Raw genomic sequence first — 56,172 nt, 5'->3', positions numbered from 1 at the left:
GGGCCCTGATGGGCAGGCGCTGGGCGTGGGCCGGCTACACCCCAGCGCCGACCAGCAAGGGCAAGTGCGTTTTATGGCCGTACACCCGCAGGCCCAGGGCCAAGGGGTGGGCCGGCAAGTGCTGGAATACTTAGAAGCTGCCGCCCGACAGCAGGGCCTCACGGAAATAGTGCTACACGCCCGCCAGCTGGCCGTACCCTTTTATGAGCGCCTGGGCTACGCGGTAGTGGCGCCCTCGCACACGCTGTTTGGCACAGTGCCGCACTTTTTGATGCGCAAAGACCTCTAAAAGACAAACCGCAAGTGGCCTAGAACTTCTCCCGGCCGCGGAGCAAGTCGAAGTACAGGCGGAAGTCGCCCATCAGGGAGAGCCAAGGGTGCTGGAAAGTAGCGGGGCGGTTATGCTCCACGAAGAAGTGGCCAACCCAAGCAAACCCATACGCCGCCACTATTCCAGCTAGCACCAACCAAGGCTGCTGGCGGAACATGGCCAGCCCTACAAACACGAGAAACAGCGTGGTGCCGATGAAATGCAGCACGCGGGTGCCGCGCTGCTGATGGTCGCGCAGGTAGCGCGGGTAGAACTCGGCGAAGGTGGGAGAAGTAGGTGAAGAGGCCATACGGAGGTGGGGTAGGTTTCTTGAAAGTACGCTAACTTTTCCACCTTATCAGCCCGCCTCTTCCCTTTCTCATGGAACAACTTCCCGATGTGGCTACCCTCATAGCCATATACAACCGCATTAACATCTACGGCCGCACAAATGGCATGGAGCTGCTGCTGAAAGCGCCCGGCGAGGTGCAATATACCATGACGGTGCGCCCGGAGCACCTCTCCTCCCCCGGCACCTGCCACGGCGGGGTGCTGGCCGGGCTCATGGACTCGGCGCTGGGGGCGGCGGCCTTGTCCTTGGCTTTCACGGCCGGGGAGCTGGTTTCCACGGTAGAGTTTAAAATCAACTACCTCTATCCCGTGCACCTGCACGACCACCTAGTGGCCTACGGGCAAGTGGAGCACAGCGGCAAGACCCTCGTGGTTAGCAGCGCCACCATCACCTGCCCCGCCCGTGACAACTTGGTAGTAGCCCGCGGCTTGGGCACCTTCAACCGTTATCCCGCCTCCAAGCGCGAGTTCCACGACCTGCTTTTCCCACGTGAAGTGGTGTAATTAAGTGATGAGGTAAGAAGTAAAGAAGTAATTGGGTGATGACGTGCCTTTTTACTCAACTCTTTTCCTTTTGACGGTTCGATTCTTCACTCTTTACTTCATCACCTCATCTCTTCATCACCCACCATACAACACAAAAACGCCGGGCGGCCCGTGTTGCAAGCGGGTGCCCGGCGTTTATGCAGGATGCCGAACCTGAGGTATTAGAGCGAATTATAAACGGTCGGGAGAGTCAATCGACTCGTGTTCGGCTTCGTCGCCGTACTCGTCGCCTTCTTCCATTTCCGGAGCGGGAACTTTGCGCACCTGGCGGGCACAATCTTCATCGCGGTGGTTGCGGCCTACGGTGAATTCCACCCAGTCGCCCTCACGCAGATCGTTGAAGTCGCCTTCGGCCATATCAGCATAGCTGAAGAACAGGTTGTTTGGGGGCATTACCACAAAGCCGAACCCGTTTTTCAGGTTCTTGATGGTGCTGATGCCAACCGTACCCACAGGACCAGCGGCCGTAGGGCCAGTGGGGCGCACGGGCTTTACGGCCGGGAAAGCTACAGGCTCGGGCGTATTCACAAACAGCGTCTCGATCAGCTCGTCGCCGGAGCTCAGGCCCTGGTCGATGATGTCGTGCATCTGGGTGGGGTAAGTTACGTGCTCCAGCAGCTGCTGCGAAGCGCGGGTTACGCGGTTCTCGCCTTTAAAGTCAACGTACTTGAAGTCCCAGTTCAGTAGCATCACGCGGGTACCCACGGTGTTGAGCTTCTTGATCAAGGGCACATAGTCAGAGTCGCCGGCGATGAGCACAATCACGTCGAAGCTCTTGTGCATGGCCAGTTCTAGGGCTTCCAAAGCCAGCCACACATCAATGCCTTTTTCCTGCAAACGACCGTCGCGCGTTTTCAGGGGCATGTAGTGGGTGGTGATGCCCAGGTTCATCAGGATATCGTCGAGCAGCCGGTCGTGGAACAGGCGGTCTTTGTCGCGGGCTTCGGTAGCAGATAGGCGGCCGCGGAAGAAGTGAGAATCGGTGATTTGCGCCAAGCGCACATCTACATCTTCTTCTTCAGCTACTTGATGCCGGATAAATTCGTGGAGGCCTTCCAGGCTAATACGGGCCTTACGCTCATGCTGGAAGTAGTAGTAATCACTGATCTTAAGGAAATAATTGCCGTCATAGAAGACGCCTATCCTAATCAGAGGGCTATTCATCTGGTTCATACAAGAAACGGTTTGTGCGCAAAAAGGTGTGGGGTAAATAAGAGCAGGGGAGCGGTTCGGCGGGTCCTGCACCGGGCAGCGACCCGGTCAAAGATACATCTAGAGGTTTTCACAATTGACCACTTACTCACGTTATTCGTGTATATACTTCTATGCATGACTATGATACACGGAGGCAGCAGCGCTACGCCTTCGAAAGGTAGAGCGCCCAACGATGAGAAAACTATGAAGACAGTGGAGTGGCGTGTGAGGCATAAGGTATAACGCTATAGCTATCTATATAAGAACCAGATCCTGCTAAGTCGAGCAAGATACAATATTAAACAACATATATTTTCCAACCTATAAACGAAGTACAATCACACTATGTTTTGTCCAGTAGGAATAAACAAGTGCCGTAATTCGTAGGCCAGTCGGTGGCTAAAAGTAGAGGGGTTCCTGAACTGTAACTCTGAACTGGCCCTATATAGCGGGCATTACACTATGATCTTGCAAAGATACCAAGAACTATCAGTTCATGAGGTCATTACCTTTCAAGATGACATATTCCTATACAAAACCTCCTTATTCCTAGACCAACCCTACTCTTCCTCATTCTTTCTTGGAGAAGGGGTCTACTCAAGCAGATAGTTCCCGCTAGGGGCCTAATTTAGATGGAGAGCGTGCTACATATTAACGCCAGCACTACCCCAGCGTACCCCAGGCAAATAGCAACTTCCAGCATATTGCCGCTTTTAGAGCCCGTCCGGATCAACGGAATCTTTAGGGTAAAATCGGTGAGAGGCATGAGCCATTTCACGCCGGCCTTGGTGAGCGTATCGGCCAGCAAGTGCGACACGTAGCCTCCGCCCGCAAACAAGGCCACCCCATGCCAGCCTAGGCTACGGTCGGCGAGGTGACCGATGTAGGTCCAGAGGGCGGTGGCCCAGAGGGTATGCGTCCAGGAGCGGTGGGAGGTGAAAGGAGCCACTGACACGAATAGGCCGAGCATGCTCAGCCACACAAACTCGGTATAGAGGCCGGCTACTACGGTACTGAGGCCCGTAAAAAGCAGGGCCAGCTTACGAGTGGAATCGCCCTGCATGGCCGCCCCGATGAGGCCAAACGCCAGCGCCGCCGTGAAGCCCATGCGCCGGTCGGGGCCGGGGGGCAGCTGGAAATGAGTGTAGAGGGCCAGGCCAGCGGCCACGGCCACAAAGGCCCAGCGCACATACTGCTGGGTGAAGCCCAGGCGCTTGCTCAGGCGGGAGCCGGGGTGGTCGAGGTCGGGGGCCAGGGAGGAAAAGCCGGCCAGGGCAATGCCAGCCGGCGAAACCGGAATGCCGGGTACTAAGTACGCCACGGCTACGCCGGTAATCAGGCCAATGGCCAGGTGAGAAGAACCGCGCACGAAGTAGAAGCTGCTGTGAAGAGGAAGCAGCGAAGATAGAGCGCAGACCGTTTTGCCTGCCTACCTAATTTCACTATTTATTTTTCAGTAGTGCTTAAAACGGCATTTACCTGGCTTCCTAGGCCACTACCCATAGCCACATATATAATTTGTCTAATAAACACACTACTCCGCTACAGTTGCTGTGAGTGGCCTAGTGCCGCTGGTTAAGTGAAGTGGGCATGGCCGTTGCTCGGCAGCGTAGCGGGGCCGAATGCAACCACCACCCAACAGGAGCGTTTTTGCGTTATCAGTGTATTCACTTCTCACTATCAGCTTATTACCATGAGAAAGCAGCTCCTATTTGCCGCCACCACATTATTACTAGGCCTAGCGGCTCACGCTCAAACTACGCCCGCCCCTGCCAAGAAAACGACTCCGGCCGCCCGGTCGAGTAAACCGGCTACGAAGCCGGCGAGGAAAGCTCCTACCTCGGCGGGCACGTCTACCATAAAGGATACGGCCAAGTTCAACCGCAAATTTCAGCGCTCTAGCCAGCCTTCTACTATGCCCATCCGCACGCCTGTGCGGGAGTAGTGCTAAGTAGTAATGATGTTTGAATAGTCTACTACAGCACGTCATCCTGAGTGCAGCGAAGGATCTTCTCACCCGCGGACGACTGGCCTAGGGCCTTGTGCTGCCGTGAGAAGATCCTTCGCTGCACTCAGGATGACGTGCTTTTGTGACGTTCAAGGCTAGTTTGATTACTACTCAACGTCAGCACGCGAGATGTCTCGACAAGCTCGACATGACGGACGGGTGAGAGGAAGGAGTTAGCTCTGCGGAGCTGGCTTAGGCTATGAAGAAGGGCGTCATGCTGAGCTTGCCGAAGCATCTCTACCGCTTCATTGCTGATGTTTTACATCAATTGATCAGTCAGCGGTAGAAATGCTTCGGCAAGCTCAGCATGACGGTTAGGTGGTACCATTATTCCCTATCGTTCTAGGCCAGGTCAACCACCCCTAGCCCCTCCTTGGCTAAGGAGGGGAGTTGTTATTCTATTCCTCTACCAATTATTCCTCTACCAGTTGCCGGAGCTGCCTTTTAGGCCGCCTTGCATGTCGTTCATCTGGCTTTCCAGCATGGCTAGGCCCCGGCGGAAGGCTTCAGCGGCTTCGGCCTTTTCCTCTTCGGGCAGGGGGCCTTGCTCCTGCACCTGCTGGCGCACTTGCCGCAACTGATTCAGGATGGCATCCCACTCTTCCGCCCCTTGCTCGTTCTGCTTGTCACTCATATACTTATGCCCGCTGGGGCGACTTCGCTGCCGTGAAGTGGGAAGATACGAGCCCGCCGCGGAAAAGTGTCGGAAACTTTCAGGGGCTGGCGGCGGTATTGAAGAACGCGTCTTTGCAAGCGCCCATATTACCCTGTGCCCGACCGGATTTCCATCCGGCCGGGCTTCTACCTTTGCTCCTCTCCTAGCCGAACCTCGTTTTGAAAGTCTCCGATTTCCTTCGTCTCTACCGCCTCGATTCTGATGTACAAATCTTGTCGGCCCGCTTGCACGGGGCGGCGAAACCGGCTGCCGACTCCGGTACCGAGCTACGCCTGCGCCTGCGGGGCTTAGTGGGTAGCCAGGATGCCGTAGTGGCCGCGGCGGTAGCGCATGGGGCGTTGTCGCACTTATTTATCTTGCACGACAAGGAGGAGGCCGGCTACTTTATGGCCGACTTGCAGAACCTGCTCCCCGATGGGCCGGAGGTGTTGCTGTTCCCGAGCTCCTACAAGCACCCTTACAAGTTCGATGAGACGGAAAACGCCAACGTGCTGATGCGGGCCGAGGTGCTCAACCGCCTCAACACCGCCCGCCGCGACGCCGCAGCGGCGGCCGAGGCGCCCGCTTCGCCGCTGGCCGTGCTGGGCTCAGGGGAAGTGACGGAGACGCCGGAGGCTACCCCGCGGCAGGTGCCCGGCATTACGGGTGCGCTCATCGTAACCTATCCGGAGGCGCTGTTTGAGAAGGTAATCAACAAGAAAAGCCTGGTGGCCAATACCTTCGTGGTAAAGACCGGCGACAAGCTCGATGTGAACTTCATCAGTGATATGCTGGCGGAGTACGACTTCGAGCGGACGGACTTTGTGTATGAGCCAGGACAGTTTGCGGTGCGCGGCGGCATTGTGGACATCTTCAGCTACGCCAACGAGCTGCCCTACCGCATTGAGCTGTTCGGGGATGAGGTGGAAACCATCCGGACGTTTGACCCCGAGAGCCAGCTCTCGGTGGAGAAGCGCCAGCAGGTGAGCATCATCCCGAACGTGCAGACCAAGCTGCTCCAGGAAACCCGCGAGGCCTTCCTCGACTTCATTCCGAAGAACACCTGCATCTGGGCCAAAGACCTGCGCCAGACCCTGGACGTGGTAGATGAATCCTTCGACCGGGCCGAGGCCAACTTCAAGGAGCTGCTGGAAGTAGCGGGCGGCACGCAGGTGGTGAGCAAGCCCGCCGACTTGTTTGAATCGGGGAAGAGCTTTAAGAAGCTGCTGGAGGGCTTTGCGGTGGTGGAGTTTGGCAAGCGGTTTTACTTCAAGACCGGCGAGGAGTTCCAGTTCAGCAGCAAGCCCCAGCCCAGCTTCAACAAGGACTTCAACCGCATCGTCAAGAACCTGCACGAAAACCAGCAGAAGGGCTACACCAATATTATTGCCGCCGAGCAGGTCCGCCAGGCCGACCGGCTGCGTACCATCTTCGACGAGCTGGACAACAACGTGCAGTTTCAGCACATGCTGCTAGGCCTGCGCGAGGGCTTCATTGACGAAAATCTGAAGCTGGTAGTGTACACCGACCACCAGCTGTTTGAGCGCTTCTATCGGGCCCAGGAAACTCGCAAGTTCTCCAAGAAAAAGGCCCTGACTCTGAAGGAGCTGCGCACCCTGGTACCCGGCGACTACGTGGTGCATCAGGACTACGGCATTGCGCGCTTCGCGGGCCTCACGCAGGTGGAAATCAACGACCGGCTGCAGGAGGCCATCCGGCTGGTGTACCGCGACGACGACGTGCTGACGGTGAGCATCCACGCCCTGCACAAGATTGCCAAGTACTCGGGGGCCGAGGGCACGCCGCCTACCATGAGCAAGCTGGGCTCGCCGGAGTGGGAAAACAAGAAGAAGTCGGTTAAGAAGAAGGTGAAGGACATTGCGGCCGAGCTGATTCGGCTGTACGCCAAGCGCAAAACCGCGCCCGGCCACGCCTTCGCCCACGACTCGTTTATGCAGGCCGAGCTGGAATCCAGCTTCATCTACGAGGACACGCCCGATCAGGCCAAGGCCACCGAGGACGTGAAGCGCGACATGGAGGTGCCCCACCCTATGGACCGCCTGGTGTGCGGCGACGTGGGTTTCGGCAAGACGGAAGTAGCCATTCGGGCGGCGTTTAAGGCCGTGGCCGATGGCAAGCAGGTGGCCGTGCTGGTGCCCACTACCATTCTGGCCATGCAGCACTACAAAACGTTCCGGGAGCGGCTCAGCAACCTGCCCGTGACGGTGGAGTACGTGAACCGCTTTAAGACTACCAAGCAGATCAAGGAAACCCTGGGCCGCGTGGCCGAGGGCAAAACCGACATCCTCATTGGCACACACCGCCTCACCAACAAGGACGTGCAGTTCAAGGACCTAGGCCTGTTGGTGATTGACGAGGAGCAGAAGTTCGGGGTAAAAACCAAGGACAAGCTCAAGGAAATTAAGGTGAACGTGGATACGCTCACTCTCTCGGCCACGCCCATTCCGCGCACCCTGCACTTCTCGCTGATGGGCGCCCGCGACCTGAGCGTAATTGCCACGCCCCCACCCAACCGCCAGCCGGTGCAAACCGAGCTGCACGTGTTTGACGAAACGCTGGTGCGCGACACCGTGGCCCGCGAGCTGAAGCGCGGCGGGCAAGTGTTTTATGTGCACAACCGCGTGAAGGACATTGAGGAGCAGGCCAACATGATTCTGCGCCTGGTGCCCGATGCCCGCGTGACCTACGTGCACGGCCAAATGGACGGCGACCTGCTGGAAAAGCGCATGATGAAGTTTGTGGACGGCGACTACGACGTGCTGGTGGCAACCACCCTCATTGAGAGTGGCCTGGATATTCCAAACGCCAACACCATCATCATCAACCGGGCCCACATGCACGGCCTCAGTGACCTGCACCAGATGCGCGGGCGCGTGGGCCGCTCCAACAAGAAGGCCTACTGCTACCTGCTCACGCCCCCGGTGGCCGGCCTGCCCTCTGATGCCCGCAAGCGCCTGAGCACCCTGGAGGAATTCTCGGACCTGGGTGCGGGCTTCAACGTGGCCATGCGCGACCTCGACATTCGAGGGGCGGGCAACCTGTTGGGCGGCGAGCAGTCGGGCTTTATCAACGACTTAGGCTTTGAGACCTACCACCAGATTCTGGATGAGGCGGTGACGGAGCTGAAGGAAACCGAGTTCCGCGACCTGTTCCTCGGCGACCCTACCCAGCGCCTGCAGGAAGCGGCCGGCACCGGAGCCCCCAAGGAGTGCAACATTGAGACCGACTTGCAGGTGCTGATACCCGACCGCTACGTGGCCAACGTATCGGAGCGGTTGCAGCTGTATAGCAAGCTGGATAGGGCCAAGAACGCCGAGGAGCTGCGCAAGGTGCTCAACGGCATGGTGGACCGCTTCGGACCGCTGCCCGCCGAGGTGGAGCAGCTAGCCGACATTGTGCGCCTCCGCTGGCAGGCCTGCGACGCCGGCTTCGAGAAGCTGACGCTGAAAAAGAACCTGCTGAAGGGCTTCATTCCGGCCACCAACAACGAGCGGTACTTTCAGGGCCCCACCTTCGGCAACATCCTCAGCTACGTGCAAACCCACCCCCGCTCGGCCTCCATGAAGGAGCGCAAGGAGCAGCTCATCATCAGCATCGAGGACGTGAAAAACGTCCAAGCCGCCCAACGAATTCTGAGTGAGTTGGGGAGTGAGGAAAAGGTAGGCGTATAGGAATGTAATGCCAGGCTTGAATAGGCGGTATTTCCTCGGAAATACCGCCTATTTTTTGTCTTGCCTATAGATCTATTCGATTACTAATGTTGCCAAAACAATGGACTCAGTAAACATCATACATACGAAAGGAGAAGTGACTATACATGACCTGGAAGACAACACTATAAGCTTTCTTTAGCCCATCAATCACATAACCCTAGTTTATTAATTATGAACTACGAACTACCTAACGAGCTCATTCCAGTATTCGAAAAGCACTATCAAACTGCTCTTGAATTACTAGATGCCGTGATAATACTTGATGGAAGAAGTTCTTCTAAACCCAATTTTTGGAACCGGTTTAAAGGCCGCAAGTCTATTCGCCACTTTCAAAAATGTCTGACTCTTCTTCCCCACCATTGGCCTGCTCGCTGGGGAATGGGAAAAGCTTACCAAGGCTTGGGAGACCATATTAACGCATTGGCTTGCTTTGCTGAAGCCTACCGTCTATATCCTCACAATGCCGATGTTGTTCGTGAGGCTTCAATTGCGGCTATGGAAGCCGGTAAGCCGGAAGATGCTGTTATGTATTCGGCCGCTGCATTGGCGCTTTCTCCTACCGACGCAGGTCTCTTGTGCAACCATGCAATCAATCTTCTGGTAGCAGGTCGCGACCAAGACGCCGTTAAATTTATCGAGCAAGCAATGACTTTAGCACCCAAGGATGTGATCAACCAGAATGCCCAACGGCTAATTCAAAATGTAGTTAGCGGGAAAGCCAAGCGGCCAACATGTTATGACCTTTCTAACCGCTGAGCAGCGCCTGCAGCGTTAGTGGAAGTGATGTATTGAGCTTGTTAGCTTTCGTATGCCGACATCTTCATAACAGTATATCCGCAGCATACATTGCGCTGCCAAGGTACACTTAGCAACTATCTATTCCTTTCTATCGACACTATACATCTACCAATCACATGGCTTTCCGCCTGAAACGAATTAACTGGCGCTTGTTAGTGCTGCACTTGTTGAGTGTGCCATTATTAGTACTAGGGTCGCGGCCGCTTTTCTTCATACGACATGTAAAGTTTGTTCGCTTACTCCTGCTTTACGGAGACGAATTCTGGCGCCATCTTGACCTGAAGACTACTACTGACAGTGCATTAGGCAGTTTAATATTGGAGCTTCAGCTTTTAGAACCATTTGCTTTCTTTTTTGCCATTCTGATAGCCTGCTTGCTGCTAGGACTAGTGGTATGGCATCGAAAGGAAAGCCTATTACTCCCCATCTTACTTTTCCTCGGTGGCGTACTGCTCAACTGGACTGGGTTCTACAATACGTCTTTCGTCCTTGCCTTCCGTAGATTTCTAACCGGAGATATTATGTCAGCTAATATTCACTACAGACTGGCTATATCGGGCACCTTACTAATCATAGTGGGCATGCTTCCATTGCTATTTACGTGGCGCAAATCTGACGAAAGAGCAGAGTCGGAGCCGCATCTAACCTTTTAGTAAGGCAGCGCCTAATCTGTGCGAAGTTCTATTCACAGCAGCGGGAATTGCCACCTAGCTGGGGCATAGCTTTTAGCCTTCTGGCTACGAAGGTGGCCTAGAGGCTAGTGGCTACCACTCGGCTTTCAGCACCGACATAATGAGTTTATCGTGGAACTGGCCGTTGCGCAGGCACGCTTCGCGCAGGCGGCCTTCCAGCTGGAAGCCGGCCTTCGTGTAGGCGTTTACCCCGCCTACGTTGGGCTCCGAGACGGTGAGCATGATGCGGTTGAGGTGGAGCTCGGTGAAGCCCAGGGCCAGCGCTTGCTTCGTGACTTCGGTGCCCACGCCCCGGCCCCAGTGGGCTTTCTCCCCGATGAAGAGGAAGTACTCGCCCGAGTGGTTGAGCCGGGAAATGCCGGAGATGCCCGCGTAGTCTAGCAACTCCTGGGTATCGGTGGTGAAGATGCCCCGGTTGAGGCTGCTGTCGTCGTGGAGGGTGCGGGCAAACCAGGCGTCTATCTGGGCCGGCGTGGTCATGGTCTGGAACGCCGACAGGGAATACTCAATGACTTCGGGGTCGGCAATCCAGCGGTAGAAGTGCGTTACGTGTTCGGGTTGCAGGTGGCCTAGCGTAATCATGAGGGCAGTTTTGAGCGAAGGTAACGGCACGGCCGGCGCTTCTCGGGGCGAGGGTGGGCAGTGCCGCGGGCGAGGTGGCCTAGTTGGCTGGGCACTACTGCCCTACCCGAAACCAGCCCGAATATTCTGGGTCCGCGGCCGGGGTACTTCCCCCACCGGTGGGCATTCTGGTTTCGATGCTGGACTGGATGCGGGCCGTGGTGTACAGCTCGGGGCAGGGGTGCCTATTGAGGGAAACGCGCAGCAAACAGGGTAGCTGAAGTGGCCTAGCGCTACCGGCGTAGTTATCTTATCGGCCGTATTTCAACTACCATGAACCTGCTGACTGTAAAACTCCTGATTGCCTTTACTGGCGTGGCCCTCACGGTAGGGGGCTGGTTTTTTGATGCTATCAAGAAGCCCTACACCCACCTGTTCAACCCCCACTGGCTACCTCACGCCCGTTACCACAGCGCCCTGTGGCTGTTTGCCATTACGCTGGCCTGCGGGGCGTCGCTAGGCCTGTTATGGGGGCATTACCCCGGCCAAGACACCGGGCTGGCCATTTGGATGGCGGCTTTTCTGCCGGGTTTGTTCTACCTCTCGTTTTTCCCTTCCCTGCTGTTTCGCAACACCTCCTCCTGGGATGATGGCGAAACTCCGTTTATGCCCATTGCCCCGCAGCTGGTAGTTGCCACCGTTATGCTGCTGGTGCTGGGCGGCGCACTCTGGCTGGATATGCACCTGCGCGTGGGCGCCTGAACCTTGCTGAGGCAGGAAACACCCCGCGCCTAGGCACCCCGTACCAGCCTATTTTGTTGGCGCTAGGCCACTCACTCCCGCACATCTTCTACGATAGTGGGTAGTGGGTGGCCTAGCCTTCTTTTACAAACACCGTTAAGGCATTTCACGCTGGTCAACTAACTAAATTTCAGCATTTTCAGCCCCTGGCAATCCGCGCGCGAAGCCAGTTCGTAGCTTTTTTTCATCACGGATTTATCTCACCTAAACTCCTAAAAATGAAAAACAAGTTCTACTTCGGTCAGCTCCTGGCTGCGGCTGGCCTCTTTTGCGCGCTGGTTGGTTGCGAAAAGGCAACAGATGACGCTATAGCCCCGGCAGGCAGCAATATGGGCATTGGTGAGGTAAAGAAGGCGGAGCTGCCGTTTCGCTTTTACGCCCTGGCAGTGGGCAACCAGCTGGATGCGTTTGATGGCGCCAGCCCCGACCGGGTGGTGAATTCCGTGACCATTACGGGCCTGCAGAGCGGCGAAACCATCTTGGCCATCGACTTTCGGCCGGCAACGGGCCAGCTCTACGGGTTGGGCAGCAGCAGCCGGCTCTACGTGATTAACCCGCAAACCGGCGCCGCCCGCGCCATTGGCACCCAAGCCTTCACGCCGGCGCTGACGGGCTCCATAGCGGGCTTCGACTTCAATCCCACCGTCGACCGCATTCGGGTGGTGACGGATGCCGGGCAGAACCTGCGCCTCAACCCCGAAACCGGCACCGTGGCGGCCGTAGATGGTACCATAAACGGGGTAAGCGGGGCCCGCCTCTCGGGGGCGGCGTACACCAATAATGTAGCCGGCGCCACCACCACCACCCTCTATGATATTGACGTAGCCACCCAGAAACTCTACAAGCAGACGCCTCCCAACGATGGCACCCTGGTGGAAGTCGGCGACCTGAAGATTAAGGTAACCGGCAACGGCGGCTTCGACATAGTACCCGGCTCTGACCTAGCCCTAGGCTTGTTTGAAGTCAACAAGAAGCCCACCCTCTTCCAAGTAGACCTGGCCACTGGCTCGGCCCGCACCCTGACCAAGTACGACAAGAACGAGCAATACATTGGCCTGGCCGTGCAGACCCTACCGGTGGCCTACGCCGTGAATGCCGCCAACCAGCTCCTGATCTTCAACCCCACCAGCCCCGGTACTTCCGTTGCCAAACCCATTACTGGCCTAGGCAGCGGCGAAACGATAGTGGGGCTTGACTTCCGGCCCGTGAATGGGCAGCTGTACGCCGTGAGTAGCAACAGCCGCTTGTTTACGCTCAACACTTCTTCGGGCGCGGCCGCGCTGGTAGCTACGCTCAGCATGCCGCTCCAGGGCACATTCTTCGGGGTTGATTTCAACCCGGCCGTAGACCGCATTCGGGTGGTGAGCAACACGGGCCAGAACCTGCGCATCAACCCCCTCGATGGCGTAGCTATCAAGGATGGCAACCTGAACCCCGGCATGCCCGCCGTTACGGGCGCAGCGTACACCAACAATTTTGCGGGTACCACCACTACCACCCTCTTCGATATTGACGTGGCCAGCGACAAGCTGTTCCGGCAGATGCCCCCGAACGATGGTACGCTAGTAGAAGTAGGCCCGCTGGGCGTAAATGCCGAAGCCTCGACGGGCTTTGACATTGGCGGCACCAGCAACGAGGCCTACGCCCTGCTGAACGTGGCAGGCCGCACTGGCCTCTACCGCATCAATACCACCTCAGGTAGCGCCCAGCGCCTCGGCGACTTCACCGGCTCAGCCACCGGGTTTACCATAGGGCTGGGTTTCTGAGACTAGATTTTGGTTATTGCAGCAATCCGCTTCTGGTGCCACAGGGCGCGCCAGGAGCGGATTGTCTTTTTGCTGCTGCTGAGGAAATGCTGTAGCCGAATACCCAGGCGCCGCCAGGCTAGGGAATAGCCCACGAGGCAGCGTATCGGCTGCGCAATGCAGGGCGGGTAGCGGTGGTCAGAAACGTGTGTGAGCTAGAAGGGCCCCGACTTATCGTAGCGTTTGAGGGCGGCGTAAACCAGTGGCCGAAGTAATACGAAGTGGCCTAGCGCCACGTATAAGCTCTGGTCCGGCGAGAAGTTCTTCTGAATAGCCTGGTCAACATAGTGGTTGGTACACGGATAGTGCGTGACGTGAATGCCGTATGATGCGGTTCCAGAACCGTTGGGCCACCCTGTTACGAGTACCTTTTGTGGCGGGCATCCTTCCTGCGGCGGTGCCGAGCGGGTGGCCTAGATGGCTGGGCAGTATGACTTTTCCGTATATCTTGGCTAGCGTTATCTATCCTATTCGTGCATGCCTATTTTACACGCCGAGATTCAAGTAGGAGGCCGACAAGTACCCTTTGTGGCCGGGTCCTTTTCATTCTGGCAACTCACCGACTACGAAGGTCGCCCTAGCACCGACGTGCGCCTGGGCCTGATTGAGCTCACGCTGGTGGGCGAGGCCGCCACCTGGGGCTTCTGGGAAAGCTGGATGCTCGATGCCCACCGCCGCCACAGTGGCCGCCTGATCTTCTACCAGAACGAAGACCAGAAGGCCAAAACCGTCATCTTCTACGATGCCTTCTGCGTGCACTACACCTGCCGCTTTGATGCCCGCGGGCACAACGGGCAGGGCTCCTTCGAGGTAGAGCTCAACCTCTCAGCCGCCGCCAAAGAAGTGCAGGGCCTGTTCTCGGAAGCCCACAGCGTCATCCCCTGGGACGCCGATAAGGACACCCGCTACCGCGCTCTGAGCAAGCCGGCGGAGTATCTACCCTCGGCGGCGTTGGCGGCGAAAGTACTGGGTGGCAGTACTCCCGGCGATGGTTCGGCTGGTGGCGGGGCGGGCAGTAGGCCAGTACCGGTGTTGTTAGCCATTGCCAGGGCAGTAAATCCCCTCAATGGGCTGCAAAACTGCACCCACATTACGGAGGCAGTGGTGGCCCGACTGCGTGGCACCGACCCAGAGGCCGTTGCGCCTGATTTGCCGGCCCGTTCCTTGGCAGAACTAGAAGCCGCCCACAACACTACTATTGAGTTCGGCAAGAACTTCTACGACATCTTTCATCAAATAGGAGAAGCCGATGAAGGTACTGCCGCCGTTGTGGTTACGCTGCCAAAAGAAGGTGGGATGGGCCACGTAGTAACCATCACGAAACACAACGGCACGGCTACCATTATAGAAGGTCAGGACTGGGGCCCAGGGTTGGCACGAGAAGTCATAACCAGTCCTACCCGAGCCATCAGGCGGTACGGCGACGAAGACGCCGTGCATGTGGGGCTAGGCCTCATTCCACCTCCGCCTACCAGCAGCTTATCCTAAATTCATTCTCTCCTACTTTACCCTGTTTCTCTCCCGTCTATGCTTACCCAAGAACAAGCCCAAGTCATTGCTCTCACCTTCATCACCAACCTAGCGCAGCAAGCAAATCGGCAGTATGTCATTCTGGAAGATAAAATCATCGAGAAGCCATACGCTTGGGTATTTCCGTTCAACACCCGCGAATATGCCGAGACGGGCAATATTCGGGCAATGGTCTTGGGTACTGGTCCAATTGTGGTGAACCGGCAAACCGGCGCGGCTCTCATGGCGCCTCCCATGCCCATTCAGCAATACTTGGCACAGTACGAAGCCGCTCTGTCGCCCAATCCTAATTTATCCGAGGAGTAGGCATGGAAAACCTGGGCTCGCTCAACATCTTACGTATTCCCTTAGCCAACCTCTGGGACGTGCCAGCTGTCCGGCAAAAGATGGAGACCGATGCTGCTGAGTTTGCTCAGTGGCACCAGCAATGGTATTGCAGCTACTCCGATAAAGCCCGGGCAGATATGCGCACGCAGCTGGGGTGGGCATTGGAAAACCCCACTTATAACTTTCAGCAGCTGCTACCTAGAGTGACTACCTCCAACGAGGACATTCTCTTCTACTTCACCTACCTGCTACAGCTTATTGAGCAAGGCGAGTGCCCCAATGAAAGCGCGCAGCAGTAGCAGGGGTGTAACGGCTCTCATGCTACGCTAGGCCTCAGCCAGCTTAACGCTACTTCAGCATCTTGGCGTCGTAGGCCACTTGCCCACCGATGATGGTGAGGATACTGGTTGTGGCGGGCAAGGCGGGGGGCGGCACCGAGAAGATATCCTGGGAAAGCACCACCACGTCGGCTAACTGGCCTACGGTGAGGCGGCCCTTGTCGCGCTCGGCAAATTCGGCGAAGGCCGAGCCGTAAGTATAGGCCTGTACTGCCTGCTCGCGGGTGAGGGCCTCGGGCGGGTTGCTGGGGGCTAGGCTGGCGAGCATGATATTCAGGAACGGATTCATGGGCCCGTCGGAGCCAATGGCCAGGGGCACGCCGGCCATGAGCAAGGAACGCATGGGCTGCAGGCCTGTGCCCCAGCGCTGCCGAAACAAGGCCGGCTCGCCGAAATGGGTGGGGTTTTGCACTATCACCACGCCCAGCGCTTTGGCTCGGGGCAGCAGGTCGGCCACTACGCCGTCGCCGTGCTCAATGCGCATGCGCCGGGCGGGCCAGCTAGCGGCGGGGCCATTCCGTTCCAGGGCCTGCAGCACCACTTCAGCGCTCCGGTCGCCGGCGCAATGCACCAGGAGTTGCTGCTTCAGGTCGAGGGACTCCTGCACCATGCGCGCTACCTCGGCCTCAGAGAAGTTGAGCTTACCACGCCAGTCGGGCCGGTCGTGGTAGGGCTGGCGCAGGGCCGCGCCCCGCTCGTAGGGGGTCCCATCGAGCACCCACTTCATGCCGCTGGCGTGCACGCGGGCGTTGGGGGCCGCAGGCGGCGGGAGTTGGCGCACCTCCGACAGGTCGCGTTGCTGGGGTGTGGTGGGCGAAAACGGAATGGCTCGCACCCGGATGGGCAGTTGGGCCTGGCCTAGCAGGCGCACAAACCGTGCAAACGGCATAAAGGAAAACAGCTGCACCGAGGTAATGCCAAACCGCACCGCCTCCGCCGACATCTGCCGCAGCTCCCGGAGCACCGTCGAGTCGGGGGCCTGGGTGGTGAGCAGGCGGCTGGGGGCCCATTGCGCGTACTCCCAAAAGCGGCCGTTGAGCTGCCCGGCACTGGTACGCTCAAAGTAGCCGCCCAGCGGGTCGGGCTGCTGCTCCTGGATACCAAGCTTGGCCAGGCCCAGAGAGTTGGCCACGTAGCCATGCCCGTAGTAAGCGCGCAGCAGCACCGGGTGGCGGGGAGCCAGCGCATCGAGGGCGGCGCGGTTTACCTGCTCATTGCCAATAACGGTGGCCCCTACCGAGCCAAATACCCACCCGCCCGCGGGGGCCTGCTGCACGGCGGCCTGTAGCGCCTGCTGGGTTTCCTCCCAGGTAGGCTCCCGGCTTTTAAACACCAGGTTGACGGCAGCGGGGCCCGGACTGAAATGGTTGTGGGCATCGTTGAAGCCCGGCGTGACGGTGCGCCCCTGCAAGTCGAGGCGGCGCGTGCGTGGCCCCGCCAGCTTGCTGACTTCCTCGGTAGTACCCACGGCCACAATCCGCTCGCCCCGGATGGCGAGGGCCTGGGCTGCGGGGTGGGCAGCATCGGCGGTAAACACCCGGCCATTCAGCAATACCATATCGGCGGGTTGCTGGCCCAGGGCCGCCGGCGTGAACAGTCCCCAACCACAGAGCGCCAACAGAATCTTCTTCATACCTACCCGTGCTAGCTGCCCCACCAAATATGAGGCAGATTGAATATACCTAAAAAGCAGGTAACTCTCTCACAAGCAGCACGAATAGACTTAGCCCAACCCGTAGGCCACCGGCACGCGAAGCTGGAGTTAGGGCGTTGCCCGGATGAGCACGGCCACCGGCGTAGAGCCCGATAGCAGGGTAAGCTGGTTGTCGGCGCTGAGCTGGTAGGTGAGGCCAGGAGTGTTGAGCATGGTCATGACCTGCTGCTCTACGTTGGGGCCTACGCAAGCCATGCGGGTAGAGGCCACCTGGTTAAACGTGAGCGTGTTGCCAGTGGCCGTGTAGCTCCCCATGAGGCGGTTGCAGCTAGTGGAACCCGATAGGCGGCCGGTGGCCGAGTCGAAGATCAGGTGGGCGGCCCGCTCGGGTTCCCCGGCAGGCACAGCGGCCCCGTTGAGGGTGGTTATCTGCCAGCGGCCATTGAGTTGGGTGGGGTCGGCGGCTACGGTGGTCATGGCAACGGCAGGAGGTACGGTACCCGTGGCTTCAGTGGCTTTCTGGCTGCAGCTACCCAGGGTCAACCCCAGGCTCAGCAGCACCGACGGAAATACAAATAAACGATTCATACGCGGAAGGGAATAGAGAGAAGAACAAATACGCCCGGTGCCCTAAGGTGTGGCCTAGCGGCGACAAGGCAAATTGCGGGCCGCTATCTTTAGAAAAGGCGCCACTAGGCCAGTACCTCAGGGCGCTAGCTCAACTATTCTGCTATACTCATTCGCCGCCAGCATGTTCCGCTCTCTCTACTCCGACTCTATCACTCTGCACCTCATCAACGACGATAATCTGGCCGAGGTATACGCCTTGTTTCAGGGCTTTCCCGATTCGCGGGAGATGCTGGAGGAGCTGTTTCGCAACTATTTGCCTCGGTACGAGCAGGGCCGGCGCACCAATTTCGGCTTCTACTCCCTACTCAACGGTGAGCTGGCCGGGATGACCCTCCTGACTGTGGATAGCTGGGAAGAGCGAGCCGGCTCTACCGGCGCCGACGGTTCCGGCACATGCGCGGGCGGGGCGTAACGCCGCGCAGCAAGCCCCACTTATTTTACCTGGCGTTTGAGCTGCTGGGCCTCAACCGGGTAGCCACGGGCTGCAGAGTTTCCGACCTCTCTTCTAAACGCTCCATTGAGAAAACGCGGGGCTTTCAGTTTGAAGGCCTCATGCGGGAATCGGGGCTGAACGACGCGGGGGAGTTTGAGGACGAATTGCTCTACGCCATTCTGCGCCGCGACTGGCTTCAGCTCTATGATAAACAGCACGTGACGGTAGTGGAATAGAGGTATTGGCTAGGCCGCTACCACCGCTACGCTTACTAAACCGCAGCAGCCCACCTACATCGAGGGTATTCGCGGCTACCCCACCCTGGGCTTCTATTTCAACGATAAAACCTTTTCCACGCCCTTACTGGAGCGCCGGGGCAGCATCAACGGCTTCAACTCTGTGCTGCTCACCGACCCAACCTTCGAGAACGTAATCATTCTACTCACGAACACCGATACCGGCGACCTGGAACTCATCGGCGACAAGATTTACCGTGCGCTTCAATAGCATATACCACAGTACGGGAGGAAAGTGTTGCCCACTAAACAAGCAACCCGTTCTATAATGAGGCACTTACCAGAGAGTGTTTCGGCTCGCTGTTACAGCTGTAAATAGGTATAGATTAGATTACTTTATCGTGATGTGCTTGTATTCGTCGGGGGCTATACTTTTCTTCAGGAGGATTTGCACCTATTCCTCTGAGTTTGTCGCCTATGCGTATCCGGTCCGTGTGGGGCTCCTTAGCCCGCGGGTGGTACTACTGCCGTAAGTAGTAGCTGCTTGCCTGCGCCTTACCAAAACGCTCCGCCGGCCGCGGGGGTGGGGCGGCTGTCACTCTCCAGTTTCGAAGGTGCGATGAGTACCAGCCTCGCCCCTGGCCTTGCTGCATGGCTGTTAGCCACGCGATGTGTGAGCTTTTCAACAAAGTTACTTTGAGCTTTTTAACAAAGTAGCCCCCTCATTTCGGCCAGACCTTTGTCAGGAACTTAAAGCTCACTGACATGAACAACGTATGGTTTATTACCGGCAGCTCGCGGGGCCTGGGCCGCAGCTTAACCGAAGCAGTATTAGCTAACGGCGACCAAGTAGCTGCCACCGCCCGCCACCCCGAGCAGCTCGCCGACTTAGTGGCTCAGTACGGCTCTCTGATTTTGCCCCTGGCCCTGGACGTAACCAACTCCGCACAGATTACCGAGGCCGTAGCCGCAGCTGTAGGCCACTTCGGCTGCCTCGATGTGGTAGTAAACAATGCCGGATTCGGGATTACGGGCGCCGCCGAGGCCTACACCGAGGAGCAGGTGCGCAGCCAACTCGAAACCAACCTGTATGCACCCATTGCCATTACGCGGGCCGTGCTGCCTACCCTACGCAAGCAGCGCAACGGCCACATTCTGCAAATCAGCTCCATTGGCGGCCGGATTGGCAACGCGGGCATCTCTATTTACCAAGCGGCCAAGTTTGGTCTGAGCGGCTTTACGGAGGCCCTGGCTAAAGAAGTAGCTCCGCTGGGTATCAAGGTAACCTCAGTAGAGCCCGGCGGCTTCCGGACCGACTGGGCTGGCCCATCCATGACTTTTGCGCCCACTATTGAGGACTACACTGCCGTGAACCAACGGGCCGACTACTTTGCCAGCGGGGCGTTTGAGCCCATGGGCGACCCTGCTAAGGCCGCGCAGGTAATGATTGATCTGATAGGCCACCCCGCGCCACCCGTGCACCTGGTATTGGGCAGCGAGGCCGTAGCCTTCCTGGAAAAAGCCGACGCCGACCGCAAGGCGGAGTTTGAGCAGTGGCGGCCCGTGAGCGTCTCCACTGACCACGACGAAGCCGGCAATTTCCTGGATACGCCCATGGGCAAGCAGTATCTTGCCAATAAGGTTGAGCATAAGGCCTAGGCCAGGTAGACCGCCCCGCAGCAGGTATGCTCCTCCGCTCCGTTGAAGCCTAGCCAAGCGTGCCCCTGACCGACGTTACCTTTCGCCGGCACATGCACTCTACCTTGGGGCTTGGCCCAACGGAGCGGAAGACGGCCCGGGGTCCTGCATCTGGCTCACCCCCTGGCTCGGTTGGCCTGTTACACCCACTCTATACTACCTGGTTATGCTACCTGCTCCTTCCGAAACTTCTGCGCGGCCTGCCATCCTGTATTCCTGCTACTATACCCAGAGCCGGTCAGGGGAGCAGTTTGTGGCCGAGCATGCCCTGAGCTTTCAGTTGGCCGGCACGCTCACCACCTACGATGGTAACACGGAGCACGTATTCCGGCCCGGCGACCTGCGGCTGGTGAAGCGTAACCACCTCGTCAAGTTCACCAAGCAGCCCCCGGAAAACGGGGAGTTCAAGTCGCTCTCGGTTACCCTGGATCAGGAAACCCTGCGCCGATTCAGCCTGGAGCACGGCTACCATACCGAGAAGCCTCATGACAGCGGCCTTGCCGTGCTGGAGCTGCCCATGAACCCCCTCTACCAAAGTTACCTGGCCTCGTTACAGCCCTACGAGCACCTTAGTGAGCCCGGCAACGAGAGCTTGCTGGCCCTCAAGCTGCAGGAAGCTATTTTGCTGCTGCTAAAGAGCAACCCCGAGCTGAAAGAGGTGCTGTTTGATTTCTCAGAACCCGGCAAGCTGGATCTGGAGGCGTTTATGACCCGTAACTTTCATTTTAACGTGCAGCTACGCCGGTTTGCTTACCTCACGGGCCGCAGCCTGGCCACCTTTAAGCGCGATTTCGAGAAGATATTTCATCTCTCCCCTAGCCGCTGGCTGCTGCAGCGCCGGCTGCAAGAGGCCTATTACCTGATCAAGGAGAAGGGCAAAGCGCCCTCCGAAGCCTACTTGGAGGTGGGATTCGAAGACCTTTCCCACTTCTCCTTCGCCTTCAAGAAAATGTACGGCGTGGCGCCCTCCCGAATCTAACGCACAGCGGCCCGGTGTAAAGACTAGCATGCCTTTACACCGGGCCGCTGTTGCTTGTTCTATACTGGCCTAGCGGGCGGCAGCGGCACCGGTGCGTTTCAGTTGCTTGCGTTGCCGCTTTTCTTCCTTCATGCGCTGGCGCACCCCGTCGTCTACGCCGCGGCCCGTGGCCATGGGCTGATGCACAGCGCCCGTAGTAGCCGGGGCCGGCGGGGCAGTTTTAATTTGGTAGCGGTGGGCAATGTTGCCCGAAATGCGCTCCGTAAAGTGGGGCAGCACCCGGTGCGAGGTTACGGCTCCGCGGGCCTTCCAGCCTACGGGCAGCTCCTGCCGCGGCCGCACCGACGAGCGCACCATGGCATTTACCACTTTGGAGGGCGGGTCCATGGCGGCCATGCGTGGCGTGCCTCCGCTGTAGTTGGCGGCGTGGCCCCAGAAGGGCGTATCCACGGCCCAAGGCTCAATAGTTACTACCTCAATGTTCTTGTACCCACTCAGGCGTAGCTCTTGGTTGAGGGCCTGGTCGAGGTTTTTGATGGCGCCTTTGGTGGAGGCGTACACGGCGTGGTAGGCCAGGGGCACATGGCTTTCCACCGAGCCCAGGTTCATGAGCACGCCCCGGCCCTGTTCCCGAAACAGCTTAATGGCCACCTGGCTGCCGTACACAATGCCCTTCAGGTTCACATCAATCATGCGCGAGTAATCAGCCAGCGGCATTTCCCAGAAGCGCCCGATACCGCCCACGCCCACATCGTTCACCCACACATCAACGCGGCCGTACTTCTGCATAGCCGCATCGGCTAGGCGCTGCACCTGCTCGGGCTGACTAATGTCGGTGGGCACTACCAGGGCCGTGCCGCCCGCCGCCCTGATTTTATCAGCCACTTCTTCCAGCACCTCGGCGCGGCGGGCCGCCAATACCACGTTGGCTTTCATAGTGCCGAGTTGCTCGGCCATGCCGCGGCCAAATCCGCTGGAAGCGCCAATGATGACGTACGTTTTGCCCTGCACCTTCTTTTGCCCACTAGCTCCTAGCTTGGCGGTGGCGCAGCTCTGCAGTAAGCCTACCAGCAGCAGTAGCAGCCCTAGTGGCCTAGCCATGCTAGTGCAGCGCCAGCACTGACCCCGCCGAGAAGCCGATGGAGTATTTTCAACCAATTGGTGAAGTAGGATAGGTGCCATACAAATTAAGCTCACGGGTGACTACACTTCTTCCCATACGCGCGCCTTACTGGCCTAGATATTGCTCAGCTTGCTCAAAAAGCCCTTTTCTAAGCAGTATGGTCCTGCTACCGGTTCAGTTGGCAACCCTGCTCGTCTGCTCTTAACCGGGTATTTGTGGCCCCAGTGGTTAATCCACTCGTGCAACCATTTTACCGGACCCTCTCTCTATTTTGTACCTGCGCCATTTGTCCTACCCTCCGTTTATGCGCTTAGCTATCCTTACTCTATTTACCCTTGGTTTGCTCGCTGGTTGCCAGCCCGATAATGATACTCCTCCACCGGCCGCGCAGCTCGAAGACACCCGCTGGCTGCTGGTGCAGGTAGAGGAAACTCCTTTAACTGCTGCCAGTTCTTCCGATGCCAACCGGGCTTACTTGCTGCTGGCCAGCGACACGCGTAAAACCGAAGGCCTGGCTTCCTGCAATTCATTTGGTGGTACTTATGCTCTGGGTAGTGCTTCTGGTACACTTACCTTCAGCGAGCAGGCCTCTACCAAAGCCGCTTGCCCCGCGCAACTCCTTGAAATGCGCTACTTGAGCGCGCTCCCTCGCACCTCGCGCTACGAAATCAAAGGGGAGCAACTTCGCCTCTTCGGGCCCGACAACTCCCTGACCCCTAGGCTCGTTTTTGAGCGGGCCCATTAGCCGGTAGGCCTAGGCCAGTGCCGCTCGCCGAAGAGCCAGCATACGTAGGAAAACTGCCATGCCTTCCCCTCCGCCTGATTCTCCTGCGCTACAGCTTCTTCAGCAACTGGCTGCGCATGGTGAGCTGCTGCCCCAGCCGGGCATACAGCGGCGCACCCTTTCCCTGCACGACCATTGGCTCAGTGAGGAAGAAGCGGAGGAAGCTACCCTGAGCTTTGCCACCCTCAGTTCCTTGCAAGATTACCGCTTCTATCTGCGCGAGGAAGAGCGTTTTGTGCATCTGCTGGCCTCACTGTTTCGTGGCAACGAGATACTTTTTGTGCACCCTGCCGATGGCACAGTGCGGCCGTTGGTGAGCTGGGCGGAGTTTATTGCAGTGAGTACAAGTGGCCTACGCGAGCAAACACCCTTTACGCTGTATATCCCGAGTATGCACATGCTACTATGCAGTGCGTACGATTTGAACGTGAGCGTCTACTTCCTAGATGACCGCTCCCCCATTGTTTTTGCGGAGCTGGCTCTGGCCTACGGGCTACATGTGCTGTAGCCCCGCCTATTTTTGCGATACCGCCTAGGGGCACCTGACCAGGCTCAACTGGCCTACCAAAACTACTGGTGGGGCCCGGGCTGGCAAACTAATTGTTCTGCTTAACTTATGTAGTTTCGCTGTTGTTTCTGAGTGTGTTGCTGGTCCGCTGGGAAAGTCTTCGTACGTACCTTGCGACGGCGTAGCGCTCATAACCTCAACCATAAACAACCACTACCGTTCTACTTTCCGTACTTCCCTCTTCTACCTTGGTGTTTAGAGCGCACACCGTCTGAGCACAGCGGTAACCGTTAGTACACAGCACGCCGCATTACAGTACCGCATGAATCACATTGTATATATGAGCCGGGCGGTCAGACCCCTCTCTGACCAAGATTTACAGGAATTGCTGGACCAGTGTCGCCGCGACAATGCCCGGCACAACGTTACGGGCGTGCTATTCTATAGCCACGGCAACATTGCGCAGCTGATTGAAGGTGACCCAAGCATAATTGAGCCACTTTTCGAGCGGATTGCCCGCGACGGCCGGCACTCGCACGTCACGAAGCTGGTAGACAAGCCCATTCCGGGCCGTAGCTTCTCTAACTGGTCAATGGCTTTCCACCCGTTAGAGTCTGAAGGCTTTACGGCGCTAGAGGGTTTCCTGCTGCCCAATCAAGTGCCGCCCACTCCCGAAACGCTCACCATTGCCGACGCCCTACTGGTAGATCTGGTCCGCCAGGCAGTATTTGGGGCCAACACGCCTACCACTCCTTCGCCTAACCTGGCCTAGGCCTCTCGCTTCTACTCACGCCTCCTGCGGCAGCGCTCCTTCCCTGCTTTCCTTTTCATGCACGATCATCAGCTTCAGAGTATCCTTCGGCACATGCCCGCGGGCATTGCTACCCTTCTGGGGCCGGAGCTACGCTACGGGTTTGTGAATGAAGCTATGCAGGCGCTGCTTGGCGGCCACACCCCCACCGGCGAGCCGCTGGCCGAGCACCGCGGTGGCCTAGCGGCCGATTTACTGGAGGTGATGCAGCAGGTGTACTTGTCGGGCCGGCCTTACGTGGCCAAAGCCTACCCCTTTGCTTCCTCGGACCCCGAGCTACCCAACGCCACGGCTACGAAGCGCTATTTCGACCTGGCGCTGGAGCCCTTGCACGACGAAAACGACCAGCCACAAGGCTTGCTGCTGTTTGCCGTGGATGTTACCGGGCAGGAAGAAGCGCGCCAACGGGCCCACGAGCTTTCGCTGGAAACGCGGCGGCTCGATGCCCGCCTGCGGGTGCTCACGGAAACCGCCCCCCAGATTACGTTCACGGTGGATGCGGAAGGGCAGTATGAGTACGTGAGTCCTCAGTGGTACTACTTTACGGGCCAGCCCCCCACCGCCGACCTTAATGCCATTTGGCCGCTGCTTATTCATCCGGATGACCGCCTGCGGGCGCTCTACCATGCCGATGCGGCCCGGGCCGCCGGCGTGGGCTGGAGTTTTGAGTACCGCTTGCGCCGCCACGATGGGCAATACCGCTGGATGCTTAGCCGCGCTCTGCCCGAGCTGCACGCCCCCGATAAACCCGTATTCTGGCACGGAGCCGTAACGGAAGTACACGACCAGCGGGAGCTATCGGAGGTACTGCGCCGTGGCGAAGCCGAGCTGCGTTTCCTGGCCGACAGTATTCCGCAGCTGATCTGGACGGCAACGGCCGAAGGGTTCATTGATTACTACAATCAGCACACCGGCGACTACACCGGACTATCGGCCCAGGAGCTAGGCCCTACTGGTTGGGTGGCCCTACTCGACTCTTCTGAACAAGCCGCCGCCGCCCGCCGCTGGGTGCATTCGGTAGCTTCCGGCGACGATTATGAGGGCCTTTACCGGATGCGCCGCCACGATGGGCAGTACCGGTGGCACATCATTAGGGCGCGGCAGCTGGCCGATTCTCGGGGCCTGCGGTGGTTTGGGGCCTGCACGGATGTGGATGACCAGCACCGCCTGCGCGAAGTACTGCAGACCCAGTACGATGAGCTGGCCCGCACCAACCGCGACTTGGACACCTTTGTGTACACGGCCTCCCACGACCTGAAGCAGCCCTTGTTTAACCTGCGCGGCTTGTTTGAGGAGTTGCGCCGCACTGCTACCTTCCAGGACCCCGAGCAGGAGCAGCTATTGGCAATGGTAGATGAGGCCTTGAGCCAGCTTGATGGCACCCTGCAGGAGCTAGCTGCCACCGTGCAAGACCAGCGGGAGCTAGCCGCCCCCACCGAGAACCTGGATTTGCGAAGCGTGCTAGAGGAAGTACTACTAGGCCTACGCACTCAAGTACAGGAAGTAAAGGCAACTATTGATTTGGAGCTGAGTGCCGCTCCCACCCTAGTGTACGGCCGTGCCAACCTGCGCAGCGTGCTACACAACCTGCTCAGCAATGCCCTTAAGTTTGCCGACCCCAACCGCCCCGCTCACGTGCAGATTATCAGCTCAATCTCGGAGGCCGGGCAGCCCCAGCTTACCGTGCAGGATAATGGAGTGGGCATGGAGCTCCGCCAAGACCCTGCCACGTTCTTCCAACTATTTGAGCGCCAAAACCCGCAAGTGCCTGGAGCTGGCGTGGGTCTCTACCTAGTGCAGCGCATCCTCGACAGCCGGGGCGGCCACCTGGAAGTTACCAGCACCGTAGGCCAGGGTACCACCTTCACCGTTCACTGGTTTGAGTAGCCACCAGCTTGGCGCACAAGTGAAAGCAGCGTAAAAAGCCTTACCGAGTCGAAGAACGAGCTACGTATTTGCGCTTAGCGCTCTTACTTGGCGGGCTTTTCTGCGCCGGCGTAGGTAGGGCAAATACTACCGGCAACTCGCACACCACCGTCACGGCCCGCCCATCTAGGCGGGCGGGCACCCAGGTGGCGGGTAGCAGCTTCGCTAGGCGCAGGGCCTCAGCATCGCAGCCGCTGCCCAGCTTCTTCACCACGCGGTACTCAGAGGTGTTGCCCTCGGCATCAATCAGGAAGGCTACTTTGGCTGTGCCACTGATGCGGCGTTGCAGCGCTTGCACCGGGTACTTCAGGTTTTCTTGCAAAACGCTCTGCATAGCCTCAAGGCCGCCAATGTACACGGGCTTTCTTTCCAGCTGCAGCGTGTCGCGGCAGTCGTCTTCTGCGCTCCACACCTTAAACACGCACTTGTCGTTGGTTATGGGCTTGCTGAACAGCACCTGCCGGTACGTGTAATCGTAGTTCTGCGCTAGTGTGCCCGTGGGCGTGTAGAACTCCCACATTCCTACTCGCTGATCCTGCTCATATGCGCCCCGCTCTCGCAAGGTTTCCCCATCGGCGTAGAAGGTGGTCCAGGTGCTGTCTTTTTGCCCTTTGCTGTAGAAGCCACGAACCAGCGGCAGGTTGTTTTTGCCGATCGACTTCTGGTACGGCCCCTGCTTCACGGTTTTGTTGTTGGTTAGCACGGAGTACTCCTCCTTGTACCATGGGTTCTGATGCGCAACTACCACTTTCTGTACCTGCTGGCTCAAGCCCAATGTGGGAGCAACTAGTAGTAAAAAAGCCAGGCTGCTCCGAAATAGTGCAAGTAAAAATTCTTTCATACCAACTCGACTTACAAGCTGCAGCTTTCTGAAATAGATGAAATCAACACAACTGGGCCCAATTGCAGCCCAGTACAGCAAATTACAGTAAATATAACAAAACAAAGTCAACCACCCTTCCTCAGCAGGCAGTAAACTGGAGTGTACGGGCATGCTTACCACTAGCCGCACGCACAACTGAGCCGCAAAACCGCAGTGAGGAAATGAGTTGGTTGGGGCGAGTGGCCTAGGCCACGCCGGGCGTTTGCCAAATACTGGCCTAGCCGCTTACCACTGCCGACTAGAAAGAGCGGCACCCACCTCGGGCTGCTGGTTTTGCAGCCACTCCACTGCCTGCGCCACGTCATCGAAAGCCGCCGCCATGGGAAACACCACATCCAGCTGTGACTGATCGAACACCATCCGACTCAGCAGATGGGGCGAGTACACCCACGCCAAGTAGCGCAGGCCGGCTGTGGCCATGGCGGGCAACCACTCCCGGGCGCCCCAGCTAATACCCTCAGCCCAGGGGTGCGTAATGAGAATGTTATCATTGAGCAGCTTGGTGGTTCGTTGGGCCCGCTGGTGTTCGAGCAACAGAGCGCACCCTTCTTTGGCCACGGCCTCGTTCAGCCGCCCGTACCACTGCGCGTACAGCCACTGATGCTGGTCGTCGTAGAGAACACGTAAGCAAGGAGTATGGGCCAATAGCTGCATAGTTCAAGATACACACTGCGCGCCGAAGGTCTTTCTTTTGACGACAATTACTCAATAAGTTAACATAGGTCACTAAAAGTCCTACTCTTCGTAGCAGGCCGCCATTAACGGCAAAAGCCCCATCTGGAGTGCAGATGGGGCTTTTGTAGGGTGGTTGGGGCAGGGTTATTTTTTCTCCTCTACCGGAAACTTGTCCAGAATGTCTTTGGAGGCTTTGGCAAATTCCTCACCTATGCGGGCGGGGTTGCCAACGGGGTCGGCCATGGAGCCGCGCCACACCAAGTTATGGCTGCGGGCATCTACCACGTCCAGAATCATAGTGCCTTCCTGGTAGGTTTCGGTGCGGTAGCCGGTGTTGTAGTAAGGAGTAGTGTACCAATAGCCGTAGTTGATGGGCAGAAACCGCCCCCGGTACGACATGGCATACGGGAAAGCGTAGCCGGGTGCGGGCGGGTTAGCCACCTGCCGCTCGGCCTCCTCAATGTAGAGGTGATAAGTCAGGTAGAAATCGGGTTTGGCATTGCCCTGCACCTGCCGGATGCCTCGTTTGGCCATCTCAGTATTGATGGCATTCTGAATCATCTCGTCGTTGAGGGAGCTTTTGTAAATGGGGTTCTGGGAGTCGGCCGACTTAACGTCGGTCTTAGCCCAATCGTAGGTGCGGTACCGGCTAAAATCGACGCCGGGCTTTTGTTGCACGGCAACCGGCGACGAGCAACTGCTAAGCAGCCCAATGAGTAGCAGCAGGGCCGCATACAAAGTAGTTTTCATAGAAAAGGTGGTGAGGAGAACGGATAAAAACAGAAGAAGGCCCTGCTGCCCCACGCAAGGTGGTAGCTGCCAAGCCTTCTTCTAATACTCGCTTGCCGCGGCTAGGTTACGGTGGCACCTGCTGTAGCGGCCCCAAAGCAGTGCCTTTTAGCTGAGCTACTTAGCCACCTGCGGCCTGCCGGGCGGGTGTGGCCTACACGTGTGGGCGGCGGGCCAGATAGCCTTCGGCTTCCCGCTGCACCAGTTCCCGGAAGGGCTCCATGTCGGCGGGCTTCAGCTTCTCGCCCGACACTTTCTCGTAGGTTTCGCGGATGCTGTCGGCCAGGTGTTTCACCTTTTTCGCCAGGTCTTTTTCTTCAATGTTTTCCTCGTCGAGGAGGCGGTGCAGCTCTTCCTTCGGGATGGGCGAGAGGCCGCCGGGAGAGCTCCAGTCGGAGCTGCCGGTTGAGTTTTGCTGTTGAGCCATGCGTATCGGGGGTGAAGTACAGCTCGTTCCTACGCAGAAAGAAAACAGAGTGTTAACATGAGGATGCAGGGCTAGGCCTGTCTTTCTACCGCGGTTTTGCTTCTTTTGTGGCTAACGTGCCGGCTAGGCCACTTCCCGCACAGTTGGTGCCCATCAGTATTTGTCGTTTTCTGCCTTATGTCTTCCTCTCCCATTACCACCATTGTTTTCGACCTCGGCGGCGTGCTCATCGACTGGAACCCGCGCTACCTCTACAAGCAGCTTTTCACGGATGAACAGGAAATGGAATCCTTCCTGAGCACCGTTACCACCCCCGACTGGAACGAGGAGCAGGACGCCGGCCGCACCATTGCCGAGGGCACGGCCCTGCTGGTAGCCAAGCACCCCGAACACCGCGAGCTGATTGAGCATTTCTACGGCCGCTGGCCCGAGATGCTGGGCGGCGCCATTCAGGGCACCGTGGATATCCTGACGGAGCTGCGCGACAGTGGGCGCTACCGGCTGTATGCCCTCACCAACTGGTCGGAAGAGACGTTCCCGATTGCGCTGGAACAGTTTGAGTTTCTGCACTGGTTTGAGGGCATTGTGGTGTCGGGCACGGAGAAGTCGCGCAAGCCCTTCCCCGATTTCTACCACACCCTGCTCACGCGCTACCAGGTTGACCCCAGCCAGGCCGTGTTCATCGACGACAACGAGCGAAATATTCACGCGGCCGAAGCAGTAGGCCTGCACACCGTGCACTTTCAGTCGCCGGAGCAGCTGCGCACCGAGCTGGTAGCCCTGCAAGTACTGGCCTAGGCCGGTTAGCTGACGCAAGAACATGCAAGAAAGGCCCTCGTGCTTCAACCAGTAAACTTTGGTAGAAGCACGAGGGCCTTTCTTTATTACTGAATTACTGAGCAGTGGCCTAGAGCCGGTCGAGGCGGCCGCCATCGGCCCGTATTTCTGCCCCTTGCACAAAAGCCGCATCATCGGAGGCCAAATAGGCAATGAGGGCGGCAATGTCTTCGGCGCGGCCCACATCGGCGCGGTCAATCTTTTCCACCCCCGACTTCACATTGGGGTTTTCCCAGAGCATGGGAGTATCAATGGCGCCGGGCAGCACGGAGTTTATGCGCAGGCCTTTGGGCTTGCCTTCCAGCGCCGCCGAGCGGGTTAGGGAGTTTACGGCGGCTTTGGCAGCGGCGTAGGGCGCTACGAGCGGGCTGGTTTCAACGGCATGAATGCTCGACACGTTTACGATACTGCCGCCCGGCTTCATGTGCAAAAACGCCTGCTTGATGAAGTAAAATGCACCCAGCAGGTCTACGTTCAGAATGCGCAGCCAGTCCTCGCCCGTGAGTTCTTCCAGTGGCTTAAACTGCATCAGGCCTGCGTTATTCACTATCACATCCAGGCGGCCAAACTTGTCGAAGGCTTCTTTCACGGAGGCTTCTACCTGCGCCTCAACCGACACGTTGCACACGCTGCCCCAGGCCTCGGGGGCGCCGGCGGCCTTCACCAGCGGGAGGGCCTTGTTGAGGTTTTCCTGGCTTAGATCTACTAGCACTATGCGGGCACCTTCGCTGGCTAGGCGCTTGGCAGTGGCTAGGCCTATTCCGCTGGCTCCGCCCGTGATGAGGGCTACTTTATCTTGAAAACGCATGAGGGAGGGGTTGTTGGAAAAACGAATACTTACAGGGAAGCCGGGGAGGGCGTGTTGGCGGCAGTGGTAGAGGCGTCTTGACTGGCTTGCTTGGCCTCCGTTTTCTTGTCTTCGGCCCAGTCGTCCTGGCTATCATTGGGCATCACAATGGGTACCTGCAAGCAAATGCTCTGCGCCGGCAACACCTGCCGCCAGTCCTGAATGAGTTGCTTGTAGGCCTCCCCCACCGGCCGAATGTTGCGGTCGAGGTCGTAGAGGCCTAGGGGGTTCACGATGCCGTTGTTCTCGCGCAGGGCTGTATCCCAGTCTACCTGGTCGGTGAGGGAATACCAGGTGAAACCCACAATGGGCACCCCGTCGTTGCGTACTCGCAGCACGTTGGCCCACTCCTTCCAGAGCCAGTTCACGGCTTCGTCGCCGCAGGGTCCCTGCCACATGTTGGTTTCGGTGTGCATTACGGGCAGACGGTACCGGTCATGGTACTGGCGCGTAATGACATGGTAGCCAAACACCTCCCCCGAGGCACTAGTGCTGCCATCGGCCTTTACGCGGTGCTCGTTGGTCTTGTAGTAGTCGTTGCCCATGATGCACTGGTGCTTGAGGCGGTTGTGCAGGAAGAAGTGGTACTCCTCGCGCGTCATGCCGTTGTCCATCAGGTATTCGTACATCTCGGAGTCCACACGCCGGCCGTAGTTGAGGTCGAGGGACAGAAACCGCTTGGAGTTCATCAGCTCGGCGGGCCGGATGGCAGCGGGGTTCTCGGCGTGGAAGTACTCCGACGACTCGCTCTGGATGAACAGCGCATCGGGGCGCACCTCGGCAATGGATTTCATGGCCAGCACATTGGCTTTCACAATGTGTTTAAGGGCTGTCACGAAGGCTTCGTCTGAGCGCAGCTGCTCGTTCCACCAGCCATACAACGCCGAAAACTCGGCGCAGATGTACATTTCATTGACGGGTGTGTAGAGCTGCACCCACGGGAAGCGAGCGGCAAAGTCGCGGGCGTACTGCGCAAATAGCTCCGGAAAATCGGGGTTCTGAAAATTCCCTACCCAGTCGGGCACCCCAAAGTGGCATAGGTCCACGATGGGGGCAATATTGCGCCGGTACAGGTCGCGGAAGGTTTCGTCGGCAAAACTCCAGTCGTATTTACCAGCGCCCAGCCACGTGGTATGAATAGGCGGCCCGTAGCGCAGAAAGCAAATTCCGAGCTCCTCTACCAGGTCAAAATCCTTCTGCCAGAACTTGTAGTGGCCGCACTTCTCCATTTCATCCATCCGCACCCGCCCGTTCTGAATTGTTGGATAACTGTTTTCAATACCGGTGGCGAAAATGAAGTGGGGTTTCATGCGGAAGAAGTGGGAGGTGAGGAGAAAATCAGGACTATGTACGGTGGGCCAGGCAAAGCTCCACCGTTAGGATGAGCTTACTCTGAAGTTTGACCGGATGTTCTGCGTAGACGCATATAATGCAGTAGAACAGAATTTTACACCATGCTGCTTTCGTACCCGAGCGCAGGTAAGAGCTAACGCCAGCAGAAGCCCGAAAGCAGGCTAAAAAGGCTTATTTCAAGCCGCTTGCGTTACGGGCACCAGCAAGCGACATCTGATATTCAATAGGTTATATATAAACCCATCTTGCAGTTCGGCTATAACACTTCCCTAAGCCGGCCGTATTGACTGGACAAGCCCCTGCGGCTCACATACTCCCTCTCTTACCAACAACATCAAAACTCTTCCTATGAAAACTGCATTTGCTTTCGCCGCTGCTCTCGCTTTAGGTGCTACTTCTGCCTTCGCTCAAACTACTACTTCGGGTACTACTGCCGGCACTACTTCGGGCACCACTTCGGGCTCAACTACCTACAGCACGTCCGGCTCTACTTCCGGCACCATGCGAACAACTTCGGGTACTACAGCGGGCACAACATCAGGCACGATGGGCACCACGTCGGGCACAATGGGTACTACCTCGGGTACGATAAGCACGACTTCAGGCACCACTACGGCCGGCACCATGGGTACTACCGGTACCACGTCGGGTACCATGGGCACTACGTCGGGTTCGACCTCGGGCTCTACTACGTATAGCACCTCGGGTTCTACTTCCGGCACCACTACCTCGGGCAGCACGTCTGGCTCGGGCATGTCTACGTCGGGTAGCACTATGGGCACCACTTCGGGCTCCGGCTCTATGAACCGCAGCAGCCGCTCGACCAAAAAATCGACGGGTAAGAAAACCAAAACCAGCTCGTCTTCGACCACTAGCGGCTCTATGTAAGCCCCTGGCTCTCTAGAATTAGCGTGTAGTAAAACGGCCGCCTCGCTCTGAGGCGGCCGTTTTCTTATGGGTGGCTTGCCTAGGCCAGTGCAACATTGCCCACCTAGGGCGGTTATTTCCCCTCAAACTGGCGGGCACGGCCCGCTTTACGTACCGATTTTACTCATGGAATACATTCAATTAGGAAACTCCGGCCTGCAAGTCTCCCGCATTACGTTTGGCAGCTGGGCAGCCGGCGGCTGGATGTGGGGCGGCACCGAGCAAAATGATGCCGTGGGCGCCATCCACGCTTCGTATGACCTGGGCGTGACCAGCATCGACACGGCCCCCATTTATGGGCAGGGCTTGAGCGAGGAAATTGTGGGCGAAGCCATCAAGAGCCTCCCCCGCGACAAAGTACAGATATTGACCAAGTTTGGCATGCGCTGGGACCTGGCCAAAGGCGACTTCGCCATGAAGACCAAGGATAACAACGGCCACGACCTAGACGTGTACAAGTACGCCGCGCCCGAGAGCATCATGAAGGAAGTAGAGGATAGCCTGCGCCGTCTTGGCACCGACTACATTGACCTCTACCAAATTCACTGGCCCGACAAGACCACGCCCATTGAAGAAACCATGGAGGCCGTAGCCCGCTTGGTGGAGCAAGGCAAGGTGCGCGCCGTAGGCGTGAGTAACTACTCGGTGGAGCAAATGCAGACCGCCGAAAAGGTGGTAAACCTAGCCTCTAACCAAGTGCCCTACAGCATGGTGCGCCGCGACATTGAGAAGGACGTGGTGCCGTATTGCATAGAGAATAACAAGGCCATCCTGGCCTACAGCCCCATGCAGCTGGGCTTGCTTACGGGTAAGATCAAGCCGGGTCAGCACTTTGAGGCCAGCGACCTGCGCGCTACCCACCCGCTGTTCAAGCCCGAGAGTGTAACGCGCGTAAATGCCTTCCTGGATAAGATTCGGCCCATGGCGGAGAGCAAAAACGCCACGCTAGGCCAGTTGGTGCTGCGCTGGACGCTGGCGCAGCCTGGTATTTCGGTGGCTCTGGTGGGAGCCCGCAACGCCGAGCAGGCCGTGCAGAACGCCCACGCCATCGACGTACAGCTTTCTCCTCAGGAAGTTGACTTCATTTCGCAGCAGCTGGCGCAGTTGCAACAGCAAGTGGCCTAGGCCACTACTCCGCGTTTAAAATAAAAGCGCTGCCTATCTGGGCAGCGCTTTTTTTATGCAGCTTGCATGCTCTGAGCAACGCTTTGCGCAGCTAATCCATCTGCCTCCGCAGACCGCTTTATCTACCTATTCACGCCGATGCTATGAAACACTATCTACTTTCCTGTTGCCTGCTGGCCGCCAGCACGGCGGCCTTCGCCCAAACGCCCACCCGCGCCGATTCCCTACTTGCGCGCGCTCAGCAGATCAGCAAACAGAAGAACTATCCGGAGGCTATCAAGGCTTATCAGTTGGTAGCGCAAGAGCCCACGGCCACGCCGCGCTACAAGGCCGTGAGCTACTACAACATAGCCTGCTACTACGGGCTGCAGAACGACGCGCCCCACGCCCTGGCCAACCTGGAGCAAGCCATTAAGGCGGGCTACGTTGATGCCAAGTACATTGCCGAAGACTCTGACCTTAACTTGTTGCACAGCCACAAGCAGTGGCCTAGGCTCTTAGCCAAAGCCCGCAAGCTGGAGGACAAAGAGCTGATCAAGCGCCCCCAGGACGTGAAACTCGTCACGACGGATATTGACCATTTCTGGCAGGCCTACGCCGCTGCACAGCATGATACGGCGCAGGCCCGCGCCATTTTTCGACGCGAGTATTTTGATAAAGGCTCGCAGGGCCTGAAGGACTATTACAACCTGAAAATCAAGAACGACGCTGCGTTTACTAAGCGTATTTTGCAGCGGCCCAAATACTACCAGTCTATTCAGGCCACCACTCTCTCCATTGCCAAGCAAAAGCCTCAGATTGTGGCGGCTTTCAAGCGCTTTCAGTAGTTGTATCCGGCGGTACGCTTTCAGAACGTGTACTTTGTGGTGGGCGGCTGGGTATCGGGTGGCACAGTGTCGGATGCGGGGCTGCTCATTGGGGCCGATCAGGTAGCCAACGGACCAGGCGTGAACACCTCGGAACTGAGCTTGGTGCAGCGCAACCGGTGCTCCCCGGTCTCCGTGATGCCCGAGCTGATGGTGCACGAGCTGGTGCACCGCAACCAGGGCGCGCAGGATGGCACCCTGCTTAGCTATGCCCTTAGTGAAGGAATGGCCGACTTTGTCTCCGAACTAGTGACCGGTGTGCCCGGCGGAGCCAACCGCCGCCTACACACCTATGGCAATGCCCACGAAAAAGAGTTATGGGCCGACTTCAAAAAGGAAATGCTGGGCACCAACTCCGACAACTGGCTTGCTAACGGCAGCCAGGAAACCCCCGAAAAGCCCTGCGACCTGGGCTACTACGTGGGCTATAAAATCTGCCAAGCCTACTACAATCAAGCCACCGACAAGAAGCAGGCCCTCACCGACATTCTCTCCATCCGGGATGCCAAAGCCTTCCTGGCGCAAAGCGGCTACGAGAGCCGCCTAGCCAGCCGCTAGGCCGGGTGTGGGAATACCTGGGCTCAATGCAACCATGTAGGGGTGGGTGGGCTCCGTAGCTATATACCCCACCTTCTTATGCTACCTCCATATGCGCTACCTGTTTACTCTGCTTTGCTGCCTTACGTTCCTGCCCCTTGTTTCCGGCTGCAAAGACAATCGTCCGGAGTCCTCACTATATAACACCCGCTGGATGCTGGTGCAGGTGGAGGATTTTCCGATTTCGCTTTCTAGCTACAGTGACACTTACCGCTCTTACATCGAGTTTACGGGTGGCGTAGACCGCACTACTGGCCTAGGGCCGTGTAATTCCTTCGGAGGCACTTTCTCCCTGGGCAAGGAGCCTGGCCTGCTCACCATTAGCCAGCAGGCGTCTACAAAAACTTCCTGTGGCGCACTGAACATAGAAACCCGGTACCTGGAAGCCTTACCGCGTACCGTGCGCTATGAAATTAAGGGCCGCGAGCTACGACTATACGACGCTACGAACTCCATTAAGCCTCTGCTCGTGTTTGAAGACCGTACGCCCACGGAATAAGCCGGTCAGCCTATAAAACCACACAGGGCCACCTCACGTGAGGTGGCCCTGTGTGGTTTCAGAACGAGTGGTGGCCTAGCAGTTGCCGTCGATGTCGCAGGAGGCGCCGTCGGCACCGGCCAGTTGTACCGGCTGCGGGCGCGACTCTTCCCACACTTTCTCCAGCACTTCCTGGAACAGCTCGCTGGGCTGCGCCCCCGATACGGCGTACTTATCGTCGAAGACGAAGTAGGGCACGCCGCGCACCCCAATCTGACGGGCCTGGTACTCGTCGTGGCGCACGTCCTGCGTAAACTCATCGGAGTGCAGCACCTGCTCTACTTCGGCGGCAGGAAGCCCGATTTCGGTGGCCAGGCGCGTGAGCGTAGCGAAGTCGTTGAGGTCTTCACCTTCTTCCAAATACGCCTTGAAGAAACGCTCTTTAGCGGCATCCTGCTTGCCGTGGCGCTCGGCTAGGTGCACCAAGCGGTGGGCATGCAAGGTGTTGGCATGCACGGCATGGTCAAAGTCGAACGCCAGGCCTAGCTCAGCGGCCGACTGCGTCATGTTGGCGCTCATTTGGCGGGCCCAGGCTTCGGTGTTGCCGTACTTGGCGGCGAGGCGCTTGTAGAGACTTACGCCGGGCTCGGGCTGCGCCTGCGGATCAAGCTCAAAGCTGTGCCACTGAATTTCTACTTTATCGGCGTGCGGGAAATTTGCCAGCGCATTTTCTAGGCGCCGCTTGCCGATATAGCAGAACGGACACACGATATCAGACCAGATTTCTATTTTCATAAGTCAAGGTGTTACGATTTCAGGCGCGTATAAGCCGCGGCGCCCAGTAAATGTTTTAGGCCGATACCCCAGCCAGGACTACAAGCCCTAATTAGAGTAAGGCGCCAGCCACATTCACCATTTCTAGAACAGTATATAGGTCCTTTCAGTGCCCGCTAGCCCCAGGGCGGACTGCGCTAGGCCAGGGTACTTGCGGCGCCACCCAAACCCGAGTATGTTCGGGACTATGTCTGATGTCATTTCCTTTGAGGCGTACCTAGAGCACGGCGGCCCCAGCTTTATGCCCACCCAAATAGTAGTAGTGCCGCCCCTAGTGTTGGTTGCGCTCGGTGGCACCACCAAGCGAGTGGTAGGCACGCTCAATGGCCTCCCCGTTCGGCTAGGCCTATTAGCCCAGCCAGGCGGCGGGCGCTACCTTATGGTAAATAAAGACCTATGCCGGGCAGTGGGCGTGCAGGTAGGCCAGCAGGTGCAGCTACACCTCTCCCCCGACCCGGAGCCCGACCGCGTAGATCTGCCCGCGGAGCTTGCTGAGGCCTTCGAAGCCTGGCCCGAAGCTGGTGAGCAGTTTGAGAAACTCTCGGGCAGTATGCGGCGGGCGGTAGCCCAGCACATAGCCACGGCCCGACAGGCGGAAACCCGCGCCCGCCGGGCCGTGGAAATAACAGAGCGCTTAGCACGCGGCGGACACCCTTTCCGGAAAGAATAGTGGCCTAGCGCACTGGCCTAGGCTATTTAGTCAAGGCAATTGTTACCACCTTACCCGTGCCGCTCACCATAAACTTGCAGTCGTTGAAATCGGGTGGGGCCAGGCGGGGGCGCACGTTGTTAGAGAAGGCAAATGGCTCGGTAGGAATGCCCATGAAGTTCTTATCGAGCTTATCGTTGTTGTTGGTATCCTGGGTAATGGCTACGGCCCACTCTCCGTTGGGCAGCTCTACGGGCAGCGAAATTTGCGTTTGGCCCCCAGGCTTTACAGCCCGCATAAAAGCGTAACCGCCGTGCGTAAGAAACTTCTCGCGCACATTATAGAAGTACAATTTAACCACCGAAGACGTAGACGCTAGGGCCGACACTACTACCGTGACGGACGAAGTGGCCGTGGGGTCGCCGGAGGCCAGGGCGGGCGTCGAAACCAGACCCGCAAAAGCGCAGGTGGCCGTGAGAAGAGTCTGCTTAAGTGCTTGCATGGCAGAAGATAACAATGATCTGTTCGGGGCCAACAGCACCCTCGCAAAAAAGATTGCGCAGGAGTGCATCTTTCCCCCTTTCGTCTACTCCATCTGGCGGGTGCTGGTTCTGTCTGAGCACAAAAAAAGCCCCAGCGCAGGGCTGAGGCATAGCTTGCTTAGCAGGTGTACTACTGGGCGCTAAGGTCGCGGCAGGCCTCTTCCAAGGAGGCATGGTGCCGCACTTCTAAGCGGTAATCGGCTCGTTGCGCGGTGTTATGGGCATATTGCTGAATGGCAATCTGTCCGAACACCGTAGCCGGCGCGAGAAAATTTATCTGCTGAATGCCCGCGGCCCAGGCGCGAGGGTTCCAGTTGGTGTTCACCCATTCCTGATCCGCCGTTAGCAGGGCGCCAAAGTGCCGCGTATCGTTCAGCCAGGCCAAACTGGTATACCGAACTGAGTAAGTACGGTAAAGCTCCAGCGCTTTATTCAACAGAAAACGGAAGTTGCGGCTGTTAGCAAAGCCGTGCCAACGTACAATTAAACACGTCATGCCCGGTGAGAGTGTAATCTCGCCGTATGACTCGGAATGCAGCAGAGTTTCAGACATGAAGGATACGGAAGACAAACTATACATAGCGCTGAAAACCGGTAAAATCCCATCCGGCTTCTGATCGAATATACGTCTCCCTTTCCCCTCAGATGTGGTCAAGCGGCCAACACTGTGCCCCACCCGGCCAAGGCACCCAGGCACTCGGTCAATCAGGCAAAACTGCTCAGCAAAGCCCGCTTTTATAGCTCAACCGTAGGGCAACCGCTATTCTGGCGAGGTTTGTTGTTCTTGTAGCCGGAGGTGGGCTACCAATAGGTCGTGAGTGAGACCAAACTCGCCGGCGGCTTCGGCGGCCGTGCTACCAGGCTGGCGCAGCATCGACAGCAGCAGGTGCACGGCTTCCACCTCAGGCGCTTCCAGTAGCTGAGCCGTTTGCTGGGCGTGCTGAAGCATGGTTTCCATTTCCAGGGTCAGCGGCAGACTAGCGCTTTCGGAGAGGCGCTGGCTCGTTAGACGGAGCCCCATTAACTCGGTAGCCAACCTGTACTCAAACAGCACGGGGCTGACCAACAGTTGATTGAAGGCAGGCATTACGGTAGGGTCCTGCTCCCGCAGCATAGCCAGCAGAAAGTGCGGTACCGCAATAAAGTCGTTATCCAGCTGAAATGCCTCGATGCGGCTGGTTTTGATAACCTGCTTCATAGCGGCAGAGAAGGGCAGCGCCGGGGGCTTTTTTCGGAAGAAGGAAAACATGGCGGGCGTCTGGCTCTGCTGGCGCGTTGGCTTCGTCGCTCAGCACCTGTACAACTTATGCGGAGGTATTTCAGTTGCGAACCTGGCACTTGGGGCTTACCGCCTGCAGCCGTAAACCAACCACGCGGCGGCCAAAACTGTAGCGGCAGCTCTCTAGGCCAGTACCTGCTGTAAAAATGCGCTACTATATTCCAGCACCTGCCCGAGGTTCTGCCGGTGCGGGGTGTGGCCTAGGCCAGGCAATAGCACCGTCTGTGCAGGTCCTGCCACTTGGCTGGCTAAAGCCTCTACCTGGGCTGCGGTACCGTATTCGTCCGCAGCCCCTTGCAGTACCAGTACGGGGCAGTGAATATGGGGCAGATACCGCTCAATATTCCAGTGCCGGAAAGCCGGCTGCAGCCAAGTGTCGGTCCAGGCCCGGAACATGGGCTTGGTGTTTACCCCGTGGTAGCGGGCCAGGCGCTGAGGCAAATCGGTAGAGGCATACTGGGCCTGCGCTGCCCGGATGCCGATCAGCGTTACATCTTCCACAAACACATGGGCACCTATTGTTACAACTGCGCCCACCAATGCAGGCTCTTGTGCCGCAGTAAGCAAGGCCAGCGTGCCGCCATCGGAATGACCCACCAGCACTGCTCGACCGATGCCGGCTGCCCGCAGTACGGCTGGCACCGTGAGGGCCTCTTGCTCTAGGTAGGCCACGGTGCGCGGCACTGGCCCAAACGGCGCTGACTCACCGTAGCCGCGTCGGTCGTACACGAAGGCGTGGCACCCCACGGCCAGCGCCAGAGCTGGATGCTGCCTAGGGAGTCGTGCAGAAAGACCAGCGTAGGCCTCTCATTAGCTTCCGGAGCCGGATGTCGCAGGTGCTGCACTCGCAGGAAGTGGTCTTGAAACGGCAGGGTATCGGTGTGTTCGGTTAGCAAATCAGGAGGATGCATAGGGCAAACAAATCGGTCCCGGCTTGGGAGCCAGGGCCGCAAATGTTGGAAAAGAGCCGGCTTATTTACGGTCTTGTACCTGTAGGCTGGTCTCGGATACCACGGGCTGACCGCCTAATGAGACACCTTCCACAGCCGCCCGGAACGTGCCGCCCTGATCTGAAGCATAGAACGTAACCTGGGCACTGCCAGAAGCCGGCACCCGCAACCGGGGCAGCCAGTAGAGTGTGGTAGTACGCGGGTCAGGCTTGGGGCTAGTGGTGGCGTACTGGGGCGCGTAGAACTGCCGGGCGCGGTAAAAACCCGGGAGCGTCCGCACTACAACACCGGCTGCCGGCCCGCGGACATCATCCGAGCCGCCGCGCTTCGTGAATACGGCAATAGCTCCATTGCTGCCCCGCGAGCCATAAATAGCTGCATCGGCTCCCTTCAGCACCTCAATGCGCTCAACGTCGTTGGGCGGAATGGTGAGCAAACCATCCGCGTCGTTCAGGGGCATTCCATCTAGCAGGAACAACGGGGTGGTAGAGCCCATAATGCTGGATATACCCCGAATGAGAACACTATATGAGAACCCAGTGCGCGTAACTGTCACGCCGGGTATCCGCCCCTGAATTAGATCGAAGATATTAGCGTAGGAGTTGGCATTCGGGATTTTGCTTAGGTCTAGCGTATTGGTAGCCTGGCTGTGCAGGGAGCGAGGGTCGCGGGGTGGGGCTTGGCGCTGCCCCCGAATGGTGACGTTACGCAGCACAATGCCACTGGTGGTATCGGGCCGAAACTGGCGCTCCAGCACCTGTTGTCGGCGGCTGCGCTGCCCGTAGGCCAGTACCTCGGCCTGCGGGTTGGTGGCCGCTGGTAGCAGAGGCACCGGTAGCAGCTTGGTAGGCGTAGGCCACAGCTCGTTCAGCTTAATCAGGACGTTGCTTTTGCCCTTCTCCGTGCGGGCCTGCAGCAGCACGCGGGTAGTATCTTGCCCCGGGAAGCCCAGAAACAGGAAGTACCCCTCAGGATTGGCGTTGCTGACGATTATATTTTTGGCATCCTTCTGCAGCAGCGTCAGGGAGCCATTGGGCACGGGCTTCTGGTTTGGGCGAATTAGCTGACCACCCAGGCTGAGCGCCTGCTCTGCCGGAAACACGTACTCGGCCGTGGTAGGCTTATCGGTCAGCAGCTCCTTCCACACAAACCGGCTCCACCCCTGGGTTAGCAGCAGGTCGTTGAGGGCCCGGCGGGTGGCGGCCGTCTGATTGCGGAAGTAATAGCCCGGGTTTTCCACGTAGCCGCGCAGCTCCGACGACAGCAGCAGGTGCGACGTCATGGTGGCATCGGTGGTACCAACAGCGGGCAGACCAGCCGTATTGGCCACTGCTAATGATAGTTCCGCTGGGGCTGGCTCGCCGGTGGGCGTGCGCACATCCACCTGCATGGTCACGGCCTCCCGCGGCTGGTAGGTGGGCTTGTTGGGCGTGAGCGTCACACGAAGGCCTTGCTCTTCGGGCACAAATACCAGGCGCTCGGCGCGGGCCACCTGCTGCCCATCAAACACGGTTAGGTGCAGCAGCCCCGCCGGCAGCTTGGCCTTCGGGATGGAGGCTTGGTACGTTTCCGAACCCGAAATTTTGCCCTCCCCCACAAATACGGGCAGCCCCCTCACGTGCGCTACCAACCGGAGCGTTTCTGGGGCCGGAGCGGCTCCGGCGGCGCCTTGGTGCCGGATGTATACTTGGTAGTCATTACCTAATTCGCGCACGTTTAATAGCCAGCCGGCCGCTTGCACTACCGGCAGCGGATAGTCGGTGGTGGTGCCATCGGGCAGGGCCACGCGGGCGTGGTAGCGGTGCCCTGCGGTGGGAGTAAACCCAAACGAGCTCATGCCCAGAGCGGGAGTAGTGAAGGACGTCACCTCCTGGTTTTGCTCATCCAGAATCCGACCACTCACAGCTAGGCCCTGGCCGGTAGCATCGGTTGCCTTCACGCCCACTACCGTCTGTAAGTCAGCTACGTATTCGCCTCCTTCGGGAAAGAATTGCACATCGGCCTTGTGGTTAGCTTCGAGCTGGCGGGCGTATTTACGGGCGTTGCCCGCCACCACCGCTGCCCGGGCGTTTACGGAGCCTATCTCGCTAGCCTCAGCCGATGCCTGCCACACCGGCACCCGGCGTGTAAAAAATAGCTCCTCGCCTTGGTTACGCATCCAGCTGGTGTAGGCGCGCAGGGTGTACACGCCTTGGGCCAAGGTATCGGGCAGCACAATGTCGCCCTCGGCTAGCCCACCCCGCAGGGAGAGGGTGCGCCGAAAAACCACTTGCCGGCCGGGTGTCACCATGTCCACGTACAACACTTTGCTCAGGGAGTCGAGCTGGTGCGACTGGCTATTCAGCACGTAGGCCTTGAACCAGAGCGTTTCGCCGGCGGCGTAGGCCACCTGGTTGAGGTGCACATAGCTAATTTCGGGCTGGGCTTCTGCGTAAAATGCTTGTAGGCGCGCCAGCAGTTGGGTGGCCGGAGCGGTGTCGGCCACTTGAAAGGCAAGGCTGCCAACTCCTAACAATACCAGAGATGCCACGGCTTTCCGAGTCCGTTGCGCACGGGATATGCTCATATAGTTTGAAGTAGTATAAAGGAATAGTGCCTAAAGTTGATAATTAATGCGGTACTACCGCGAGTTTCTGACGCGTAGTGTGGTACTTGCATCTAATGCATGCAACCATCTGCTGCTTTAGATGCTCTCTTGCGTACTCCCCTGGCTTAGGCCAGGTCTTACTGCCTTCCCACCGTTCTTTCTTCCGCGCTATGTTTCGTTCAGTACTCTCAGGTCTAGTACTCTCTCTGTCGCTGGTATTTAGCAGCTGCAGCAAGGATGATGAGCCGGTTCCCGCCCCCGTTTACCTGCTTGATCAGCGCTGGATCTTAACCGAAGTGAATGGCCAGGCGACGCCCAAAAACGCTTCCGCCGACCTGATAATGCTGGCAGCCGGCAACACGTATAATGCCCACTCCTACTGCAACCAACTGATGGGCACGTATGAGTTGGCGGCCGGCACTCCTACCCTCCGCTTTCCCACGGGCGGCTCCACTTTCGCGCTTTGCAATGAAATTGAGACGGAACAGGCCTACAATGCCGCCTTGCACAAAACGGTCCGCTACTCCATTAGCAACCGCACCCTACGTCTCTACGGAGCCGAATCAGAGCAACCCATCCTTGTTTTCCGGGCCGAAGATTAATCCTCCTTTTCCCGGATACACAAAGGCCGCCCTCTGGAGAGAAGGGCGGCCTTTTGTATTCATGAAGGGCATAAAACTGCCTTAGAACCCTACGTTCAACACTAGCCCCTGCAGTTCCCAGGCGCGGGTTTGGGAGTTATAGAAGGTGCGTACTCCGGCCTCAAGGGGGGTGCGCAGGCGCAAAGGGTTAAATACAAAGGATAGGTCGAAACCAGTGGAGTAATAGGTGCGGCGCAGCAACGCGGCTTCCCCGGTGGAGAGAGTTACGCGGCTGCTGCCGGCGGCGCGGTCATAAAACGCTACCCCTTTCAGGCGCTGAATGTACAGCCAACGGCCCAGCTCCCAGTGCACATCGGCCAGCGGCAGGCGGTATTCGGCGCTGAGCACGTGTAGGCGGTCGAGACTCACGTAGCGCAGCCCGCGCGGATAGAACACCGTGGCCCCAAACCGGTACTGGTTCTGCTGCTGCCACTGGTAGCCGCCCCGCAGCCGGATGCTGTGGTGCCGCCCCACGCCCGGCAGATACACCCCGGCCTGCGCGCTGCGCTGCTCGGCGTCTAGGCCAGTGCCGAAGGGTGTGCCGCGCCAAGCCACGCTGGCCGTCTGGCCCCAGCGTGGCCCCACGTCGCGCTTGCTTTGTCGCAGAGTGCGGGCATAGGCCACGCTGCCCGTAAGCACGTGCAGACTGCGCCCGAAGCTCAACTCAGAAATAGGTACCGGCAAGTCGTAGCCCCGCACACGCTCCATTTGATAATAACTCGCCACTGTCAGCGACTGCTGCATGCGCGAATGAGTCAGGACGAGGGGAAGCCGTGCCCCTGTTAGGAAGCTAGTGTATTGCCACTGGTCTTCCAGAAGGTCGCCATTACTGGTGAGTACCGCAGTGCGACGCTGCCCAGCCGTCAGGCCCAGGTCTAGCACGGGCCACAACCCTTGATAGCTGACATCTACGGTGGCGCTACCCGTACGCTCTACTCCATCGAAGCTCACGCCCGCCACGGCTTGAGTGGTACTCAGCACATCTTGGGAGCGCACGCCCAGCACCAAATCACTGCCCGAAGCGCTTTGCACCAGCCCCCAACTGTAGGCATTCAAGGCGTGAGGCAGGCGGCGGTAGCGCGAAACGGGCAGGGCCGCAAACGCCGAATCGGGGCCGGGCAGAATGGAGCCAACCTGTGCCTTGCCGGGCTCTTGGCGCGCTAGCTCAGCGGCGTAGCGGTCGGGAGTACCGGCCACGGCCGGCACGGGCCGCCACTGGGCTGGGTTCAGGGGCATTTCTACCACCCGGCTGCCCTGGGCCCGAAACTCATGGAACGCCAGCCGCTGCCCATCCGGCGACACGGCCGCGTGGTATGCTCCAACTGGCCTAGACGTCACCTGGCGCACCTCGCCGGTGCTCGTTTGCACGGCGTACACATTGTCAACGCCCGAGCGGGGGGAGTTGAACAGCACGTAGTTGCCCCAGGGCTGGGGGTGCGAGAGGTTGTCGTTGGCAGCGGGCAGAACGGTACGGGCTAGGCCAGTCTGAGCATCTAGTAGCACCAAGGCTTTTCCGGCGGGCTCGAGACGTACGGCCGCAATGGTACGGCCATCAGCCGACCAACGGGGCTGCAGGTAGTGGTAGTTCTCGGGGTTGGGAAACGTGCGGACAACGGCGCCAGTCTGGGCATCGACTACGTGCACGCGCTGTTGGTAGGCCGAGTCGGTGCTGACGGTAAGCAGTTGCTGCCCATTGGGCGAAAGCACGGCGGCGGCGTAGCGGGTGCGGCGGCCGGGGCGCGTGAGGGTGCCAGTGGCGAGGTCCAGTATGCGCAGCTCTGAGTACACCCGCTGTTGCCAGCGCGGGTCGTACCGAAACTCCACCCAGGCCACTTTCCCACCTCCGGCCGACAGCATCTCGGGGTTGTTCCAGAGGCCTAGTTGGCGCACTCGCTGTTCAGGCCCGCGCCGGCTCAGGCGCACCAACTGCGGGATGTGGCCTAGGCCACTCTTCACGGCCAGCACGCTGCTATCGGAGAGGTACTGAGGGTACTGATACTCAGTGAATACCCGCTGAGAAGCCTGCTGCCGAAAATCGGTGGCGGGGGTAAGTTCCAGCTGAGCCTGCTCCTGCCGCCAGGTACTGTCCAACTCCTGCATGGTGCGGCGGTAGAGGTCGTCTACCCGTAGGCCAGTCTGGCGGCGCGTCTTATCGGAAAAGGAAAACGGGTAGACCGGAAACCGGTAATAGCGGTTGAGCACGTCGCTCCACACGGTGGGGCCGGCGGTGCGCTTCAGGCGCGTCGTCAGAAAATAGCCCAGCACGTAGTGGTCGGGTACGTTGTCGCGGAAGGAGCCGGCCACAGCCTTGCTGTACGAGAACTTACGGCCAGCCAGCAGGTTGGCGCGCAGCCCCATATCAAAGGAAGGAATACGCCCCCGGCCACTCCGGGTGAGGGCAGTTTCGGTACCTACGGCGTCGCCCTCAAAAAACCAGTCGGGCACGCCCAGCGTCAACAGGCCTACTCCCCCGTAGCCCCCCACCGCGTAGGCCAGTCGGCCCAGGTTTTCGCGGGCTTTTTCGTACTGCACCACGTGGCGGTATTCGTGCACGCTCAGCTCATCCAGCCAGTCGAGGGTGCCGGTCAGGAAGGGGTCTTGGGGGAAGCTGCCGTAAAACTCGGAGTGGCGGGGCAACAGGGTCACGAAGCCATTGCCAATGGTATTCTGGCTCTGCAAGACCACCGAGATGGGGCGGGGCGGGCGCTGCAAAGAGGCACTTACGGGCTGGTATACCTGCTCTAGCCGCCGGGCGGTGCGCTGGGCCGTAGCCCCAAACCCCTCGGGGTACAGTACCCGGAAGTGGGGCGTGCGCACCTCATACCACGGCAAGGAAGCGGGTGTTTGCTGTTCAACGGGCAGCAGAGTTTGGGCCAGAACCGGCCAGAAAGGCGCTAGGCCTAGCGCGGCAGTCCAGACGCCACGACGCAGAAGTTGGGACACGTAATGCTAGTTATACCAGTGGATTGGTAAATATAGCGTTCAGCAAGCTGCAGGAGCACAAGCAGCCGCTAGGCCACTGTGCCGGACCGTATTACACCTGTTTCAGCCACGACGTCGCCGTGTCGATGCTGTCGAAGGTCAGGATAACGGGGCGGGTGGTGTGCTGCAAGGTGAGGTCGGTGGAGAGGCGGCTGTACACGTTGGGCGAGTACACCCAGGCAAAGTACTCCAGGCCCCCATCGGCCATAGCCGGAAACCACTCGTAGCCGCCCCACTCGGCGGCATCGGCCCACATGCTGGTTACGCGGCGGTTGTCATTAAGCACTTTGTGGCAGCGCTCTGCTTTCAGAAACTGCAGCATCATGAGGCAACCCGTCTGCACGGAAGTCAGGTCTTGGTCTCCAATCCAGTCTACGTACAGCCATTCATGAACGTAATCGTAGGCAATAGTGATGTAGGACTCTTCGTGCAGAATGCGGTATGACATAAACCAGATGACGGACACACTGCCGCCAAGCCCCCTTACGGACGGGCTTGCCATAAGGTTGTGCTTTGCGTGTCGGAATTATTTTTAGCTGGGCATCATTACAGTCACAACCCGCCGGGCCCACGTCCGATATGGCTCAGCTACCCGTATATGGGCCACACGTCATTCTACGTTATCATGCCACATTTGAAAACCTATTTGCTAGGCCTGCTGCTTACCCTAGTGGCCTGCACCCAAGACCGTCCCGCCGATGCTCAGTCGCTCAGCCGCTCCACGGCGGGCAAGGCTCCTACCAATATGCAGGGTCTGGCAGAGGCCACCTTTGCGGGCGGCTGCTTCTGGTGCACCGAAGAAATTTTTGAGGAGCTGAAGGGAGTGAAAGAAGTTGTATCGGGCTACAGCGGCGGTAAAGAGGCCAACCCCACCTACGAGCAGGTGGGCAGCGGCCGGACCAGCCACGCCGAGTCAATCCAGATTTACTACGACCCCAAGCAGATCAGCTTTGCCACCCTGGTGGATGTGTTTCTGCGCGCCGGCCACGACCCCACAACCCTGAACCGCCAGGGCCCCGACGCCGGCACCCAATACCGCTCCATTGCTTTCTACCGCACGCCCCAGGAAAAGCAAATTATTGACGCCGCCATCAAGCGCGTTAATGCCTCACACCAGTACTCCGACCCTATCGTAACGCAGGTAGTGGCCTACACTAAGTTCTGGCCCGCCGAGGGCTACCACCAGGGCTACTTGCGCCTGCACCCCAATGAGCCCTACGTGCGCAGCGTGTCAACGCCAAAAGTGGAGAAGTTCCGGCACAAGTTTCCGGAGCTGCTCAAGAATCCGCTCTAGGCCACTCACCCCCTGTGTTTACAGCCCCGCTTCCGCCAGAAGCGGGGCTTTCTTCTGTAGGGCACGCCGGCGACTTCCTTAGCGTGGTGGCAGCCCTGGCCTACAGTTGAGCTTCGAAAGAATACCCCTGCGCAACCGGCCGGAAACTCTGCGGGCTGCGTATCTTTGACGATGGCCATTGATGCCACGCGGCCGAAAGTAGGCCGCGCCCTCCCAATTCCCTGTTCTTATGGTTGCCGACCTGGTTGACTTCGAACTACTGTTCGACGTTCTGCCCTCCCCCCACTTGGTATTGCAGCCCGATCTTACTTTGCTGGCGTTGAATGACGCCATGTGCCGCTTGCTAGGCTGCGAGCGGCAAGCAGTAGCTGGTCATCCTATTCACGAGGTCTTTGCCAAAGGGCCCGTGGTGGGCCCCACCGAAAGCCAACCCTGGCAAGAGGCCCTGGACAAGGCCGTGCACCAGAAAATCTCGCAAACGCTAGAGGCACAGCAGTTCATCCACACCGCTCCCAATGGCAAGGCGTTTCCGCGCTACTGGCAGATGACGCTGCAGCCCGTGTTTACTGCTGCCGGTGACTTACGCTACCTGCTTTGCCGCTGCCTCGATGTGACTGACCAAGTACGCCTGCAGCAGCAGGGCAAATTCAACTACGAGAGCTTCACGCTGCTGGCCCGCGCCACCCACGACATAATCTGGGACCATGACCTGCGCACCGGCCACTTGTGGCGGAACGAGCTGTTTAGCACGCAGTTTGGCTACCCCGTAAACTCCGAAACCAACAACTACGCTTTCTGGCAGGCCTGCGTACACCCCGACGACTGGCCTAGCCTGGAGCAATACACAAGCGGGCTGATGGCCGAATCGGCCACATCCGGCAACGCCGAGTATCGCCTGCGCCGCGCCGACGGCTCGTGGGCTGAGGTGGTAGACCGCTTTTACATTGTGCGCGACGACAAAGGCCAGCCCGTGCGCATGCTGGGGGCCATGCAGGACGTCACGCAGGCTCGCAACACGGAGCGGGCCCTGCACCAAAGCCTAGAGCAGTTTCAGCTATTAGCCGATTTCGTTCCGCAACTGGTCTGGACCACCGATGCGCAGGGGCACATCCTATACTCCAACCAACGCTGGCAAGAGTATATGGATGCTGCGGCCACGGAGATGTCAGGCGATGACCTGTGGCACTACCTGCTGCACCCCGATGACCGCGCCCGCACCCTGGCCCGGTGGCAGCAGGCGCTGCAGTCGGGCCACCTCTACGAGTGTGAGTACCGCTTACGGAGCCGCAGTGGGCAGTACAGGTGGTTTTTAGCTCAGGCTCTGCCCGTGCGCAACGCCGCCGGAGCAATTGAGCAGTGGTTTGGCACCTGCACCAACATCGACGAGCAGAAGCGCACCCAATTAGTGCTGGCTGAGAAAGACCAGCAGCTGCAGTACATTGTGGGAGAAGTGCCGGCCTTGCTAGCTACGTTGCTGGGCCCCCACCACGTGGTAGGCTTTATCAACGGTAACTTCAACCGGTTTCTGGGGGGGCATGTGCAACTCGGGCAAACGGCCCACTCGGCAGCTCCATGGCTGCAGGAACAGGGCTTGTTGGCTATTCTGGATGAAGTATACGCCTCCGGGGAGCCAGCCAGCGGCCACGAGCAACTAGTGTTACAGCCCGCTACGCCCGACGCTCCCGCTCAGGAAGTGTACTTCGATTTTGTGTGCCGCCCCCTGCGCAATGAGCACCACACCATGCAGGGCATTCTGGTATTTGCCGTCGACGTAACGGACCGGGTACGGGCGCGCCGCCGTATGGAAGTCCTCGACGCCGAGCTGCACCGCCAAGATGAGTTGCTGCGCCAGATGCTGGAGTCGTTGCCCCAGATGACGAGCATCATCGGGCCCGATGGACACGTGGAGTACGCCAGCCCGCAGTGGTTCGCCTACACTGGCCAGACCATAGATGACCTGCCCCAGGCTTGGCAACGTGCACTGCACCCCACCGACGTGGCTTCCGACGCGGCTCGGTTTGCCCAGGCCCAGCTTACCCGCCAGGGTTATTCTCAGGAAATCAGGTTGCGCAATGAGCAGGGGCAGTACCGGTGGCACCTCAACCGGCTGGTGCCCGCCCTCAACAACGATGGGGAGCCGTACCGGTGGTACAGCTCCAGCACCGACATTCACGAACAGCGCTTGCTGGCAGAAGAGCTCCGGCGCAGCGAAGAGCAGTTCCGGTTCCTGGCCGAAGCCATTCCGGCCATCGTCTGGACGGCTCGCCCCGATGGCAACATCGATTACATCAACTCCCGCTGGCCCGACTGCACTGGCGTGCCCGTAGAGCAAACGCTGCAGGAGGGGTGGGCTACACTCATTCATCAGGATGAGGTTGCTGATTCGTTGGCGCAGTACAAGCACAGCATCCAAACCGGCGAAAACCTGAATATGGAAAGCCGCTTGCTGGATGTGCGCACTGGGCGCTACCGCTGGTACCTGCATCGGGCCTACGCGCTACGCAACGCCGATAACACCATTGTGCGCTGGTTTGGCACCACCACCGATATCGACGACTACAAACGGGTGCAGGAGCGCCTGGAGGAGCGCAATGCTGAGCTCACGCGTACCAACCAAGACTTGGACTACTTCGTGTACACGGCCTCCCACGACCTGAAGCAGCCCATCAACAACATGGCCGGCATCTTTCAGGAGCTGGTCCGGACGGCAACCTTCCACGACCCCGACGCCGCCCAGCTGGTGTCGATGTTCGAGAAAGCCTTACACCAAATTTACGGCACCATCCACGACCTCTCGGAGCTAGTGCAGGTGCAAAAGCTGCGCCACGAGGTAGCGCTGGAACTGGTTGAGCTAGCGCCCCTGGTTCAGGAGGTGCTGCTTAGCATTGCCGAACCCCTGGAGCTAGCTACGGCCCAGGTTACGATGGACTTCTCGGCGGTGCCCGCTCTGCCGTTCGTGCGCCCAAACCTGCAGAGTGTGCTGTACAACCTGCTCAGCAACGCTCTGAAGTACGCTGACCCTGACCGTTCTCCGCGAGTGCACATCAGTACTCTGCTAGACCACGGCCACCCCGTGCTACTGGTGCAAGACAATGGCATGGGCATTGATCTGGCCCGGTATGGCAGCGAAATGTTCCAGATGTTTCGACGCTTTCACGACCACGTGCCGGGCTCGGGCATGGGGCTGTACCTCGTCAACCGCATTGTGCAAAGCCACGGAGGACACATTTCCGTGGAGAGCCGAGTGGGGGAAGGCACCACGTTTCGGTTGTACTTGCCACCTCTGGAAGCAGCCACTCCTGGCACCGCTGTTTCTTAAGTTTTAGCTCGTATCTTCCTGAGCCCTATTGCCCGTACTCCGCTCTCTGCCCTTCATGCTCTGGTCTGATACCATTGAAACCGACGCGGCCCGACTTCTGATGCGGGAGTTGCGCCCCGTGCCCATGCTGGACGCGCTGCCCCATCTGGCTTGGTTATCCACCCCCGATGGCACCGTGATTCACTGCAATGCCCGCTGGTTCAGCTACACGGGCGCCCCGCGGGACGTATTAGCCGATGGCGGTTTTATTGAGTACCTGCACCCTGATGACCGGGCCGACGCCGCCGACGCCCAGCTCCGCCACCTGCCCAATGGCCAGTCGCTGGAGCTGCACCTGCGCTGGCTAGGCCAGGATGGGCGTTACCGCTGGTACCTCGACCGGGTGGTGCCGCTGTATGCCGCCACCGGCGAGCTGCTGGGATGGTTGGGCACCTCCACCGATATTGATGAGCAGAAGCGCACCGAACTGCAGGAGCGCCGCGGCCGGGAGCTTTTCGAGCTCATGGCTCGAGCCACCAACGACCTGATTTGGGACTGGGATATCAACTCGGGCCGTATGTGGTACAGCGAGGAGTTCTGGCAGTTGGTAGGCCACCCACCCCGCCCCAACACCGAAACGGTTTCCTTTTGGCTCAGCCTCATTCACCCCGATGACCTAGACCGCGTGACCAGCGGCGTGCAGGCCGACCTTACCACTACCGCCAAGCTGCTAGAATCAACCTACCGCCTGCGCCGCGCCGATGGCCGGTACCTCACCATGCACGACCGCGCCTGCGTAATTCATGACGCCACTGGCCTACCCGTGCGTATGGTGGGCGCCATGCGCGACATCAGCCACGAGATATAGGCCTAGCTGGCACATTGCTTCCTTAGTTTATTCGGCCCCGAGCCAGCGGCAGTGGCAACCGGCCACTTGCTGGTTGCTTTCCCTGAGATGCGGCTAGGCCACGTGGCGCGGCGTGCGTACTTTGGCGGGTATCTTCTCCTGCTAGTTATATCGCATGGCTTCGCCTTTGCTTCGCTCCAAGCTGCCCGATGTAGGCACCAGTATTTTTTCGGTGATGACCCAGCTGGCCCAGGAACACGGGGCCATTAACCTGGCGCAAGGCTTCCCCGATTACGACCCACCGCAGGTGCTGCTGGCGGCCCTGGCCCACCACGTGGGTACGCCCGGCCATCAGCAGTATGCTCCCATGCCCGGCCTGCCGCGACTGCGCGAAGCCATCAGCCAGAAAACCGCCCACGTGTACGGCGTTCCCGCTCCCGACCCTGCCACGGAAATTACAGTAACCAGTGGGGCCACGGAGGCGCTGTATGCGGTGTTGGCGGCCGTAGTGCACCCCGGCGACGAGGTACTGGTACTAGAACCGGCCTACGACCTCTACGGGCCGGCCATTCGGCTGCAGGGCGGGGTGCCGGTGTACGTACCCCTCACCCTCCCCCACTTTCGGCCCGACTGGGACCGGGTGCGGGAAGCCCTCTCGCCCCGCACGCGCCTGGTTATGCTTAACACACCCAACAACCCCACCGGCGCCACACTAACTCCCTCCGACCTGGCTACGCTGGCCGAGCTACTGCGCGATACCAACACCCTCGTGCTCAGCGACGAGGTGTATGAGCATATGGTGTTTGACGGGCAGCCCCACCACAGTGTATTGCAACATGCAGAGCTGCGCGAACGAGCCTTCGTGCTGTCTTCTTTTGGTAAAACCTACCATGCTACGGGCTGGAAGGTGGGCTACTGCGTGGCCCCGCCCGCTCTTACCACCGAGCTGCGGCGCGTACACCAGTTTGTGACCTTCAGCGTGAGCACGCCCACCCAGCACGCCCTGGCCGACGTGCTACCCGATACGGCACTGTATGAAACGCTACCGGCCTTTTATCAGCAGAAGCGTGACCTGTTCCGGGAATTGCTGGCCCCCACAGGCCTGCAGTTACTACCCGTAGAAGGCGCGTATTTTCAGGTGGCTGACTTCCGGGCGCTGGTCCCAGACACCAACGACGTGACGTTTGCCCGGCGCCTAACCCAGGAGACGGGGGTAGCAGTAGTGCCCATTTCCGCCTTCTACCACAATGGGCAGGACCACGGTTTGGTGCGCTTTTGCTTTGCCAAGCAAGACAGCACCCTGCGGGCGGCCGCCCAGCGGCTCCAACAACACTACCCCGGAAACTAGGGGACACCTAGGCCACCCCTGGTGCTTGAGATGCAGCTGAAACGGCCGTGCTGCTTGGCTTTGGAAGCAAAATTGCTTGAGCCAGGCAGGAAGTAGCCTACGCGGGCGTGGGGTTTGTCGTCTCACGCCCGGTGTTATTTCCCTCATCGGCAAATCGTGCTTTTTTGGCGGTTCTGCTGTACCTTTTGCTTGGCGTTTCGCTAGGCCTCCCTGTTACCTGCAATATTCCCTGCTGTGTCTGACCTTACCGTATCCTTCGTGCAGGCGTCCTTGCAATGGCACGACCCGCACACCAACCGCCAGGACCTGGGGCGGCACATCGATAAAATTTCTATCAGCACCGATCTGATTGTGCTGCCGGAAATGTTCACGACGGGTTTTAGCATGAGTGCTGAAACCCTGGCCGAACCCATGCAGGGCCCCACGCTGCAGTGGATGCAGGAGGTAGCCGCGCAGCGCAATGCCGTACTTACGGGCAGCCTCATTATTTCGGAGGATGGCCGCTACTATAACCGAATGCTGTGGGTACGGCCCGATGGCACGTTCAGCTACTACAACAAGCGCCATCTGTTTACCATGGCCAAGGAGCACGAGGTATTCACGGCCGGTACCGAGCGCCTGATGGAGGAGTGGCGCGGCTGGCGCATCTGCCCGCTAGTGTGCTACGATCTGCGCTTCCCGGTATGGAGCCGCAACCATCCCGAGAACCCCTACGACCTGCTCCTGTACGTAGCCAACTGGCCCGCCACCCGCCGCACTGCCTGGATAACGCTGCTGCGGGCGCGCGCCATCGAGAACCTGGCTTACACCATGGGCGTCAACTGTGTTGGTATTGATGGCAATAGCCTCTCCTACGCCGGCGACTCGGCCCTGCTGGACATGCGCGGCGAATACCTGGTGGAAGTAGGCAATCAGGAAACCAGCATCACCCGCACCCTGCGCCGCGCCGACCTCGAGGATTTCCGGAAACGGTTCCCCGCCCTGGCCGATGGCGACTCTTTTGAATTGCGTGAAGCCTTGGTACGGTAAGCTGCCGTTTGCCTGCTGCATGGCCTTCAATTAGACTAAAGCCCCTGTCGCTCGTGTTGGCGGCAGGGGCTTTGCTTGTTTTACTTGGTCGAGCTTCTGGCTTATTGTACCACGAGCCGCTTGGTTGCCTGGGCACCGTCTGCTGTTTCGCAACGAATAAGATACACGCCGGGCGCTAGGCCAGTGAGGGAGAGCGTGTGGGTACGCAGCACCTGCGTCTGTCGGCGGAGCACGCGGCCAGTTATGTCCAGCAGAGTATACCGCACTGGGCGGGCGGCCTCCATGGTAACCGTGGTGGTGGCCGGGTTAGGATAGAGCTGCAACGGTAGCGCAGCCGCGGCGGCCGGGCTGGTAGCCAACACCCGGCTCCGGACTCCATAGGAGAGAATACCACCAGCTTCCGTGCCTATGTACAGCTCCGGGCGGCCATCCTGATTGGCATCGGCCACGGCGGGTGCATATCGGGCCCGCGACACAGTGCCCAATCGGGAAGCCTGGAACTGGCCTAGCAGCGGGTTGAAGAACAAATCGGTCTGGGGCAGGAAGGCGCCCGTTTGCGCCCGGAAATTGGAGTATAGTCGAACTTCGCCGGAGCCATCCGTCGTGAGCAAATCCGGAAATGTGTCCCCGTCCAGGTCGGCTACTACTGCGTGCAAATTGGCGGGCCGGCTGCCGTTGCTGCTTCTAATTTTCCCGTAGTCGCTGTCGACCAGCGTGAATGCCTGGCCTAGGCTACCCGTGCCGGAGTTGCGGTAGTAGCGCAGGGAAAAGCCCGGAATGTCAGAAGAGTTAAGGTTAGTACCCAGCAGCAAGTCTACATTTCCGTCGCCATCCACATCCGTGAAGCAAGGCGCATCATTTATCACGGAAGACACAGTGCTCAGCAGGGTTGGGGCAGCAAACGTGGCGGCCTGGCCGGCACTGGCCGTGTTGAGCATAACGGCCAGAGGCGCTACGGCATCAGTAATGGTACCCGTGCTGCTGACCGTACGTTCCGTACTGGTGTAGGCCAGGTCCAGCCGCCCATCCCTGTTTAGATCAACCAGCGCGGGCTTGATGGCTACCAGGTGGCGGCTCGAAAGACCTAGGTAGTCGCTAGTGACCAGCTGAAACACGGGTTTGGCCGCCGTGCCCACGTTGCGATAGAAGCTCAGAGTGGCCCGGTAGAACTGCTTGGGCGTGTTGCGGCTAGTGCCCCCAATGAGCATATCCACGAGGCCGTCGCCGGTCAGGTCGCCGAAGGTGGGAGCCGCCGCCTCGCTTACGTCCAGCATGCCTTCCTGCAGGAAATTGTTCTGCTGAAAGGCGTAAACCGGCGCCCCCGCCGCGCTGGTGTTGCGGTACAAGTGCACCGAGGCGCGGGTGTCAACGGTATCAACGTTGTCGTAGAGGTTGGGCGCCACTACTAGGTCAGGGCGGCCATCAAAAGTTACGTCTACCGGGTAGGCCGACGGGAAGTTGGGCACCCGCACCGGCGCCGTGCCCGTCGGGAAGTTGAGGTTAATACCGGCGGCAGTCATGCGGGCCAGCTGCGAGGTACCATCGTTGCGCAGGCTGATAAGCTCGGCACAGTTGTCGCGCGCGGTCAGCACGTCCAGGTCGCCGTCGCCGTCTAGGTCCACCACTTCCAGGTTGTAGCCCCCAGTATGGTTGGGC

Annotated in this window: 56 protein-coding genes (2 of these 56 running past the window's edge); 30 read left to right on the top strand and 26 right to left on the bottom strand. The window is 58.8% G+C overall.

The window, feature by feature from the left end; all coding sequences use genetic code 11:
* Positions 1–289 carry the 3' portion of a GNAT family N-acetyltransferase gene (locus tag EU556_RS03170; RefSeq protein ID WP_135430940.1) on the top strand. It extends 152 nt beyond the left edge of the window, so the window shows 289 of its 441 coding nt (coding positions 153–441); its start codon lies beyond the left edge, outside the window; its stop codon occupies positions 287–289.
* Positions 290–308: 19 nt separating this feature from the next.
* On the opposite strand, the gene EU556_RS03165 is transcribed toward EU556_RS03170, so the two are convergent.
* Positions 309–620 (bottom strand): DUF962 domain-containing protein, encoded by a 312-nt coding sequence (locus EU556_RS03165; RefSeq protein ID WP_135430938.1) that lies wholly within the window; start codon positions 618–620, stop codon positions 309–311.
* Between the two features lie 71 nt (positions 621–691).
* Between EU556_RS03165 and EU556_RS03160 the strand changes: the two genes are divergently transcribed.
* A complete protein-coding gene (locus tag EU556_RS03160) occupies positions 692–1,165 on the top strand; it encodes a PaaI family thioesterase (RefSeq protein WP_135430936.1) in 474 nt (157 codons plus the stop codon).
* 213 nt (positions 1,166–1,378) lie between these two features.
* Here EU556_RS03160 and EU556_RS03155 read toward each other — a convergent pair whose 3' ends face one another.
* Positions 1,379–2,380, bottom strand: coding sequence for an NYN domain-containing protein (locus tag EU556_RS03155; RefSeq protein ID WP_135430934.1), 1,002 nt, complete (start codon positions 2,378–2,380; stop codon positions 1,379–1,381).
* A gap of 649 nt (positions 2,381–3,029) precedes the next feature.
* The gene (locus EU556_RS03150; RefSeq protein WP_167855430.1) at positions 3,030–3,770 is read right to left on the bottom strand and encodes a metal-dependent hydrolase; all 741 of its coding nucleotides are present in this window, start codon (positions 3,768–3,770) and stop codon (positions 3,030–3,032) included.
* Positions 3,771–4,094: 324 nt separating this feature from the next.
* Here EU556_RS03150 and EU556_RS03145 point away from each other — a divergent pair, with 324 nt between their 5' ends.
* Positions 4,095–4,346, top strand: a complete 252-nt coding sequence (locus tag EU556_RS03145) for a hypothetical protein (RefSeq protein ID WP_135430931.1) — start codon at positions 4,095–4,097, stop codon at positions 4,344–4,346.
* 484 nt (positions 4,347–4,830) lie between these two features.
* Here EU556_RS03145 and EU556_RS03140 read toward each other — a convergent pair whose 3' ends face one another.
* On the bottom strand, positions 4,831–5,043 hold the full coding sequence (locus EU556_RS03140) for a hypothetical protein (RefSeq protein ID WP_135430929.1): 213 nt from the start codon (positions 5,041–5,043) through the stop codon (positions 4,831–4,833).
* Between the two features lie 200 nt (positions 5,044–5,243).
* Here EU556_RS03140 and mfd point away from each other — a divergent pair, with 200 nt between their 5' ends.
* Both mfd and EU556_RS03130 read left to right on the top strand, forming a co-directional pair.
* Entirely contained in the window at positions 5,244–8,756 is a 3,513-nt protein-coding gene (gene mfd, locus EU556_RS03135; RefSeq protein ID WP_135430928.1) for a transcription-repair coupling factor, read from the top strand.
* Between the two features lie 213 nt (positions 8,757–8,969).
* Entirely contained in the window at positions 8,970–9,554 is a 585-nt protein-coding gene (locus tag EU556_RS03130; RefSeq protein WP_135430926.1) for a hypothetical protein, read from the top strand.
* A gap of 806 nt (positions 9,555–10,360) precedes the next feature.
* On the opposite strand, the gene EU556_RS03125 is transcribed toward EU556_RS03130, so the two are convergent.
* Together EU556_RS03125 and EU556_RS26275 are read right to left on the bottom strand one after the other, a co-directional pair.
* Positions 10,361–10,900 carry a GNAT family N-acetyltransferase gene (locus EU556_RS03125; RefSeq protein WP_210116215.1) on the bottom strand — a complete coding sequence of 180 codons (540 nt, stop codon included), beginning with the start codon at positions 10,898–10,900 and terminating at the stop codon, positions 10,361–10,363.
* Between the two features lie 64 nt (positions 10,901–10,964).
* The gene (locus EU556_RS26275) at positions 10,965–11,117 is read right to left on the bottom strand and encodes a hypothetical protein (RefSeq protein WP_210116214.1); all 153 of its coding nucleotides are present in this window, start codon (positions 11,115–11,117) and stop codon (positions 10,965–10,967) included.
* Positions 11,118–11,182: 65 nt separating this feature from the next.
* Here EU556_RS26275 and EU556_RS03120 point away from each other — a divergent pair, with 65 nt between their 5' ends.
* From EU556_RS03120 to EU556_RS03100, 5 genes are all read left to right on the top strand, one after another.
* Entirely contained in the window at positions 11,183–11,611 is a 429-nt protein-coding gene (locus EU556_RS03120) for a hypothetical protein (RefSeq protein WP_135430925.1), read from the top strand.
* A 257-nt stretch (positions 11,612–11,868) separates the two neighbouring features.
* Entirely contained in the window at positions 11,869–13,416 is a 1,548-nt protein-coding gene (locus EU556_RS03115; RefSeq protein WP_245327386.1) for a DUF4394 domain-containing protein, read from the top strand.
* A 516-nt stretch (positions 13,417–13,932) separates the two neighbouring features.
* Positions 13,933–14,943, top strand: coding sequence for a type VI secretion system tube protein TssD (gene tssD, locus EU556_RS03110; protein WP_135430923.1), 1,011 nt, complete (start codon positions 13,933–13,935; stop codon positions 14,941–14,943).
* A 39-nt stretch (positions 14,944–14,982) separates the two neighbouring features.
* A complete protein-coding gene (locus tag EU556_RS03105; RefSeq protein ID WP_135430922.1) occupies positions 14,983–15,291 on the top strand; it encodes a YrhB domain-containing protein in 309 nt (102 codons plus the stop codon).
* A 2-nt stretch (positions 15,292–15,293) separates the two neighbouring features.
* The gene (locus EU556_RS03100; protein ID WP_135430920.1) at positions 15,294–15,611 is read left to right on the top strand and encodes a hypothetical protein; all 318 of its coding nucleotides are present in this window, start codon (positions 15,294–15,296) and stop codon (positions 15,609–15,611) included.
* A 49-nt stretch (positions 15,612–15,660) separates the two neighbouring features.
* Here the strand turns inward: EU556_RS03100 and EU556_RS03095 are convergent, their stop codons facing one another.
* Together EU556_RS03095 and EU556_RS03090 are read right to left on the bottom strand one after the other, a co-directional pair.
* Positions 15,661–17,283 (bottom strand): amidohydrolase, encoded by a 1,623-nt coding sequence (locus tag EU556_RS03095; protein WP_135430918.1) that lies wholly within the window; start codon positions 17,281–17,283, stop codon positions 15,661–15,663.
* 129 nt (positions 17,284–17,412) lie between these two features.
* A complete protein-coding gene (locus EU556_RS03090; RefSeq protein ID WP_135430916.1) occupies positions 17,413–17,892 on the bottom strand; it encodes an META domain-containing protein in 480 nt (159 codons plus the stop codon).
* Between the two features lie 163 nt (positions 17,893–18,055).
* On the opposite strand from EU556_RS03090, the gene EU556_RS26415 reads away from it, so the two are divergent.
* The 4 genes from EU556_RS26415 (at position 18,056) to EU556_RS03075 (ending at position 21,280) form a co-directional block, all read left to right on the top strand.
* Positions 18,056–18,346, top strand: a complete 291-nt coding sequence (locus EU556_RS26415) for a hypothetical protein (protein WP_245327384.1) — start codon at positions 18,056–18,058, stop codon at positions 18,344–18,346.
* Positions 18,328–18,603, top strand: a complete 276-nt coding sequence (locus EU556_RS26410) for a GNAT family N-acetyltransferase (RefSeq protein WP_245327382.1) — start codon at positions 18,328–18,330, stop codon at positions 18,601–18,603. Before EU556_RS26415 ends, EU556_RS26410 begins: the two co-directional genes overlap by 19 nt.
* 765 nt (positions 18,604–19,368) lie before the next feature.
* Positions 19,369–20,262: an oxidoreductase gene (locus EU556_RS03080; protein WP_135430914.1), complete on the top strand. Its 894-nt coding sequence runs from the start codon at positions 19,369–19,371 to the stop codon at positions 20,260–20,262.
* A gap of 205 nt (positions 20,263–20,467) precedes the next feature.
* The gene (locus tag EU556_RS03075) at positions 20,468–21,280 is read left to right on the top strand and encodes a helix-turn-helix domain-containing protein (RefSeq protein ID WP_135430912.1); all 813 of its coding nucleotides are present in this window, start codon (positions 20,468–20,470) and stop codon (positions 21,278–21,280) included.
* Between the two features lie 69 nt (positions 21,281–21,349).
* Here EU556_RS03075 and EU556_RS03070 read toward each other — a convergent pair whose 3' ends face one another.
* Positions 21,350–22,462, bottom strand: a complete 1,113-nt coding sequence (locus tag EU556_RS03070) for an SDR family NAD(P)-dependent oxidoreductase (RefSeq protein ID WP_245327381.1) — start codon at positions 22,460–22,462, stop codon at positions 21,350–21,352.
* Positions 22,463–22,707: 245 nt separating this feature from the next.
* Here EU556_RS03070 and EU556_RS03065 point away from each other — a divergent pair, with 245 nt between their 5' ends.
* The 4 genes from EU556_RS03065 (at position 22,708) to EU556_RS03050 (ending at position 26,393) form a co-directional block, all read left to right on the top strand.
* Positions 22,708–23,148 (top strand): META domain-containing protein, encoded by a 441-nt coding sequence (locus tag EU556_RS03065; RefSeq protein ID WP_135430910.1) that lies wholly within the window; start codon positions 22,708–22,710, stop codon positions 23,146–23,148.
* A gap of 58 nt (positions 23,149–23,206) precedes the next feature.
* Entirely contained in the window at positions 23,207–23,695 is a 489-nt protein-coding gene (locus EU556_RS03060) for a hypothetical protein (RefSeq protein ID WP_135430909.1), read from the top strand.
* A gap of 322 nt (positions 23,696–24,017) precedes the next feature.
* The gene (locus EU556_RS03055; RefSeq protein WP_135430907.1) at positions 24,018–24,467 is read left to right on the top strand and encodes a BLUF domain-containing protein; all 450 of its coding nucleotides are present in this window, start codon (positions 24,018–24,020) and stop codon (positions 24,465–24,467) included.
* Between the two features lie 57 nt (positions 24,468–24,524).
* On the top strand, positions 24,525–26,393 hold the full coding sequence (locus EU556_RS03050; protein WP_135430905.1) for a PAS domain-containing sensor histidine kinase: 1,869 nt from the start codon (positions 24,525–24,527) through the stop codon (positions 26,391–26,393).
* Positions 26,394–26,433: 40 nt separating this feature from the next.
* Here the strand turns inward: EU556_RS03050 and EU556_RS03045 are convergent, their stop codons facing one another.
* The 4 genes from EU556_RS03045 to EU556_RS03030 all read right to left on the bottom strand — a co-directional run bounded on the left by EU556_RS03045 (position 26,434) and on the right by EU556_RS03030 (position 29,206).
* The gene (locus EU556_RS03045; RefSeq protein ID WP_210116213.1) at positions 26,434–27,201 is read right to left on the bottom strand and encodes an energy transducer TonB; all 768 of its coding nucleotides are present in this window, start codon (positions 27,199–27,201) and stop codon (positions 26,434–26,436) included.
* 339 nt (positions 27,202–27,540) lie between these two features.
* Positions 27,541–27,960 (bottom strand): hypothetical protein, encoded by a 420-nt coding sequence (locus EU556_RS03040; protein ID WP_210116212.1) that lies wholly within the window; start codon positions 27,958–27,960, stop codon positions 27,541–27,543.
* Between the two features lie 174 nt (positions 27,961–28,134).
* The gene (locus EU556_RS03035) at positions 28,135–28,740 is read right to left on the bottom strand and encodes a DUF4136 domain-containing protein (RefSeq protein ID WP_135430900.1); all 606 of its coding nucleotides are present in this window, start codon (positions 28,738–28,740) and stop codon (positions 28,135–28,137) included.
* Positions 28,741–28,933: 193 nt separating this feature from the next.
* Positions 28,934–29,206, bottom strand: a complete 273-nt coding sequence (locus tag EU556_RS03030; protein WP_135430899.1) for a hypothetical protein — start codon at positions 29,204–29,206, stop codon at positions 28,934–28,936.
* A gap of 177 nt (positions 29,207–29,383) precedes the next feature.
* Between EU556_RS03030 and EU556_RS03025 the strand changes: the two genes are divergently transcribed.
* Positions 29,384–30,004 carry an HAD family hydrolase gene (locus EU556_RS03025; protein ID WP_210116211.1) on the top strand — a complete coding sequence of 207 codons (621 nt, stop codon included), beginning with the start codon at positions 29,384–29,386 and terminating at the stop codon, positions 30,002–30,004.
* Positions 30,005–30,113: 109 nt separating this feature from the next.
* Here EU556_RS03025 and EU556_RS03020 read toward each other — a convergent pair whose 3' ends face one another.
* The 3 genes from EU556_RS03020 to EU556_RS03010 all read right to left on the bottom strand — a co-directional run bounded on the left by EU556_RS03020 (position 30,114) and on the right by EU556_RS03010 (position 33,115).
* Complete coding sequence (locus EU556_RS03020; RefSeq protein WP_135430897.1) at positions 30,114–30,851, bottom strand: SDR family NAD(P)-dependent oxidoreductase; 738 nt, start codon at positions 30,849–30,851, stop codon at positions 30,114–30,116.
* Positions 30,852–30,880: 29 nt separating this feature from the next.
* Positions 30,881–32,200 carry a family 1 glycosylhydrolase gene (locus tag EU556_RS03015; protein ID WP_135430896.1) on the bottom strand — a complete coding sequence of 440 codons (1,320 nt, stop codon included), beginning with the start codon at positions 32,198–32,200 and terminating at the stop codon, positions 30,881–30,883.
* A 513-nt stretch (positions 32,201–32,713) separates the two neighbouring features.
* A complete protein-coding gene (locus EU556_RS03010) occupies positions 32,714–33,115 on the bottom strand; it encodes a hypothetical protein (protein WP_210116210.1) in 402 nt (133 codons plus the stop codon).
* 181 nt (positions 33,116–33,296) lie between these two features.
* On the opposite strand from EU556_RS03010, the gene EU556_RS03005 reads away from it, so the two are divergent.
* From EU556_RS03005 to EU556_RS02990, 4 genes are all read left to right on the top strand, one after another.
* Positions 33,297–34,295, top strand: a complete 999-nt coding sequence (locus EU556_RS03005; RefSeq protein WP_135430894.1) for an aldo/keto reductase — start codon at positions 33,297–33,299, stop codon at positions 34,293–34,295.
* Positions 34,296–34,438: 143 nt separating this feature from the next.
* Positions 34,439–35,122 carry a TPR end-of-group domain-containing protein gene (locus tag EU556_RS03000; RefSeq protein ID WP_135430892.1) on the top strand — a complete coding sequence of 228 codons (684 nt, stop codon included), beginning with the start codon at positions 34,439–34,441 and terminating at the stop codon, positions 35,120–35,122.
* Positions 35,123–35,719: a gliding motility protein GldB-related protein gene (locus tag EU556_RS02995; protein ID WP_135430890.1), complete on the top strand. Its 597-nt coding sequence runs from the start codon at positions 35,123–35,125 to the stop codon at positions 35,717–35,719. It abuts the gene before it with no gap.
* Positions 35,720–35,810: 91 nt separating this feature from the next.
* Positions 35,811–36,257: an META domain-containing protein gene (locus EU556_RS02990; protein WP_135430888.1), complete on the top strand. Its 447-nt coding sequence runs from the start codon at positions 35,811–35,813 to the stop codon at positions 36,255–36,257.
* Between the two features lie 75 nt (positions 36,258–36,332).
* Here EU556_RS02990 and EU556_RS02985 read toward each other — a convergent pair whose 3' ends face one another.
* Positions 36,333–37,031 carry a DsbA family oxidoreductase gene (locus EU556_RS02985; protein ID WP_135430886.1) on the bottom strand — a complete coding sequence of 233 codons (699 nt, stop codon included), beginning with the start codon at positions 37,029–37,031 and terminating at the stop codon, positions 36,333–36,335.
* Positions 37,032–37,257: 226 nt separating this feature from the next.
* Here EU556_RS02985 and EU556_RS02980 point away from each other — a divergent pair, with 226 nt between their 5' ends.
* Positions 37,258–37,740, top strand: a complete 483-nt coding sequence (locus EU556_RS02980) for a YdeI/OmpD-associated family protein (protein WP_167855427.1) — start codon at positions 37,258–37,260, stop codon at positions 37,738–37,740.
* A gap of 22 nt (positions 37,741–37,762) precedes the next feature.
* On the opposite strand, the gene EU556_RS02975 is transcribed toward EU556_RS02980, so the two are convergent.
* The 6 genes from EU556_RS02975 to EU556_RS02950 all read right to left on the bottom strand — a co-directional run bounded on the left by EU556_RS02975 (position 37,763) and on the right by EU556_RS02950 (position 43,056).
* Entirely contained in the window at positions 37,763–38,221 is a 459-nt protein-coding gene (locus tag EU556_RS02975) for a DUF2141 domain-containing protein (protein WP_167855426.1), read from the bottom strand.
* Positions 38,222–38,391: 170 nt separating this feature from the next.
* Positions 38,392–38,814: a hypothetical protein gene (locus tag EU556_RS02970; protein ID WP_135430880.1), complete on the bottom strand. Its 423-nt coding sequence runs from the start codon at positions 38,812–38,814 to the stop codon at positions 38,392–38,394.
* Between the two features lie 207 nt (positions 38,815–39,021).
* Positions 39,022–39,510, bottom strand: coding sequence for a Clp protease N-terminal domain-containing protein (locus EU556_RS02965; protein WP_135430878.1), 489 nt, complete (start codon positions 39,508–39,510; stop codon positions 39,022–39,024).
* A gap of 153 nt (positions 39,511–39,663) precedes the next feature.
* On the bottom strand, positions 39,664–40,269 hold the full coding sequence (locus EU556_RS02960; RefSeq protein WP_167855425.1) for an alpha/beta fold hydrolase: 606 nt from the start codon (positions 40,267–40,269) through the stop codon (positions 39,664–39,666).
* Positions 40,200–40,451 (bottom strand): hypothetical protein, encoded by a 252-nt coding sequence (locus tag EU556_RS02955; protein WP_135430874.1) that lies wholly within the window; start codon positions 40,449–40,451, stop codon positions 40,200–40,202. Before EU556_RS02955 ends, EU556_RS02960 begins: the two co-directional genes overlap by 70 nt.
* 61 nt (positions 40,452–40,512) lie before the next feature.
* A complete protein-coding gene (locus EU556_RS02950; RefSeq protein WP_135430872.1) occupies positions 40,513–43,056 on the bottom strand; it encodes a TonB-dependent receptor plug domain-containing protein in 2,544 nt (847 codons plus the stop codon).
* Between the two features lie 191 nt (positions 43,057–43,247).
* On the opposite strand from EU556_RS02950, the gene EU556_RS02945 reads away from it, so the two are divergent.
* Positions 43,248–43,679 (top strand): META domain-containing protein, encoded by a 432-nt coding sequence (locus EU556_RS02945; RefSeq protein ID WP_167855424.1) that lies wholly within the window; start codon positions 43,248–43,250, stop codon positions 43,677–43,679.
* 81 nt (positions 43,680–43,760) lie between these two features.
* Here the strand turns inward: EU556_RS02945 and EU556_RS02940 are convergent, their stop codons facing one another.
* Together EU556_RS02940 and EU556_RS02935 are read right to left on the bottom strand one after the other, a co-directional pair.
* Complete coding sequence (locus EU556_RS02940; protein ID WP_245327380.1) at positions 43,761–46,661, bottom strand: TolB family protein; 2,901 nt, start codon at positions 46,659–46,661, stop codon at positions 43,761–43,763.
* Between the two features lie 91 nt (positions 46,662–46,752).
* Positions 46,753–47,148, bottom strand: a complete 396-nt coding sequence (locus EU556_RS02935) for a hypothetical protein (protein ID WP_135430868.1) — start codon at positions 47,146–47,148, stop codon at positions 46,753–46,755.
* A gap of 177 nt (positions 47,149–47,325) precedes the next feature.
* Here EU556_RS02935 and msrA point away from each other — a divergent pair, with 177 nt between their 5' ends.
* From msrA to EU556_RS02910, 5 genes are all read left to right on the top strand, one after another.
* Positions 47,326–47,994, top strand: a complete 669-nt coding sequence (gene msrA, locus EU556_RS02930; protein WP_135430866.1) for a peptide-methionine (S)-S-oxide reductase MsrA — start codon at positions 47,326–47,328, stop codon at positions 47,992–47,994.
* Positions 47,995–48,223: 229 nt separating this feature from the next.
* On the top strand, positions 48,224–51,313 hold the full coding sequence (locus tag EU556_RS02925) for a PAS domain-containing protein (RefSeq protein WP_135430864.1): 3,090 nt from the start codon (positions 48,224–48,226) through the stop codon (positions 51,311–51,313).
* Positions 51,314–51,368: 55 nt separating this feature from the next.
* Positions 51,369–52,160: a PAS domain-containing protein gene (locus tag EU556_RS02920; RefSeq protein ID WP_167855423.1), complete on the top strand. Its 792-nt coding sequence runs from the start codon at positions 51,369–51,371 to the stop codon at positions 52,158–52,160.
* Between the two features lie 154 nt (positions 52,161–52,314).
* Complete coding sequence (locus EU556_RS02915) at positions 52,315–53,487, top strand: methionine aminotransferase (protein WP_135430860.1); 1,173 nt, start codon at positions 52,315–52,317, stop codon at positions 53,485–53,487.
* Between the two features lie 234 nt (positions 53,488–53,721).
* Entirely contained in the window at positions 53,722–54,516 is a 795-nt protein-coding gene (locus EU556_RS02910; RefSeq protein WP_135430858.1) for an amidohydrolase, read from the top strand.
* Positions 54,517–54,617: 101 nt separating this feature from the next.
* On the opposite strand, the gene EU556_RS02905 is transcribed toward EU556_RS02910, so the two are convergent.
* Positions 54,618–56,172, bottom strand: partial view of an FG-GAP-like repeat-containing protein gene (locus EU556_RS02905; protein WP_135430856.1) — the 3' portion only. It continues 758 nt past the right edge of the window; only the last 1,555 of its 2,313 coding nucleotides appear in the window; its start codon lies beyond the right edge, outside the window; its stop codon occupies positions 54,618–54,620.

This window comes from Hymenobacter fodinae, assembly GCF_004745825.1.
Taxonomy (GTDB): Bacteria; Bacteroidota; Bacteroidia; order Cytophagales; family Hymenobacteraceae; genus Hymenobacter; species Hymenobacter fodinae.
The sequence above is the reverse complement of the archived record's forward strand: the minus strand, read 5'-3'. Positions and strand labels throughout refer to the sequence as shown.

What these genes read in the sequence shown, in the direction of transcription:
- EU556_RS03080 (WP_135430914.1), top strand. Translation starts at nt 19,369, where the DNA reads ATGAACAACGTATGGTTTATTACCGGCAGCTCGCGGGGCCTGGGCCGC.
- EU556_RS03030 (WP_135430899.1), bottom strand. Translation starts at nt 29,206, where the DNA reads ATGGCTCAACAGCAAAACTCAACCGGCAGCTCCGACTGGAGCTCTCCC.
- EU556_RS03115 (WP_245327386.1), top strand. Translation starts at nt 11,869, where the DNA reads ATGAAAAACAAGTTCTACTTCGGTCAGCTCCTGGCTGCGGCTGGCCTC.
- tssD (WP_135430923.1), top strand. Translation starts at nt 13,933, where the DNA reads ATGCCTATTTTACACGCCGAGATTCAAGTAGGAGGCCGACAAGTACCC.
- EU556_RS03050 (WP_135430905.1), top strand. Translation starts at nt 24,525, where the DNA reads ATGCACGATCATCAGCTTCAGAGTATCCTTCGGCACATGCCCGCGGGC.
- EU556_RS03035 (WP_135430900.1), bottom strand. Translation starts at nt 28,740, where the DNA reads ATGAAAACTACTTTGTATGCGGCCCTGCTGCTACTCATTGGGCTGCTT.
- EU556_RS02975 (WP_167855426.1), bottom strand. Translation starts at nt 38,221, where the DNA reads ATGCAAGCACTTAAGCAGACTCTTCTCACGGCCACCTGCGCTTTTGCG.
- EU556_RS03105 (WP_135430922.1), top strand. Translation starts at nt 14,983, where the DNA reads ATGCTTACCCAAGAACAAGCCCAAGTCATTGCTCTCACCTTCATCACC.
- EU556_RS03120 (WP_135430925.1), top strand. Translation starts at nt 11,183, where the DNA reads ATGAACCTGCTGACTGTAAAACTCCTGATTGCCTTTACTGGCGTGGCC.
- EU556_RS03025 (WP_210116211.1), top strand. Translation starts at nt 29,384, where the DNA reads ATGTCTTCCTCTCCCATTACCACCATTGTTTTCGACCTCGGCGGCGTG.
- EU556_RS03020 (WP_135430897.1), bottom strand. Translation starts at nt 30,851, where the DNA reads ATGCGTTTTCAAGATAAAGTAGCCCTCATCACGGGCGGAGCCAGCGGA.
- EU556_RS03005 (WP_135430894.1), top strand. Translation starts at nt 33,297, where the DNA reads ATGGAATACATTCAATTAGGAAACTCCGGCCTGCAAGTCTCCCGCATT.
- EU556_RS03160 (WP_135430936.1), top strand. Translation starts at nt 692, where the DNA reads ATGGAACAACTTCCCGATGTGGCTACCCTCATAGCCATATACAACCGC.
- EU556_RS02935 (WP_135430868.1), bottom strand. Translation starts at nt 47,148, where the DNA reads ATGTCATACCGCATTCTGCACGAAGAGTCCTACATCACTATTGCCTAC.
- EU556_RS03155 (WP_135430934.1), bottom strand. Translation starts at nt 2,380, where the DNA reads ATGAACCAGATGAATAGCCCTCTGATTAGGATAGGCGTCTTCTATGAC.
- EU556_RS02965 (WP_135430878.1), bottom strand. Translation starts at nt 39,510, where the DNA reads ATGTTTTCCTTCTTCCGAAAAAAGCCCCCGGCGCTGCCCTTCTCTGCC.
- EU556_RS03070 (WP_245327381.1), bottom strand. Translation starts at nt 22,462, where the DNA reads ATGGCACCTATCCTACTTCACCAATTGGTTGAAAATACTCCATCGGCT.
- EU556_RS02945 (WP_167855424.1), top strand. Translation starts at nt 43,248, where the DNA reads ATGTTTCGTTCAGTACTCTCAGGTCTAGTACTCTCTCTGTCGCTGGTA.
- EU556_RS03060 (WP_135430909.1), top strand. Translation starts at nt 23,207, where the DNA reads ATGCCTTCCCCTCCGCCTGATTCTCCTGCGCTACAGCTTCTTCAGCAA.
- EU556_RS02990 (WP_135430888.1), top strand. Translation starts at nt 35,811, where the DNA reads ATGCGCTACCTGTTTACTCTGCTTTGCTGCCTTACGTTCCTGCCCCTT.
- EU556_RS02925 (WP_135430864.1), top strand. Translation starts at nt 48,224, where the DNA reads ATGGTTGCCGACCTGGTTGACTTCGAACTACTGTTCGACGTTCTGCCC.
- EU556_RS02985 (WP_135430886.1), bottom strand. Translation starts at nt 37,031, where the DNA reads ATGAAAATAGAAATCTGGTCTGATATCGTGTGTCCGTTCTGCTATATC.
- EU556_RS02915 (WP_135430860.1), top strand. Translation starts at nt 52,315, where the DNA reads ATGGCTTCGCCTTTGCTTCGCTCCAAGCTGCCCGATGTAGGCACCAGT.
- EU556_RS26410 (WP_245327382.1), top strand. Translation starts at nt 18,328, where the DNA reads ATGCGCGGGCGGGGCGTAACGCCGCGCAGCAAGCCCCACTTATTTTAC.
- EU556_RS03055 (WP_135430907.1), top strand. Translation starts at nt 24,018, where the DNA reads ATGAATCACATTGTATATATGAGCCGGGCGGTCAGACCCCTCTCTGAC.
- EU556_RS02955 (WP_135430874.1), bottom strand. Translation starts at nt 40,451, where the DNA reads ATGCATCCTCCTGATTTGCTAACCGAACACACCGATACCCTGCCGTTT.
- EU556_RS03090 (WP_135430916.1), bottom strand. Translation starts at nt 17,892, where the DNA reads ATGAATCGTTTATTTGTATTTCCGTCGGTGCTGCTGAGCCTGGGGTTG.
- EU556_RS03140 (WP_135430929.1), bottom strand. Translation starts at nt 5,043, where the DNA reads ATGAGTGACAAGCAGAACGAGCAAGGGGCGGAAGAGTGGGATGCCATC.
- EU556_RS03145 (WP_135430931.1), top strand. Translation starts at nt 4,095, where the DNA reads ATGAGAAAGCAGCTCCTATTTGCCGCCACCACATTATTACTAGGCCTA.
- EU556_RS03075 (WP_135430912.1), top strand. Translation starts at nt 20,468, where the DNA reads ATGCTACCTGCTCCTTCCGAAACTTCTGCGCGGCCTGCCATCCTGTAT.
- EU556_RS03130 (WP_135430926.1), top strand. Translation starts at nt 8,970, where the DNA reads ATGAACTACGAACTACCTAACGAGCTCATTCCAGTATTCGAAAAGCAC.
- msrA (WP_135430866.1), top strand. Translation starts at nt 47,326, where the DNA reads ATGCCACATTTGAAAACCTATTTGCTAGGCCTGCTGCTTACCCTAGTG.
- EU556_RS02980 (WP_167855427.1), top strand. Translation starts at nt 37,258, where the DNA reads ATGTCTGATGTCATTTCCTTTGAGGCGTACCTAGAGCACGGCGGCCCC.
- EU556_RS03165 (WP_135430938.1), bottom strand. Translation starts at nt 620, where the DNA reads ATGGCCTCTTCACCTACTTCTCCCACCTTCGCCGAGTTCTACCCGCGC.
- EU556_RS26415 (WP_245327384.1), top strand. Translation starts at nt 18,056, where the DNA reads ATGTTCCGCTCTCTCTACTCCGACTCTATCACTCTGCACCTCATCAAC.
- EU556_RS02920 (WP_167855423.1), top strand. Translation starts at nt 51,369, where the DNA reads ATGCTCTGGTCTGATACCATTGAAACCGACGCGGCCCGACTTCTGATG.
- EU556_RS03015 (WP_135430896.1), bottom strand. Translation starts at nt 32,200, where the DNA reads ATGAAACCCCACTTCATTTTCGCCACCGGTATTGAAAACAGTTATCCA.
- EU556_RS03100 (WP_135430920.1), top strand. Translation starts at nt 15,294, where the DNA reads ATGGAAAACCTGGGCTCGCTCAACATCTTACGTATTCCCTTAGCCAAC.
- EU556_RS02970 (WP_135430880.1), bottom strand. Translation starts at nt 38,814, where the DNA reads ATGTCTGAAACTCTGCTGCATTCCGAGTCATACGGCGAGATTACACTC.
- EU556_RS02950 (WP_135430872.1), bottom strand. Translation starts at nt 43,056, where the DNA reads ATGAGCATATCCCGTGCGCAACGGACTCGGAAAGCCGTGGCATCTCTG.
- EU556_RS03095 (WP_135430918.1), bottom strand. Translation starts at nt 17,283, where the DNA reads ATGAAGAAGATTCTGTTGGCGCTCTGTGGTTGGGGACTGTTCACGCCG.
- EU556_RS03000 (WP_135430892.1), top strand. Translation starts at nt 34,439, where the DNA reads ATGAAACACTATCTACTTTCCTGTTGCCTGCTGGCCGCCAGCACGGCG.
- EU556_RS03065 (WP_135430910.1), top strand. Translation starts at nt 22,708, where the DNA reads ATGCGCTTAGCTATCCTTACTCTATTTACCCTTGGTTTGCTCGCTGGT.